General features: G+C 52.6%; 45 protein-coding genes and 1 tRNA gene (1 of these 46 cut by a window edge). 18 read left to right on the top strand and 28 right to left on the bottom strand.

Annotation, left to right across the window (positions count from 1 at the left end):
* The 16 genes from AAAH10_RS12930 to AAAH10_RS13005 all read right to left on the bottom strand — a co-directional run.
* A protein-coding gene (locus AAAH10_RS12930; RefSeq protein WP_343564212.1) for a DegT/DnrJ/EryC1/StrS family aminotransferase crosses the window boundary here: on the bottom strand, positions 1-575 show its 5' end (the start). It extends 703 nt beyond the left edge of the window; only the first 575 of its 1,278 coding nucleotides appear in the window; its start codon is at positions 573-575; its stop codon lies beyond the left edge, outside the window.
* 3 nt (positions 576-578) lie between these two features.
* The gene (locus AAAH10_RS12935; protein WP_343564214.1) at positions 579-1,313 is read right to left on the bottom strand and encodes a cytidylyltransferase domain-containing protein; all 735 of its coding nucleotides are present in this window, start codon (positions 1,311-1,313) and stop codon (positions 579-581) included.
* Entirely contained in the window at positions 1,310-2,248 is a 939-nt protein-coding gene (locus AAAH10_RS12940; protein WP_343564216.1) for a polysaccharide deacetylase family protein, read from the bottom strand. The genes AAAH10_RS12935 and AAAH10_RS12940 overlap by 4 nt, the downstream gene beginning before the upstream one ends.
* Positions 2,245-3,000, bottom strand: a complete 756-nt coding sequence (locus AAAH10_RS12945) for a formyltransferase family protein (RefSeq protein WP_343564219.1) — start codon at positions 2,998-3,000, stop codon at positions 2,245-2,247. Before AAAH10_RS12945 ends, AAAH10_RS12940 begins: the two co-directional genes overlap by 4 nt.
* 4 nt (positions 3,001-3,004) lie before the next feature.
* A complete protein-coding gene (locus AAAH10_RS12950; RefSeq protein ID WP_343564221.1) occupies positions 3,005-4,042 on the bottom strand; it encodes a class I SAM-dependent methyltransferase in 1,038 nt (345 codons plus the stop codon).
* A 24-nt stretch (positions 4,043-4,066) separates the two neighbouring features.
* Positions 4,067-5,068, bottom strand: a complete 1,002-nt coding sequence (locus tag AAAH10_RS12955) for an N-acetylneuraminate synthase family protein (RefSeq protein WP_343564223.1) — start codon at positions 5,066-5,068, stop codon at positions 4,067-4,069.
* Between the two features lies 1 nt (position 5,069).
* Positions 5,070-6,473 carry a glycosyltransferase gene (locus AAAH10_RS12960; RefSeq protein ID WP_343564225.1) on the bottom strand — a complete coding sequence of 468 codons (1,404 nt, stop codon included), beginning with the start codon at positions 6,471-6,473 and terminating at the stop codon, positions 5,070-5,072.
* A gap of 26 nt (positions 6,474-6,499) precedes the next feature.
* Positions 6,500-7,372 carry a class I SAM-dependent methyltransferase gene (locus AAAH10_RS12965; protein WP_343564227.1) on the bottom strand — a complete coding sequence of 291 codons (873 nt, stop codon included), beginning with the start codon at positions 7,370-7,372 and terminating at the stop codon, positions 6,500-6,502.
* Between the two features lie 19 nt (positions 7,373-7,391).
* Positions 7,392-8,501: an N-acetyl sugar amidotransferase gene (locus AAAH10_RS12970; RefSeq protein WP_343564229.1), complete on the bottom strand. Its 1,110-nt coding sequence runs from the start codon at positions 8,499-8,501 to the stop codon at positions 7,392-7,394.
* 17 nt (positions 8,502-8,518) lie between these two features.
* Complete coding sequence (hisF, locus tag AAAH10_RS12975; protein WP_343564231.1) at positions 8,519-9,265, bottom strand: imidazole glycerol phosphate synthase subunit HisF; 747 nt, start codon at positions 9,263-9,265, stop codon at positions 8,519-8,521.
* On the bottom strand, positions 9,255-9,923 hold the full coding sequence (hisH, locus tag AAAH10_RS12980; RefSeq protein WP_343564233.1) for an imidazole glycerol phosphate synthase subunit HisH: 669 nt from the start codon (positions 9,921-9,923) through the stop codon (positions 9,255-9,257). The genes hisF and hisH overlap by 11 nt, the downstream gene beginning before the upstream one ends.
* Positions 9,908-11,773: an asparagine synthase (glutamine-hydrolyzing) gene (asnB, locus tag AAAH10_RS12985; RefSeq protein ID WP_343564236.1), complete on the bottom strand. Its 1,866-nt coding sequence runs from the start codon at positions 11,771-11,773 to the stop codon at positions 9,908-9,910. The genes hisH and asnB overlap by 16 nt, the downstream gene beginning before the upstream one ends.
* The gene (locus tag AAAH10_RS12990; RefSeq protein ID WP_343564239.1) at positions 11,761-12,372 is read right to left on the bottom strand and encodes an N-acetyltransferase; all 612 of its coding nucleotides are present in this window, start codon (positions 12,370-12,372) and stop codon (positions 11,761-11,763) included. Before AAAH10_RS12990 ends, asnB begins: the two co-directional genes overlap by 13 nt.
* A gap of 18 nt (positions 12,373-12,390) precedes the next feature.
* Positions 12,391-13,332, bottom strand: a complete 942-nt coding sequence (locus AAAH10_RS12995) for a Gfo/Idh/MocA family oxidoreductase (RefSeq protein WP_343564241.1) — start codon at positions 13,330-13,332, stop codon at positions 12,391-12,393.
* 105 nt (positions 13,333-13,437) lie between these two features.
* Complete coding sequence (locus tag AAAH10_RS13000) at positions 13,438-13,929, bottom strand: transcriptional activator RfaH (RefSeq protein WP_343564243.1); 492 nt, start codon at positions 13,927-13,929, stop codon at positions 13,438-13,440.
* A gap of 2 nt (positions 13,930-13,931) precedes the next feature.
* Positions 13,932-14,549 carry a hypothetical protein gene (locus AAAH10_RS13005; protein WP_343564245.1) on the bottom strand — a complete coding sequence of 206 codons (618 nt, stop codon included), beginning with the start codon at positions 14,547-14,549 and terminating at the stop codon, positions 13,932-13,934.
* A gap of 275 nt (positions 14,550-14,824) precedes the next feature.
* Between AAAH10_RS13005 and rpmI the strand changes: the two genes are divergently transcribed.
* The gene (rpmI, locus tag AAAH10_RS13010) at positions 14,825-15,025 is read left to right on the top strand and encodes a 50S ribosomal protein L35 (protein WP_343564247.1); all 201 of its coding nucleotides are present in this window, start codon (positions 14,825-14,827) and stop codon (positions 15,023-15,025) included.
* 30 nt (positions 15,026-15,055) lie between these two features.
* Positions 15,056-15,415, top strand: a complete 360-nt coding sequence (gene rplT, locus AAAH10_RS13015; RefSeq protein WP_343564249.1) for a 50S ribosomal protein L20 — start codon at positions 15,056-15,058, stop codon at positions 15,413-15,415.
* A gap of 67 nt (positions 15,416-15,482) precedes the next feature.
* Here the strand turns inward: rplT and AAAH10_RS13020 are convergent, their stop codons facing one another.
* A complete protein-coding gene (locus AAAH10_RS13020; RefSeq protein WP_343564251.1) occupies positions 15,483-16,592 on the bottom strand; it encodes a glycosyltransferase in 1,110 nt (369 codons plus the stop codon).
* A gap of 238 nt (positions 16,593-16,830) precedes the next feature.
* Here AAAH10_RS13020 and AAAH10_RS13025 point away from each other — a divergent pair, with 238 nt between their 5' ends.
* The 4 genes from AAAH10_RS13025 to AAAH10_RS13040 are packed head-to-tail and all read left to right on the top strand — an operon-like array spanning position 16,831 to position 21,450.
* Complete coding sequence (locus AAAH10_RS13025) at positions 16,831-17,172, top strand: DMT family transporter (RefSeq protein WP_343564253.1); 342 nt, start codon at positions 16,831-16,833, stop codon at positions 17,170-17,172.
* Between the two features lie 6 nt (positions 17,173-17,178).
* Positions 17,179-18,174: a glycosyltransferase family 2 protein gene (locus tag AAAH10_RS13030; protein ID WP_343564255.1), complete on the top strand. Its 996-nt coding sequence runs from the start codon at positions 17,179-17,181 to the stop codon at positions 18,172-18,174.
* A 10-nt stretch (positions 18,175-18,184) separates the two neighbouring features.
* A complete protein-coding gene (locus AAAH10_RS13035) occupies positions 18,185-19,561 on the top strand; it encodes a hypothetical protein (RefSeq protein ID WP_343564256.1) in 1,377 nt (458 codons plus the stop codon).
* Positions 19,562-19,596: 35 nt separating this feature from the next.
* On the top strand, positions 19,597-21,450 hold the full coding sequence (locus tag AAAH10_RS13040; protein ID WP_343564257.1) for an acyltransferase family protein: 1,854 nt from the start codon (positions 19,597-19,599) through the stop codon (positions 21,448-21,450).
* Between the two features lie 6 nt (positions 21,451-21,456).
* On the opposite strand, the gene AAAH10_RS13045 is transcribed toward AAAH10_RS13040, so the two are convergent.
* Positions 21,457-22,053, bottom strand: coding sequence for a sugar transferase (locus AAAH10_RS13045; protein ID WP_343564258.1), 597 nt, complete (start codon positions 22,051-22,053; stop codon positions 21,457-21,459).
* A 211-nt stretch (positions 22,054-22,264) separates the two neighbouring features.
* On the opposite strand from AAAH10_RS13045, the gene AAAH10_RS13050 reads away from it, so the two are divergent.
* From AAAH10_RS13050 to pheT, 3 genes are read left to right on the top strand one after another with little or no spacing between them, the layout of a single operon-like run.
* Positions 22,265-22,666 carry a hypothetical protein gene (locus AAAH10_RS13050; protein ID WP_343564260.1) on the top strand — a complete coding sequence of 134 codons (402 nt, stop codon included), beginning with the start codon at positions 22,265-22,267 and terminating at the stop codon, positions 22,664-22,666.
* A 36-nt stretch (positions 22,667-22,702) separates the two neighbouring features.
* Positions 22,703-23,773 carry a phenylalanine--tRNA ligase subunit alpha gene (gene pheS, locus AAAH10_RS13055; RefSeq protein WP_343564262.1) on the top strand — a complete coding sequence of 357 codons (1,071 nt, stop codon included), beginning with the start codon at positions 22,703-22,705 and terminating at the stop codon, positions 23,771-23,773.
* 17 nt (positions 23,774-23,790) lie between these two features.
* On the top strand, positions 23,791-26,205 hold the full coding sequence (gene pheT / locus AAAH10_RS13060) for a phenylalanine--tRNA ligase subunit beta (protein WP_343564263.1): 2,415 nt from the start codon (positions 23,791-23,793) through the stop codon (positions 26,203-26,205).
* A 75-nt stretch (positions 26,206-26,280) separates the two neighbouring features.
* On the opposite strand, the gene AAAH10_RS13065 is transcribed toward pheT, so the two are convergent.
* Positions 26,281-27,576 carry a nucleotide sugar dehydrogenase gene (locus AAAH10_RS13065; RefSeq protein ID WP_343564265.1) on the bottom strand — a complete coding sequence of 432 codons (1,296 nt, stop codon included), beginning with the start codon at positions 27,574-27,576 and terminating at the stop codon, positions 26,281-26,283.
* 99 nt (positions 27,577-27,675) lie between these two features.
* Here AAAH10_RS13065 and AAAH10_RS13070 point away from each other — a divergent pair, with 99 nt between their 5' ends.
* Entirely contained in the window at positions 27,676-28,701 is a 1,026-nt protein-coding gene (locus AAAH10_RS13070) for an NAD-dependent epimerase (protein WP_343564267.1), read from the top strand.
* A gap of 91 nt (positions 28,702-28,792) precedes the next feature.
* On the opposite strand, the gene fbaA is transcribed toward AAAH10_RS13070, so the two are convergent.
* The gene (gene fbaA, locus AAAH10_RS13075) at positions 28,793-29,866 is read right to left on the bottom strand and encodes a class II fructose-bisphosphate aldolase (protein ID WP_343564269.1); all 1,074 of its coding nucleotides are present in this window, start codon (positions 29,864-29,866) and stop codon (positions 28,793-28,795) included.
* A gap of 221 nt (positions 29,867-30,087) precedes the next feature.
* Here fbaA and AAAH10_RS13080 point away from each other — a divergent pair, with 221 nt between their 5' ends.
* Complete coding sequence (locus AAAH10_RS13080; RefSeq protein ID WP_343564271.1) at positions 30,088-30,819, top strand: hypothetical protein; 732 nt, start codon at positions 30,088-30,090, stop codon at positions 30,817-30,819.
* 8 nt (positions 30,820-30,827) lie between these two features.
* On the opposite strand, the gene AAAH10_RS13085 is transcribed toward AAAH10_RS13080, so the two are convergent.
* The 4 genes from AAAH10_RS13085 to AAAH10_RS13100 form a co-directional block, all read right to left on the bottom strand.
* Positions 30,828-31,439: a nucleotidyltransferase family protein gene (locus tag AAAH10_RS13085; RefSeq protein WP_343564273.1), complete on the bottom strand. Its 612-nt coding sequence runs from the start codon at positions 31,437-31,439 to the stop codon at positions 30,828-30,830.
* The gene (locus AAAH10_RS13090) at positions 31,429-32,748 is read right to left on the bottom strand and encodes a methyl-accepting chemotaxis protein (protein WP_343564275.1); all 1,320 of its coding nucleotides are present in this window, start codon (positions 32,746-32,748) and stop codon (positions 31,429-31,431) included. The genes AAAH10_RS13085 and AAAH10_RS13090 overlap by 11 nt, the downstream gene beginning before the upstream one ends.
* A 208-nt stretch (positions 32,749-32,956) precedes the next feature.
* On the bottom strand, positions 32,957-33,874 hold the full coding sequence (locus AAAH10_RS13095) for a DMT family transporter (RefSeq protein WP_343564277.1): 918 nt from the start codon (positions 33,872-33,874) through the stop codon (positions 32,957-32,959).
* Positions 33,875-33,949: 75 nt separating this feature from the next.
* On the bottom strand, positions 33,950-34,429 hold the full coding sequence (locus AAAH10_RS13100) for a PAS domain-containing protein (protein WP_343564279.1): 480 nt from the start codon (positions 34,427-34,429) through the stop codon (positions 33,950-33,952).
* 283 nt (positions 34,430-34,712) lie between these two features.
* Between AAAH10_RS13100 and lepA the strand changes: the two genes are divergently transcribed.
* On the top strand, positions 34,713-36,515 hold the full coding sequence (gene lepA / locus AAAH10_RS13105) for a translation elongation factor 4 (protein ID WP_343564281.1): 1,803 nt from the start codon (positions 34,713-34,715) through the stop codon (positions 36,513-36,515).
* Positions 36,516-36,644: 129 nt separating this feature from the next.
* Here lepA and AAAH10_RS13110 read toward each other — a convergent pair whose 3' ends face one another.
* Positions 36,645-37,553, bottom strand: a complete 909-nt coding sequence (locus AAAH10_RS13110; protein ID WP_343564283.1) for a LysR substrate-binding domain-containing protein — start codon at positions 37,551-37,553, stop codon at positions 36,645-36,647.
* 100 nt (positions 37,554-37,653) lie between these two features.
* On the opposite strand from AAAH10_RS13110, the gene AAAH10_RS13115 reads away from it, so the two are divergent.
* From AAAH10_RS13115 to dgcA, 4 genes are all read left to right on the top strand, one after another.
* Entirely contained in the window at positions 37,654-38,919 is a 1,266-nt protein-coding gene (locus AAAH10_RS13115) for a 2-methylserine hydroxymethyltransferase (protein WP_343564285.1), read from the top strand.
* Between the two features lie 171 nt (positions 38,920-39,090).
* Positions 39,091-39,948 carry a D-amino-acid transaminase gene (locus tag AAAH10_RS13120; protein ID WP_343564287.1) on the top strand — a complete coding sequence of 286 codons (858 nt, stop codon included), beginning with the start codon at positions 39,091-39,093 and terminating at the stop codon, positions 39,946-39,948.
* Between the two features lie 42 nt (positions 39,949-39,990).
* The gene (gene dgcN / locus AAAH10_RS13125; RefSeq protein WP_343564289.1) at positions 39,991-40,998 is read left to right on the top strand and encodes an N-acetyltransferase DgcN; all 1,008 of its coding nucleotides are present in this window, start codon (positions 39,991-39,993) and stop codon (positions 40,996-40,998) included.
* A 3-nt stretch (positions 40,999-41,001) separates the two neighbouring features.
* Positions 41,002-41,988, top strand: a complete 987-nt coding sequence (gene dgcA, locus AAAH10_RS13130; protein ID WP_343564291.1) for an N-acetyl-D-Glu racemase DgcA — start codon at positions 41,002-41,004, stop codon at positions 41,986-41,988.
* A gap of 26 nt (positions 41,989-42,014) precedes the next feature.
* On the opposite strand, the gene AAAH10_RS13135 is transcribed toward dgcA, so the two are convergent.
* The gene (locus AAAH10_RS13135) at positions 42,015-43,019 is read right to left on the bottom strand and encodes a helix-turn-helix domain-containing protein (RefSeq protein WP_343564293.1); all 1,005 of its coding nucleotides are present in this window, start codon (positions 43,017-43,019) and stop codon (positions 42,015-42,017) included.
* A gap of 173 nt (positions 43,020-43,192) precedes the next feature.
* Between AAAH10_RS13135 and AAAH10_RS13140 the strand changes: the two genes are divergently transcribed.
* Entirely contained in the window at positions 43,193-44,263 is a 1,071-nt protein-coding gene (locus AAAH10_RS13140; RefSeq protein ID WP_343564295.1) for an alpha/beta hydrolase family protein, read from the top strand.
* 66 nt (positions 44,264-44,329) lie between these two features.
* Here the strand turns inward: AAAH10_RS13140 and AAAH10_RS13145 are convergent, their stop codons facing one another.
* Positions 44,330-44,623 (bottom strand): hypothetical protein, encoded by a 294-nt coding sequence (locus AAAH10_RS13145; RefSeq protein ID WP_343564297.1) that lies wholly within the window; start codon positions 44,621-44,623, stop codon positions 44,330-44,332.
* A gap of 313 nt (positions 44,624-44,936) precedes the next feature.
* Between AAAH10_RS13145 and AAAH10_RS13150 the strand changes: the two genes are divergently transcribed.
* Positions 44,937-45,026 (top strand) — tRNA-Ser (locus tag AAAH10_RS13150).
* A 249-nt stretch (positions 45,027-45,275) separates the two neighbouring features.
* On the opposite strand, the gene AAAH10_RS13155 is transcribed toward AAAH10_RS13150, so the two are convergent.
* On the bottom strand, positions 45,276-46,334 hold the full coding sequence (locus AAAH10_RS13155) for a hypothetical protein (protein ID WP_343564298.1): 1,059 nt from the start codon (positions 46,332-46,334) through the stop codon (positions 45,276-45,278).
* Positions 46,335-46,538 lie beyond the last annotated feature (204 nt).

Here is a 46,538-nt window from a genome sequence, read left to right on the forward strand (position 1 = left end):
AGGCCACAGTATCTGTCTGCCAGTCGTCCCAGTGGTGCCTGTGCATTGTCCTCAATGAGTTTCAGACCGTGTTCGTCAGCAATCTGGCGCAGCTCTTCAAGGGGGGCAGGATTGCCAAACAGATTGACCACGATTATGGCTCTGGTTTTGGGGGTAATCTGTTCGCGTACCTTTTGGGGATCAAGGCAGAAGGTATCCGGGTCAATATCGGCAAAAACCGGAATTCCTCCGTAGAGGAGTGGTGCAATCACAGTTGCGGACATTGTAACTGGCGGGACGATGACTTCATCACCCGGAGAAATACCGATCGCACCGATTGCGGCATGAAGGCCGGAAGTTGCAGAGTTTACCGAGATAGAACGTTTTGCGCCGTAGAGTGCAGACCATTCTTTCTCGAGGGCCTGAACCTGTTCCCCACCCATGAATTTGGGTCCGGGGCTTCCAAAAAAACCGGAAAGGACGCCGCTTTTCATGACGTCCATAACGGCATTGATTTCCTTGTCCTGAATGGAAGGATAGGCTGTCAATGGCTGGGACAAGGCTGGTTTCCCTCCCAGAAGGGCCAATTCTGTCATCGTTTAATCCTGTTGTTCTTTTGCGTGCTGTTGGTACTTGTGCCAGTCCATGGCAAGGCTGCAAACCTCATCCAGCTTTGCGGTTATGCTCTGTGTGCCCAGTTTGCCGGCAATGTAGCGGATTTTCTCAAGATCTTCCGGAGTGTCAATGACAAGGGAAAGCTTTTTGGGCCACGGGGTCTTGTTCTGGACGGGTTCTATCCTGAAGGCTTCTACGTTGTTGTAAAAGAAGCGAGTCACATGCTCGAGGTCGTCAGTGTCTGTCGTGTCCCGGAGAATTCTCTCAAGGGCAGAAGTTCTTACAACTTCGACTGTCGCGCCGGCAGGCCAGGTTTTGCCGGGCGTGGTGGTTGTCAGATCTGCATGTGTTTCATGATGAAGCTGCAGGGCTCTGTCAGCGACTTCCCAGGGACTGAATGGCCTGTCCCCACAGACGCGCAGCCAGTTTTCAAAACCGTGCTGCCTGGCACAATCCAGTGCGCGCCGGGCGACGTTTTCCAGTGATCCGCGAAAAATCCTGTAACCTTTGCTGGCAACAAAATCTGCCAGCGGGGTGTCACTGCTGTCTGTGCTTGTGGCAAAGACAATTCGTTCCCGTGGAATGGAGAGTTCAATGCGTGCCAGAACGCATTCACTCAGTGTTTGGCCTTCGATGTCCATCAACATCTTTCCAGGCAGCCTGGAAGAGCTCATTCTGCCAAAGACGATGGCGCCTGTTGTTGAGGGTATGGAATTCATCGGGCCGGAATGTGTTCCGCATCGGGAAGGGGAAAGGCGGTTCCCATAAAGCCCACCATGATGCGCTTCAGTCTGAAGGGGTCCGAACCGGCAGAATTCGTTCCGTGCATGGCTGACGGGCAGAGGGTGATTCCGTGCGCTTTCAATCTGTCGATAACGGTCTGGTTAAAGTGTTCACTCTGTCCTTCGGGATAGGAATAGTCGCGAATTTCTGCCCCGAGTTCTGAACGCAGAGTGTCCAGACATGCCGTGATCTCGAACTCCAGTTCGTCCGGGGCCAGATAGGACATGATCTCGTGATTGACCGTATGTCCGCCAATCTCGAGAAGAGGTGAGGCATGAAGCTCCCGCAATTCATCCCAGGACATCATCTGATAGTTTTCAACACCGGACGGCTCGACGGTTGACTGGCATGCCTTTTCCAGCTCGAGAAGGGTTTGATCCCGTTGCTCCGGAGGCATGGTTTTCATGCGTGTCTTGATTGCTACAACAGAAGTAATTTTTCGTTCGTCTGAAGAAAGATCCAGGGTGATTCTGTTTCCTTCAACACTCAGCTCTATGGCTTTCAGGGGGCTGGTGTTAATGGCATGTTCAACGCGATCAACCCAGAAAAGGCGACTGGTGTTGATGAAACCTGTTGATATGTAGAATGTTGCTGGTATCCCGTGCTTCTCAAGGATGGGGCGGGCTACAGAATTGTTGTTTCGGAAGCCGTCATCAAAGGTTACAGCAACGGTGTTTGGTGGAAGTTCAGTCTTCTCCTGAAGAGCCTGGGACATGTCCTGCAGGGACATGACATTGGCATGTTCTTTGAGAAAGGCCATCTGTTTGTCAAAGGCCGCTGCCGAAACATGTTTACCGGAAAAGTTTTCTATTCCCTCAGACGGAGTTGCCGTCACACCGTGATAGAGCAGAATTGTGGCTTCCGAGGTCATGGCTGCCCTTCTGAAGACATGAAGGTTTTCTTTTTGAAAGCCGTGAATTTGTCTGCAGCTTCCATTTTCTGTTCCAGTGTCATGGCGGAAAAATAGGGACCTTTTTTCAACTGTGGCTTTCCGGAGATGATCGCATTGTGTGATGTTGCTTCTTTCAGAACATCCTCGACCATATCTGTTGCCATGACGGATGTTTTATATCGAATATGATATATTTCGTCTTCCGGCGACAGCGGCATGGTGTCCTGCCGGAGGATGTGACCGGTATCGAGTTCGGCATCGACAGAGTGGATTGTGACGCCGATTTGATCAAAAGCATCCTGGTGAATTGCCCAGAGATCTGAGTCCAGTCCCCTGTGATACTGCGTTAAGCCCCTGTGCACGTTAATGGTCCCCAGTCTGGGAACGGAAAAGACATCCGGTTTGATCTTTCCGGTGCCAAAGGAAATGCCAAGATCCGGTTGCAGTGCTTCAATGTAATGCGCCAGTCCCGTTTGGTTTACATCGTGAACAGAAACGATTTTTTCTTCGTCTTCTTTGGCAAGCTCTGATGACACACCGTTATAGTCCGGGTCGAAAAACCTGTCTTCAAACCTGTCTTCCTCTTGCAGGAAAAACGGACCGGTCGCGAAGGGTTTGCTCAGTTTTTTCCGTTCGTACACGATTGCTGAAAAATGGCAGCTTTTGCGCAGACGATTGATAAAATAGGTGTGGTGTTTGGTGGGAGTCGTAAAAAGGACTACGCGAAGCATGTGATCAGTGTGCCCGAACCAGCATGTGAATTTCAGATGGCATTTCTGCTTTGTCCATCACGGCCTGCATATCGTCTATAATCGGTAACATCATCTGTTCCCAGAGAGCTTCGGCTCCCTTGGCACCTTCTGTGTTGGCAATTTTCATCCAGATCATGCGATAAAAATCAATAACATCCGCACCGAACCACCATTCTGCCTGTGGTTTGAGTCCGAATTCTTCCAGCACATGGTAAAGTGATTTTTTTGTGTAGAGATGTGTGTGCCCGTTTGTGAGATGACGGGGCGCAAATTCCTGGAAAGCCAGTTCAATAAAGGACGTCGGGCTGAAAAGGGGAACAGCAATAAAGGCGTACCTGATAGATGGGTTCCGCTGGATTGCAGCCAGTGCTTCTCTGGGGTTCTGGATATGCTCAAGAACAAAGACCAGGGAGAGAACATCGGCTTTTGAGTTCTCGATCATTGGAATGAACTGGTCCAGTTCATGGCTGATCAGCAGCTCTTCCCCCATCAGACTGTTTGCAGCCTCTACCTGCGTTTCTGAAGCTTCAAAACCCTTTACCCTTTTGCAACCCGCTTCTCTCAGAGATGAAACGAAATGGCCTGTTCCTGCTCCAAAGTCTTCAAAGAGCAGTTCTTCCGGGATCTCGCCGGCGTCCCTGAGGGAGTTGAGCAGGAAATCCGCTTTAGGCCTGTAAATGAGATCCCGTCTTTGTTCGTAGGCTTCCTTGTCCTTTGCTGAATACATGGCAGCAAAGATCTGTGTTTGGTCCTCTCCATAAACGGCATCACAAAAGGCATCACTGTCTTCGTGCAGGCCATTGAGATGCGAGCAGGTTTCACAGATAGTGTAATCAATCCCGTGTTTGGTAAAGATTTTGGGACCAAGAGGGGTTTCGCAATTTTTGCAGTGAAGCCGTTTTTCCTGCTGGGTGTAGATGTCAGCGATTTTCAGGCTTTCTTCCAGAAGCATTTTGTCTTCATCAAAAAACCATTTCTTGGCCTTGAGCCATGGTGCTGCAGGTTTGCCGTAAACTTTCATTGTCCGTTCCCTGTTCACGTCTGCTCAGGCCAGATCTTCTTTGCGGATCAGCATGCCCGCTTTCAGATCCTTGTTTAATTTCTGACCTACGACTTCGGAGAGCTCGCCCCGCAGTCCCCAGGCAGGACGAAGCCAGGTCAGGTCTTCAGCTGTGACGGGCTGACCGGCCGGAACATCGCGAAGTAGTCCGATAGAACGGCGCATGTGCTGTTCCATCTGGGCATCATTTTCCTGTCCCCCCACACGCTGGTATTGTCCCAGATAGCTCTCCGCCTGACGGATGTTTTCAACCAGAACCCCGAGATCATCGGGATTTGCTGAGAGCAGGTGGTCGTGGAAGGTCTGATCGGTGTTGCGATAGGTAAAATGCTTCTCCACGGCACAGGCACCGGCGGCGACGGCCAGTTCACAGGCCTTGGTGCCGAGGGTGTGATCCGAATAGCCGATCGGATAGTTAAATTCGTCCTTTAGCCAGAACAGGTTGCGCAGGTTGGCATTGTGCGGTTCTGTCGGATAGTTTGAAACACAGTGCATCAGCATGAGGCCACCGTCTTCCCTGACTGTTGGCCAGACGCTCTCGACAGCTTTTACAGCCTCCCGGATTTCTTCAGGAGAGCCGAGCCCTGTTGAAATGATCATTGGCTTGCGCTTGGAAGCGACGTGTCGAATGAGCGGGAGGAAGGTCAGATCGCCAGAGGAAACCTTGAAAATCGGAGCAATCCGGTCCAGAAAATCAACATTTCCCAGTCCAAACGGGGTGGAAAAGAACATCACCCCTTCTTCTTTGGCAATTTCCGCCAGCCTTGAGAACTGTTCTTCGGAAAGCTGGAAGCCTTTGGTACGCTCGTAGCGTTCGGGCTGTTCCTTTGAAATGTAATGCTCAATTGAAAAGGTCTGGAACTTTACAGCGTCAGCCCCCTTGCTTGCCGCGTTGCGTACAAGCTCGGCAGCGACGTCAAAATCACCTTCGTGATTAACGCCGATTTCAGCAATGATAAAAGTCTGGTCAAGCTTGTTGAAGTTCATTTTAAGCCTCTTTTTCAGGGGTAAAGCCTGTAACATTCTGCTCCGCAAGGAGTTCTGCCGTTGTCCAGTCCCATGCGGTTATGATCGAGTGTGAGAACTGATAGTCCATGACGATGTGGCCAACCGTTCCACTCACGAGGGATCCGTTTTCCTGCAGGAGTGATGTCTTGGTCACTTTCAAATCGCCGACCTCGCGGAAAACGGCCTCGGTTTCCAGACGCAGGCGTGTGCTGTTGCGCAAGGGATGCAATCCGGATCCATCATGCCTGTAGAAGGTGTCAAGCTCGGGGCGAACGGCAATGACGCTGTCTGTTTCGAACAGTGCCATCATGTCTACTGCACTGTCCAGATGTCGGGGCAGACGGAAAGGGGACTCAACAAAGAGAGTCATGACGGCCTCGGGCAGCGGTTGCCCGTTTTGTGTGTAAACCGTATCCAGTGCGGCTTTGACTGCATCGGCAGGGGATGTGTTTAGGCGGGCCATATCAAGATTGCGTTTGACGGTCCTGATTCTGTCACCATAAAGCTCATGCGCCAGATCCAGAACCTCATCATCCGGAGAGGTGATAATAACTTCGGAAATCCGCTCCGCAGCCAGGGCCGGGTCCAGGCTCCACTGAAAAACATAGCGATCTGTCAGTTTGCGCAGTGCGATTGAATGACTGTCAGCTGCGGAACCACGAACAGGGATGACGACGGGCAGGGACTGTATCTGTTCGGTGCTCTGGTTTTTCTTTTCGATAATCCTGGCACGGGTTCCCAGCAGGCGGGGTTCGTTTCTTGTCAGGCTTGATGAGTGCTGGCGATAGAAAAAGAGCGGCAGATTAACATTTTCCACTCTGTAATGATCAATAAAGCGAACCCAAAGATCGTAGCCGTCCTGACATCTGAATTCTTCGTCATAACCACCCAGTTCTTTCAGGGCATCAACGCGGATCATGGTACAGGCACCATGGGCCGGCTGGTCCATCAGGGTGACCTCGTTGAAGTTGTATCGTCTGACGATTTCCAGGATATCGCCTTCTTCACTGATTTCGTAGTAATCAGGGAAAACAAGACCAATGCCGGGCTTCCGGTTGAGAACGCCGGAGAGAATTTGCAGGGCATGGGCTTCCAGAAAATCATCAGCGTCCAGACGCATGATGTATTGTCCGCGTGCCATGGAAAGGGCAACATTGTTGGTGGCATTCAACCCCTTGTTCTGCTGCAGAACAGTCCGGACCTTGGGGTGGTTTTCATATCGTTTGATGATCTCGTGGGATTCATCTGTCGAGCCATCGTCTATGATCAGAAGCTCGAAGTCCTGGAATGTTTGCGTCAGAACGCTGTCTATGGACTGTTCCAGAAAACGTCCATAATTATAGTTTACCAGATAAACAGTTATGCAGGGGGAATGATCAGTCATTAACCAGGTCGTTGTTCTGTTTTGTGTCAGGCATCTTTGTAGAATTGCTGTGTATCCTGATGCCATCTTTCAAAGAAGTTGATGACATCATCGGCATTGTCCCGTTTCAGCGGGATTTCCCGGCCTTCAGGCTCCTTGCGGGCAATGGAACAGAGCGTATCATGATCGATAAAGCGATTTTCAAAGATGGTCTGGAAACCGCATTTGCCCAGAATGGAGTGTTGGGCATTTGCGCTGAAGCGGAAGCAGTGTGTGTCCAGAGCCACACTTGTTCCGAGGTAGTAATGCAGGGGTTTCTTGAAAGGGACCAGAATTCTGCTGCTGGTCGACAGGAGGATGTGTCCTCCCGGTTTGAGAAGGTCATAGGCAGCCTTGAGCATCCGCTTCGGGTCTTCGCAGTTCTCGAGCGTCCACATCACAGTAACGACGTCAAAGCTTTCGTTCTGAAACTGCTCTGAAGCAATATAGTCTTCAATGGTGCCTGCAAAGTTGGGTATCGCGTTCCTTGACATGATCTGGCAGTTTGTCTTGCTGGGCTCAATACCAAAGACATCAGCATTGTATGGAGCGTCCCGGATGATCTCTAGAAACTGACCTTCGCCTGCGCCAATGTCACATACCTTTTTCCCGGCGAGTGGCACCTGTATGTCGAGGTTTTCGGACAGGAAAAAATGACGTGATTTCATGTAGGGAATTCGGGCTGTGTAGTGATCCCCAAACAGATCGTCACTCCAGTCCTTGGCGATGTCTTCAGCTGATCTGCGGCTTTTGACAAAGACAAAACCGCAATTACCGCAGGTGTGGAGAGGAGTGCCGCCAAGATACTGGGCGGTTACGTCTATTGGTCTGGCATCTTCAGAACCACAGATGTCGCAAGGGTAATCTTTGTGCGTCGTCATTTACTTTTTTCCGATGGGGTCAAACCAGGGGATGGATGAGTTGCCATCCCTTGTCTGTTTCAGTGAAAATTTCCGAATTGCGATGCAGGTCGATGATTTTTCTGCACTCTTCATCACTCAGATTCAGATACTCAAGCTGCTCACGATAATAGGTGTGCGGGAACTCGTCGTCATAGAGTTTGGCAAATTCCAGAGCCTTCTCCCGACTCAGATGATTGTTCTGGACCATTCTGGAGCCATCGCGGACAGCACGACCAAAACCGAACTTGATATACTGCATGTAGTAATAAAGCGTATCAATCTTGTCATCCAGGCTGTCAAAATTAGTAAAGGTGCCGTCAGTTCTGCCACCCGGTGCCGTCATGAAGTCAATGTGCTCTTTTACGTATTCGTAGTTTTCATACATGCTCCACTTGAAGAAGTAGGCAAAGTAAAGTGCTTTAATTCCCAGGGCATCAATTTCGTGCTGTTCCGGATAAAGATACGGGGCCAGATCCTTTTCCTCGACGGTTTCGTCCATCCAGTTCCAGGCGTCATCCCCGACAATGTGTTCAATGACCTCTGTGAAGTCCTTGATTTTCATTGCCTCTTCATTGGTAACGCGTCCGCCATACTCGCTTTCACCGTGCTCGGCATAAAAAACGAGGGGGATTTTGTAGCGGACAGCAGCCTGTAGGGGCGCAGCCTCTTTGGTTGCTTCCCAGTGAACCTTCGGGTTGCCGCGCTCGATAAAAAATCTCTTGGCCAGATGGCGGGCCACCTTCTGGTTTGGCCGGACCATGACCTGGTCAAAGCCGAGCTTGAGCAATTCTTCCCTATTGTGTTCTGCAATTTCGTTCGGGATTAGCGGGGAAGCCGTAACCAGAAGCGGATTGAGCCCGAATTCGAATTTGAGTTTCAGGGCAATTGCTGTTGAGTCCTTGCCTCCGCTCCAGGGAACGATGCAATCGTAAGGGCCACTTTCCGGCCGGAAGCGCTCGACATAATCCAGAAACTCTTTTTTGCGCGCATCCCAGTCGATTTCTTTCTTTCTTTCAGCGTTGTGGCACGCATTGCAGATTCCTGCTTCGTCAAAGACAATGCGAGGGCGCGAGCTGGGAGTCAGGCATTTGGAGCAATATTTGATCACGAGTGATTTCCGGTATTTTACATGCGAACAGAAATGCCGCGCTTGTGGAGGAAGCTTTTGGCGCTCTGAATGCTTGTTTCTGTAAAGTGATAGATGTTCTGGGTACAGACCCCTGAAGCGTTTGTCACGTCAAAAGCATCGGCGACGTGTTTCCAGTTGCCTGCTCCGCCCAGAAGCATGACAGGTATGGAAACGGCATCGCAAACCTCTTTGCAAAGCTCCAGGTCAAATCCCTGCAACCAGCCATCCCTGTCGATTGAGGTCAGGAGAATCTCTCCGGCTCCGAGAGCCTCTGCTTCCCTTGCCCATTCAACGGCTGTCTTGCCCGTCGGGACCGAGCCGAAGTCCGAATAGACTTCATAGCGGTTGTCCTCCGTCTTTTTGGCGTCTATTGAGATGACTGCACATTGTGAGCCATAGAGCTTCGAGACTTCGGTGATCAGCTCCGGGTTGCGGACCGCCCCTGTGTTCAGGGCGACCTTGTCAGCGCCGAGGTTCAGGAACTCCCTGACGTCTTCAAGCGTTCGAATGCCGCCACCTGCCGTGATTGGGACAAAGGATTTGTAGGCAACATTCTCAAGTGTTTTGAAGAAGTTTTCCTTTTCACCCTGTCCGGGTCTGGTGACATCCATAACAACAATTTCATCAATGGAGCTCAGGTCCAGAAAGTTCTGGGTGTAGCGATAGTCCGGGGTGAACAGCTTTGTTCTGAAAAGGACACCGTTGTTGAAGGTGAGTGCAGTGATCAGACGTTTACGCAGCATGTGTTTCCTCTGCGTTCAGGAAATTTTTCAGAATTTGCAGTCCTGTCAGCTGGCTCTTTTCAGGATGAAACTGTGTTCCGAAGACATTGCCGTTTTCTACCGCGACAATGAATTCTGCCCCGTAATGACAGGTTCCGGCAATGATCTCGCTCGGCAGGGCGTTTTCCTCCCTGTGCATTGCAAAACTATGAACGTAGTAGACAAGGGGACTGTCGCCGGTGTCCTGAAAGAGAGTGCTGTTTCTGTTCGGAATTGTATCGTTCCAGCCGACATGCGGTACTTTCAGCTGTTCGTCAGTTGGTTGAATGCGGCTGATGGTGGCGTCAATCCAGCCAAGTCCCTGTGTGGCGTCGTGTTCCGTGCTGCTTTTGGCCAGAAGCTGAAAGCCGAGGCAGATGCCCAGAACATGTTTTTTTTCGGTAAGAACCAGATCGTTCAGGATGTCGACAAGTCCGTATTTTTCCAGATTGGCCATGCCATCCGGAAAGGCGCCCACACCCGGCAGGATAAGTTTTCCTGAAGCCCGGAGAACTGCCGGATCCCGGGAAATTACGGGAACATGTCCGCATTTCTCCACAGCTCCTGCGACGGAGCGGAGATTACCCAGACCATAGTCAACAATGCAGATTTGCTGATTTTCCATCAAGCGGCCAGCCATTCACGTGTGTTGATATCCAGAAACAGTTTGGTGGACAGAACCGAAAAAAGGAATTTTGACAGACTGTTGGTGCTCATGTCCTGTTCGAGGAAGGAAGACATCATTGGCCTGTCAACCAGCTCAAAGAGTCTTGAGCTTTCATCACAAAGCCAGTCTTTGTTTTCCTGATTCTTGCTGTCAAAAAGCGTGGTGATTGAGGCATTGAAGCCACGCTTTCTTTTGTCGAGCCTGACGGCATCGGGGAGGAAGCCTGCGGCTGCTTCACGCAGAAGGAACTTTTGCATGCCGTTGCGTATCAGGTGTCTGTTTGGAACCTGGAAGGAAAACTCTGCAAGCTTGCTGTCCAGAAACGGGGATCTGTTCTCGATCGAATGCCGCATGGAGTTTCTGTCATCTTCTTCCAGCAGAACAGGGAGAATTTCATGACGCTGTTCGTTCAGCATCCTGTTGCGCAGTATATTCCGGCAATAGCTGCTTTCCTCAAAGTCCGTTTCGACCCGGGTGAGCATCAGTGAATTGAACAGATCCCGGTTGAGGAAAATATGACTCCTGTTGGCAGGGTCGTTCACAAAGCTCATCGGATCTTTCAAAACCGGATTGCGGACATGGCGACCATAGCCTTCATACCATTCGGAGGCGAGCTGATCAAAAACCGGAGAGTGAACCTGATCTGCCAGCCAGAAATTGTAATGATCGTAATAGCCGGTAAAGAGTTCGTCCGCGCCTGAGCCGGATATGGCAACCCTGAAACCATTCTCGGCCATGGCTTCAGAGAGGAAGTCATGAATATAATAGGATACTGTCGCAACAGGAGCTGCGTTTCCTTGGACCTGTCGGGTTAAGCGCTCAAGGAAACCGTCCCGGCCCAGATAGATATTCCGGTTGTCGCAATCCAGGGCCGCCTGGGTAATGGAGAGAGTATCCCATTCGTTGTAGCGTTCATCCTGATCCAGGATCGAGAAGGTGTGGATGTTCTGGTTAAAATGCTTTGATGCGATTGTTGCAAGAGCGCCGGAATCAACTCCTCCGCTCAGGCAAAAAGCAAGCGGTACATCCGAACGCAGTCTCAGTCGGACAGCCTCGAACAGGCGCTCCCTAGTGCCTTCAATGGCCTCTTCAAGGCTCATGCTTTCATCCGGATTGTAGTCCAGATCCCAATAGGCCCTGGGTGCGATGCTGTCCTTTCCGCTTTTGAGGGTTTGGGCTGCTCCGGCAGGCCAGATGTAAATGCCCTTGTACCAGCTTTCCTCGTGATCGGAGTCCGTCTCCTTGTGAATGGATTTGAAGCCGTTCACAAGAAAGCGTCCGGCCTTTTCAAAATCGGGTTCGAAGAGCCGGTCGGCGAGGGTAAAAAGGACGCGGATGTCGGAAGAGAAATAAAAGTTTTCTGCATCTCTGGTAAAATAGAGAGGCTTTTCTCCAAAGCGATCCCTGCTGACATGAAGCGTTCCGCTTTCATGGTCGAGAATGACAAGGGCCCACATGCCTTCAAGTCTTTGATAGCAGGAATTGCCCCAGTGGCGGAAGGCTTCGAGTAAAACTTCTGTATCCGTGTCCGTCTGAAAGGAAGCGCCTTCGCGCTTCAGGCTCTCGCGCACTTCCCTGTAGTTATAGAGTTCACCATTAAAGCAGAGCGTAAGGTTGCCCTTTGTGAAGGGTTGTCTGCCATTCGGGGAAAGATCGATAATTGACAGGCGTGTGTGAGCCAGAAAGACACTTTCATCCCCTGATGTGTTTTCGTGCAGGACACCATTGCAGTCAGGACCTCTGCTGTACAGAAGATCCAGAACCTTCTTTTCCTGAGCGTCCGAGGTCGAGCCTGCGCCAAATCGGCCAGCTATTCCGCACATGCCTGTTCGTCTTCCTTGTTCTTACGGATTTTTTCGCGGAGCTGCTGGGTTGCATCCAGCATGTATTCGGTACCTTCTTCCGGGCAAACCAGATCCGGACCAAGCTTTCTGCCAGCCCTGCTCATCCAGCCAATCTGTTTCGCGGGCACTCCGGCCATCAGGGCATGCGCCTTGACATCGCTTGTGACGACGGCCCCGGCTGCAATGAAACAAAATTCCCCCAATTCGTGACCACACACAATCGTGGCGTTTGCTCCGATTGTAGCGCCTTTTCTGACGGTTGTTTCAAGGAACTCGTCCTTGCGTTCGATGGCGGCCCGCGGATTGTTCACGTTTGTAAAGACACAGGAAGGACCGCAAAAGACGTCATCTTCAAGATGAATGCCTTTGTAAAGGCTGACATTGTTCTGGATTTTGCAGTTGTTGCCGACTGTTACAGATGGGCCGACCATTACATTCTGGCCCAGGACGCAGTTTCTGCCAATCTGAACATCCCCGAGAATGTGGCAGAAATGCCAGATCCTGGTGCCTTCACCTATGAATACACCGTCGTCGATATAGGAGCTTTCGTGAACGAAGTAAGGTGTGTTTCGTTTCATGGGGCTGACGTTTTTTGTTTACAGGTGTCGGGCACAGTAGGGGTGCTGTTCCCCCTGATTCGGGGTCAGTTGGCGATGACGAATATCTGCAACCAGTTCAATCGAGTGTCTGGTTTCTTCAAGCCCGAAACCTTCGCCACTCAGGATGTGTTTGTAGCTTTCTGTGTGCAGATCTGTAAAGCCGCCCGAGAACTCGATTTCCTCGTTGTCGACTGTTATTGAGCGATAGGTCGGTTGCTTGCCAGCGACCTGTTCCGGCAGGTCCTTGCTGTCCACTGACAGGAACCATCTGACACGCGCCTGGGCGTATTCCAGATAACCGGCTGCCCTGTTGTTTTCACGAATGTGGACCTTGTTGCTTTTGAGGTCCCCGAAGATGTAGCCGAGCATGTCATAAAAATGGACACCGATGTTGGTTGCAATGCCACCGGATTTGTCTTCGTTCCCTTTCCAGGAAGTGTGATACCAGCGCCCCCGCGACGTGATGTAGGTCAGGTCGACATCAAAGATTTTGTCGGGATTGGCACGGATTTTTTCTCGAAGCGAGATGATTGCAGGATGAAGGCGCAATTGCAGAATGGAGTAGATGCGTTTGTCGCACTGCTCTTCAATTTCCATCAGGGCATCAACATTCCAGGGGTTCAGAACAAGCGGTTTTTCACAGATCGCATGGGCACCAGAGCGCAGAGCAAAGCGGGAATGGGCATCGTGCAGATAGTTCGGGGAGCAGATGCTGATATAGTCAATGGCTTCGTTCCGCCTTCTGAGCTTGTCTATATGGCGATCAAAGCGTTCGAATTCAGTGAAAAAACGGGCTTCTGGAAAGTAACTGTCAATAATGCCGACGCTGTCGCTCGGATCCAGTGCTGCAAGCAGCCGGTTGTCTGTTTCCTTGATGGCTTTCATGTGTCGGGGCGCGATGTAGCCGGCAGCACCGATAAGAGCGAAGGTTTTTGTCATGAGTGTTTTCTTGTCTGTCCGTTCAGGAAAAGCCCGTCAAGGCATAGCTACCGCACTTCGGGTGAACTGATGTTCTTCCCAAATCTTTGCTTTTGTTTGTTTTTCTCAGCCCGCGGGCGTGAGTTCCAGGCTGGACGCCTGGATTTTTACCTGCTTGCCCAGCAAGTCAAATAAAACTGATACTCTGTCCTTGTCAATCATCTGGCAGAGTGTTCCGATTTGCTCTGAAAAAGGTCCTCGCAGGAACTTCACGGCTGTTCCCGGTTTGAGTTCCGGATTCAGGAGAGCTCCTTCCTGTTCCTCTTCCTGGAGCGAAGTGATGAATTCCTTAGGGACTGTCGGCAGGAAGTTCCCCTGGGTGATGAGATGTTTAACGCCAAAGGTGTTGTTGATCTTGCTCCAGCCCTGTTGCTTCCTGTCGAAGGAAACGAAAAGATAACCCGGAAAAAGAGCCTTTCTCTTTACCGTTGTTTTCCTGGCGTGACGGCATTTTTTCATGAAGCAGGGCAGGTAAACGCTGTAACCCTGTTTGGTCAGGTTTTCCTCGGCCCGTGCTTCCTGTTGCGGGTGTGTGCTGACGACGTACCATTTCTTCATTTTCATGACTCCACTGTGTTGTGGTGGATTTTCAGAAATGGCGGCGTTGCAATCATTTCGGGAGATGCAACTTTCGAAATGGTTTCGTCAAAGGTACCCTGTGGGTTCCGGGAATCGCTCAGAAGGAGCAGATCATAATCGTGAAGATCGGAAAGCTCCCGGTGAACCGGAATGTTGTTGATTGATTTCTTTTCCGTCAGGGGGCAGACAATTGCCGAAATGGTCACTTCTGCATCCCAGCTGGCCATGATGGCGATTTCGGCAAGTTCGCCACTGCCGAGCAAGACAATGGATTCCTTGTTCTGGCTTTTGGCCCTTAGTAGAAGAGAAGCGTATTCCTGCTTCGCCTTTCGGAAAAAATTCAGGGAGGTCTCAAGGTATTCTATGATGAGGCGGCTTTTTTCTGAAAACCCTTTGGGAGTCAGATAGTAGCTGTACCGTTTGTATGGGGCTGATTTGGCCTTGATATACCCTTTGTGTATGGCTCTTTTGAGCAGGGTATTTGTAAAACCGATAGAGATGCCGATCCTTTTTGCAAGTGACATCTGGGATATGATCTGAGCTTCTTCAAGTGAATGAAGAAGCTCAATGTCCGCCTTGAGATCGGTTTTGGGTGGCATTGATTCCACTTCCCCCTTGAGCCTTTATCAAGAGCATTTAGAGGGTAAAAAACTTGAAAGTCAAGTATCATTCACATAGTGAATTTCAGAGTTTGAATGATTGGGTTTTCCGGGGACCCTAATTGAATCAGGCAAAAGGTTTGTCTGCTGTTCAAGAAGGCTTGCAATCCCGGTAAAGCGAGTCTATAAGCCCACTCTGTATATAGAGGTGGCTTGGGCCAAAGGGTATGCCCCGTCGCCGCAACAGCAACCTGCGTTGATGAAAAGGAAAGAAAATGCCCAAATTGAAAACCAAATCCGGTGCTAAAAAACGTTTTAGCCTGACGGGTTCCGGGAAAGTAAAGTGCGGCCAGGCGGGTAAGCGCCACGGCATGCGCAAGCGTCCACAAGACATGATTCGTTCTGCACGCGGCACCACAACTCTGTGTGAAGCTGATGCTCGTATCGTGAAACGCAACTTCCTGGTTAACGGCTAAGCCCTCAGGTTATTAGGAAAGCACTGAACAATGGCTCGTGTAAAACGTGGTGTGACAGCACATGCTCGTCACAAGAAAGTAATCAAACTGGCTCGCGGTTATCGCAGCCGTGGCAAGAACGTCTTCCGCGTTGCGGTACAGCGCCTTGAAAAAGGCTGGCAGTATGCATACCGTGATCGTCGTGTGAAGAAACGTACATTCCGTGGTCTGTGGATCCAGCGTATCAACGCTGGTGCGCGCCTGCACGGTTTGACTTACTCCCAATTCATGAACGGCGTGAAAAAAGCTGAAATCGGTCTGGATCGTAAAATCCTGGCGGATCTCGCTGCACGTGAACCTGCTGCATTTGCGGCGGTGATCGATCAGGCGAAAGCTGCGCTGGCGAAGTAATGTATCGCTGAAAAAGTGAGTGGAAAGCGGGTTTCCTGATGGAAGCCCGCTTTTTTTTGCTGTGGGATCAGGAAAGCATCAGCTCTGAATAGCGGCCGCAGATTTTCCTGATATCAAAGTTTTCGACAATATACTGGCGGCGTTCCGGAGATTTGAGCTTTTGTGCCTGTAGCTCTTCGAGCAATCCAAGAATGTTCGAGGAGAGAGTTTCAGCGTCCTGCTTTGGAATAACAGTACCGTGCCCGGCCAGAAGATCCCGTGCATCTCCGACATCTGTCGAGATACAGGGAAGCCCAACCGCAAGGGCTTCACCCAGAACATTCGGGAAGCCTTCGCCATAGGCGGAGGTCAGGATAAAGGTGTCCATCGCATTGAGCAGGGCATTGATGTCCTTGCGCCGTCCTGTGCAGATGATCTTCGTGCGTTCTGCTTCTGTGAGGTCGAGTTTGTCGGTGTCCGCGCCAATCAGTAAAAAGCGAGCTGCCGGATTTTGTGCCAGTACAGTGCGGGCTGCTTTTAGCAGGGTCGGGTAATCTTTCTGAGGATCGTTTCGGGCGACTGTTCCAATGATGGGTGCATCCTCGGGGATGGAGAATTCGTCTCTGACCTTCTGTCCCAGTGCCTTGTCAGGGTAAAAGCTTTCAAGATCAAATCCATTGGGCATGTACGTCCATCTGGGTGGAGTATAGCCAAGTTTTTTGTGGGCTTCTATCCCGGCCCGGTTGTTGCTCAGGATTTCACGGGGGAACCGTGAAAGCAGGGCCAGGGTCCTGACCACCAGATGGGTGCTCGGAGAGTATTTTGAAAAGTCGATATCCGAGCAGCGGAGGTTCCAGGCAAAGTCCTTATGTCCGGTCATCAGGCAGGCCAGAGTGCCCATCAGATCTGCGTGATAGAGCCAGGACATGACAAAAGCCGGTTTGCGTGTCCTGATCAGGGAACGAATTTCAAGGAGTGCCCTGAAAAAGGATTTGTTCGGCATTTCGAGGCAGTGAAGTTCCACACCTGCGGCAGTGATTGCCTCGCCAAAGTGGCCCCTGTTTTTCAGGCAAACGACAATCACGTCCTGCCCGGTGCAGGCCTGATGTGAGGCGATCTGGGACAACATTCTCTCGGCACCGCCAGCATCAAGGCTGTTGATGATATGAACAAGGGGGGCGGAAGAGTGTGAAATCATGAAGTGCGGTGTGGTTTGCAATGAGGCCGTTTAATGGTGTGAAGGTAATTTTTTTTCCACGGAAGGGCAAAGAAAATGTTGTTGAAAAACGACTGTATGGAGGGATTTTCAGTGTCTGATTAATATTGCTTATGATTTTTATATGACATATTAGTTGTGATCGTTTTTGCTTTTGGGTGCATGGTTTGCCTTTGTCGCAAACGCGTTCTTGGATCTGTTTTTCTGCTGGGAAAGTACCGTGAAGATTTTATCCTTGCTTGCCTTCGCATTGCTCCTGTCCGGCGGTCAAATTCTCTTCAAGAAAGCAGCAGAGTCCATTGACTGGGCCGCGGGACTTCTGGGGTTTCTGAACCTGTGGTTTGTGTCGGCTGTCATGCTCTATGCGTTCTCTACCCTGCTTTGGGTCTGGATATTGAGAACTGTTCCCCTGAATTATGCATATCCTTTTACGGCGCTGGCCTTTCTGGTTGTTCCTGTTCTGTCTGTGTTTCTCTTGCGGGAAGAATGGAGCTGGCACAATACGGTGTCAGCTTTTCTGATCTTGCTTGGCATCGTGGTCCTCTCTTTGAAAAAGATCTGATTTCAAATGACGCAATTAAAAGAAAAAAAGCTGGTTGCTTCTCCGGATGACAGAAAAATTGCCGTTGTGGTTCCCTGCTACAAAGTGCGCAATCACATTTTGGGTGTTTTGCAGAGCATTCCTGCCGAAGTTGATCTTGTTGTGTGTGTTGATGACGCATGCCCCGATGGAAGTGGCGATTTTATTGAACAGAATTGTCAGGACAAACGTGTTCTGGTTGTGCGTCATGACGTCAACCAGGGGGTCGGAGGAGCTGTTTTAACAGGATTTGAAGTGGCTCTGGAAAAGGCTATGGATGTTGCTGTCAAAATTGATGGCGATGGGCAGATGGATCCGGCTCTGTTGCCTCTTTTTGTGAAGCCGATTCTGGAGGGGCGTGCAGATTACACAAAGGGGAATCGTTTTTGGGACGTCAAATACCTTCGGAAAATGCCTGTGGTGCGTCTCTTTGGTAATGCCGTTTTGGGATTTATGAGTAAATTTTCCACCGGCTACTGGCAAAGCATGGATCCGACCAACGGTTACATTGCGCTTCATCTCAAGGCGTTCAGGTTGCTGCAAAGAGAGAAAATTGCGAAACGCTTTTTCTTTGAAAGTGACCTGTTGTTCAATCTTTGTCTGATTCGTGCTGTTGTTCAGGACATTCCGATGAAGGCTGTGTATGCAGACGAAGTCTCAAATCTGAGAGTTTCCAGAATTGTAGGGCCTTTTTTAAAGGGGCATCTCAAGAACTTCAGCAAGAGAATTTTCTACAATTACATATTGCGTGATTTCAATGTGGCTTCCTTTGAAATCATTCTGGGATTGCTGCTTTTGTGTTTCGGGATCGTTGAGGGAAGCGCCTTTTGGTACCGTTCCGTTGCAGAAGGAATTGTGACCACGTCCGGGCAGGTGATGCTGGCTGCCTTGCCTATTCTTGTTGGAATACAGCTGCTTGTTTCGGCCATCAATTATGATGTTTCAAATACGCCGAAAGAGCCTGTGCATCGTTATATTGAGTAGGTATTTTTTTATGATATTTCAAAAGATTGTGTCCGTTCTGGAAAATTTGAAGGGCTTGAGGCTTTTTGCTTTTGTTGCTTTGGTCTCCTTTGGTGTCATCGCTGTCGGGGCGATGAAAACCGGCTACAAGGAGCCTGTGGCAGATGCGCTGGGCTATGCTGATCGTGCCATTGCCTTTTCTGTCATCCCCGAGCAGAAGGAAACCGAACAGCACAATGTCATTGTCTTTGCGCCGCTTTACCCTGCTGTTCTGAGTTCTCTGGCAATGCTGGACACCCGGCTGGATGAGACCCTGGAATGTTATCACAACAGGGTTGGTGGCTGTGATGTGAATGGTCTGGCTCTGGTTTACTGGTTTCAGATTCTGTTGGGTGCCCTTTCTGCAGTTGTGCTGTTTTACACTGCGGAGAATATAACCGGGAACAGGCTGGTTTCCCTGACGACATTCGTGTTTGTTCTGATTTTCGGGAAGTTCCATGACTATGCTGTCTGGCTGATTACCGAAAGCTTTTATTATTTTCTGTTTTTCTGCTTTGCCTATTTTTCGAGTTGCTTCCTGTTTAGTGAAAACAGGAAAAGATTTGTGTTTTTTGCAGCTTTCTTTTTGTCGCTGGCAGCACTTGCAAGGCCACCATACCTCTATCTTTACTATGCGCTGGTGCTTGCCCTTCCTGTCTATTTGCTTCTGGCCCGCAAGCTTCCTCTTCAAAAAATCCTTGCCGTCTCGCTGACTTTTCTTGTCCCGTTTTGCGTGCTGGTCCTGCCCTGGATGCTGCGTAATCTTGAGTATTACGGGGTTTTTGGCGTGAGTGCCGGCTATGCTTCCTTCATTCTGTCCGAACGTGTGACGTATAATCTGATGACCTGGCAGGAATTCCTTGTCAGTTGGATATACTGGTTGCCGGATTTCGGTGACAGTCTTGCGGCCTCCCTTTTTGCGCCGGAATATTGGCAACGCCTCGATTTCGGGTATCCGGAGGGGTTCTATCTGATCGGGAATACAGAAACCAGGAGCACGATTTATTCACTGGCATCAACGGATCCCGAACGGGTTCGAATTCTTGTCAGCCAGTATATCCTGGCCGAGCCCTTCAAGCATGTCATGGTGACTTTGGCTTTGGCCTGGCGTGGAATGCTTGTTGTGAAATATTTCAGCCTGTTTGGTGTTGTGGCTCTTTTCCCGGCCCTGAAACGTCTCGGGAAAAGGCAGGAGGGAGACAAGCTTCTTGCTTTCGCCTTCTCTTTCTTCTTTATGCTGGGTTTCAATGCATTCGTTTCTGTAAATGTTGCGCGATACAATGTTCCGCTGATCTTTATTTACAGCCTGGCCGTGGCCGTGGTTTTGGCAGCCCTCGTGTCTTTCTTCCAGCAGAAACTTCGCCGCTAACATGAACACAAGGCTTGTTTTGACAGGAATTGGGTATGATTTACAGGCCAGAGATTGATGGTTTAAGGGCAGTTGCCGTTTTGCCTGTGATCTTTTTCCATGCGGGTGTTCCGCTGGTGACGGGCGGGTTTGTTGGAGTTGACATCTTTTTTGTGATCAGTGGTTTCCTGATTACAGGGCTAATTTCCAAAGATCTTCGCGGGGGAGCTTTTTCGTTCGGCAAGTTCTATGAACGGAGAATTCGGCGAATTTTTCCTGCGCTTTTTCTGACGTTATTGCTTTCTGCGTTTCTGGCAATCCTGTTGTTGCCACCAGTCGAGCTGGTGGATTTCGGGGAAAGCATGATTGCTGTTGTGCTGTTCCTTTCAAATTTTCTGTTCTGGCAGGAGATAGGCTATTTCAATTCCCAGTCCGAATTGATGCCTCTGCTCCACACCTGGAGCCTTTCTGTCGAAGAACAGTTCTATATTTTTTACCCGCTGTTTTTTGTGCTGTTTTTCCGCTTCACAAAAATGCTGCTTCTGCTTCTGGCAGGCCTGTTCTGTGTTTCTCTTTTGTCGTCATGGTATGTGACCCCGATACATTTCGAAGGGGCCTATTACTTGCCCTTTGCAAGGGTTTGGGAGCTCTTGCTCGGAGCCGCAGCAGCCTTGTGGCTGTGTGCGGGTGAAAGGGATGGGCAGGGGCGATTGCATCCTCTCTTTTCCTATTTGGGTCTGGGGTTGATTGGCTATGCGGTTTTCTCCTTTGATGAGACAACTCTCTTCCCGGGGCTGTCGGCTCTGGTGCCTACAGCAGGGGCCTTGCTGATCATACTTTCCCGCTCGGAAGAAAATGTTCTGCACAGGGTTCTGTCTTGCAGGGCCCCTGTGTACATCGGTTTGTTAAGTTACTCCCTGTATCTTTTTCATCAGCCGGTTTTTGCCTTTCTCAGAGTTCACGGAGCAGACCAGGTTGCTCTTTTTCTGAGCATCGGTTTTGTGTGTGTCCTGTCTGTGATGTCGTATCATTTTTACGAGAAGCCGTTGCGCTATTGCTCGGCTGTTTCGCGGGGCCGGGTGTTCCTGATTGCTGCGAGTGTCTCTGTTGTTCTCATTCTTGTCGGTGCTGCCTTTGTTTTCACGGAGGGAATGCCACAGCGCTATTCCAGGGATGACCAGAAGATCTTTGCGCAGTTCAGGGAGATTGACGAGAAGTATGTTCCTGCAAGATTCGCAGGTCTGCAGGGGGCAGCATTCGGAGAAGATCGAAAAAATGTCCTGATCGTGGGGGACAGCTTTGCCCAGGATCTTCTGAATGTTGCCTATGCGGCTGACCTTCAGAAAAGCTACAGCTTTTCGACAAAGAAGATCATTTCTGAATGCGGGGCTTTGTACAGGCCGGAGAATGTGGAAGCCTTTATTCCGGACAAGCTGAAACACACATGCGCGAAAGCAGGTCGTTTTGATGACCGGATTGTCCGGGACAGGCTTCTGGAGGCTGACGAGATTTGGTTGATCGGAGCCTGGAAGGACTGGGTGGCAGACAGGTTGCCGCGAACTGTCAGGCTACTGGAAGAGGATTATCAGCTTCGGGTGCGGGTCTTCAGCCGTAAAACCTTTGGCGATATTGATCTGGACAAAATGATCGGGATACCTCCGGCAGCGCGAAGCGGGTTCAGACAGGTTGCAACCGGAACTGTGACCGTCAATCAAAGGCTTGAGAGTGCCTTGCCACAGGGACGTTTCGTGAATGTGCAGGACATCTTCTGTGGTGGTTCGGCAGAAAGCTGCGAGGTCTTTACCCGCGATGGATATCTTGTTTCGCTGGATGGCGGACACATGACGCGTGCCGGGGTGCAGAAGGTTGCGCCTGATTTTCGCAGGCTCGTGGAAAGCTGGACGGACTGATTCCTGTTATAGGACCTTGTCGCCCTGTCCGCCACCTGTTGCCGTTCTCAGGATCAGTTTCAGATCCAGGCAGAGGGAACGGTTTTCGACATATTTCGCATCTTCGATTGCCAGCCTTTGGGGGTCGCTCATGTCGATCCCCTGAACCTGCGCAAGACCGGTAATGCCTGCCGGTACATTGTAGACGCCTCTTTGATCCCTTTCGGCGATAAGCTCTTCCTGCACGGGAAGGCAGGGGCGCGGGCCAACCAGGGACATTTCTCCACGGAGAATGTTCAGAGCCTGGGGAAGTTCATCCAGTTTTGTCTTGCGCAAAAAGGCGCCGATCCCCGTAATGGAGGCGCGTGAGGCCTCGTGGGTTGCAACGTTGGCTGTGCCGGTTTCCATGGTGCGAAACTTGAAGCAGGTAAAGACCCTGCGATGTTGTCCGATGCGCTTTTGTGCAAAGATCGCAGGCCCCTTTGATGTCAGCTTGATGGCCAGGGCCACAAGGATGAAGAGCCACCAGAGGAAAATGACAATGGCAAGGGCTGCACCCAGATCGAGGAGCCGTTTGCCCGGACGGTAGAACAGAGAGGGAGTGGTGCTTTGTGTCGTTGTCATTTTGCTGAATCAAATCCGGAAAACCTGTTTCCATGCTTATGGCTTTTTTAACGGGAAAAAGCCAGCGCCTCTTTTCAGGTCTCCCCTTCAAAAGTCGCGTGACAAGATCGGGAAAGCCTAGTAGTAAAAAAGCGACAGTTTCTCTAACCTTTTTGCTGTTTGCTTTGTGGTATGCCAAGACCTGCGGAGCAAAGACCTCGAGCCGGTTTCCATGACGACAATCCAGAGAAAATTTTCCCGTTTTGCTTTCCTTCTTGCTGCCGTGTTGCTGGCGGCCTGTGAGGGTGAGGTGAACAGGGGCTCTCTGGACCGGGTTCTGGAAAGTCAGGCTGTCAATGGTCAGACGGCAGAAATTATGGTGCAGCAGCTTGCCGGGCGAAACGGGCGCATCGAGTGGTCACTCGAACCTCTGAACGGCGAGCAGCAACGTGTTGTTGCAACAGTCCTGTCCCGCCAGACGGGGCATGAGCTTGAGCTGCACTTTGAACACAATCTGAGCGATGATTCAGTCACCCTGACTGAAGTTCATCGTGACGGAGAGGCCTTGTCTGTTGTGGATGGTGCGCTGGCCATGCTGGCTATGCGCCTTGCCGCAGCAGAGATTGATGAATAGGACGTCAGGCAACTGGCGACAAGGATCGGAAGACAGATGGAAAATCTTGATCAACTGCGCAGTGACGTACTGCAACGCGTGAGCGAGAGTGAAACGCTTGAAGCCCTGGATGGAGTGCGCGTCCAGGCTCTGGGAAAAAAGGGTGAAATCACCGGCCTGATGAAAACGCTGGGTGGCCTTGATCCTGAAGCACGCAAGGCCGCAGGCCAGGCCCTGAACGTTGTGAAGCAGGAAGTGGCCGATGCCATCGAGCAGCGCAAGGCTGTTCTGGAAGAAGCCGCGCTGGAAGCGAAACTGGCTGAAGAGCGGATCGATGTTTCCCTACCGGCCCGTCCGGCCCATGTTGGCCGCATGCATCCGATCAGCCAGACCATGGAAGAGCTGGTGGCGATCTTTGGCGAGATGGGTTTCTCTGTCGCGCAGGGGCCACACATCGAGGACGATTTCCATAACTTTACCGCGCTGAACATCCCGCCGGAGCATCCGGCGCGTCAGGAGTTTGACACCTTCTACATGAATGAAAAGGAAGATGGTTCCCGCCCCGTTCTGCGGACGCATACCTCTCCTGTTCAGATCCGCACCATGCAGAATGCCGAACCTCCTATCCGTATCATCGCGCCGGGGCGTACTTTCCGTGCGGACCACGATGCGACACACTCCCCGATGTTCCACCAGATCGAAGGTCTGGTGATCGACACCGAAACAAATATGGGCCATCTGAAAGGCACCCTGATCGAGTTCTGCCGGTCCTATTTCGGCGTGGATGATCTGCCGGTTCGTTTCCGTCCGAGCTTCTTCCCGTTCACGGAGCCGTCTGCCGAGGTTGACATCGGCTGTACCCGTGAAGGCGGGCAACTCAAGATCGGAGCCGGGGATGACTGGCTCGAGATTCTGGGGAGTGGGATGGTTCATCCGAAGGTTCTGGAAGCCTGCGGAATTGATTCAACAAAGTATCAGGGCTTTGCCTTCGGGATGGGGGTCGAGCGGATTGCCATGCTGAAATACGGTATTCCTGATCTGCGCACCTTCTACGAGAGTGACCTGCGCTGGATGAAGCATTACGGCTTTGTGCCGCTGGAAATGCCATCCATGGTTCGCGGTCTCTAAGGGAAGGAGTTAGAAAGATGAAATTCACATTCAATTGGCTCAAAGAGCATCTGGATACCACGGCTTCCCTGGACGAAATCGTCGAAAAACTCTCCCTGATCGGGCTTGAGGTCGAAGGTGTCGAGGACAAGGGGCGCGAGCTTTCCGTTTTCAAAACCTGCCGGGTCAGGGAAGCGGTCCAGCACCCGAACGCAGACCGTTTGCGGGTTTGTCAGGTCGAAAGTGCAGAGGGCGAATTCCAGGTGGTCTGTGGGGCGCCGAACGCACGGACAGGCATGGTTGGTGTCTTCGCACCTGTCGGGTCCTATGTTCCGGGTATCGATCTGACTTTGAAAGCCGGTGAGCTGCGCGGCGAGGCCTCGAACGGTATGCTGGTGTCCGAGCGTGAAATGGGTCTGTCCGACGAGCATGACGGGATTATTGATCTGCCGGCTGACACACCGGTCGGTGTTCCAATTGCTGAAGCACTTGGATTTGATGATCCGGTTATCGAGATTGCAATCACGCCGAACCGGGGTGATTGTCTGGGCGTGCGCGGTGTCGCCCGTGATCTGGCCGCTGCCGGTCTGGGAACTCTGAAACCTCTGAAGGCCGAGCGTGCGGCGGGGGCAGGAGCCTCTGCTGTAAAGTGGGCAATCGGCGACAATGCTGCTGAAGATGTCCATTATGTCGCTGGACGTACCTTCCGCGGTGTGAAGAACGGCCCGAGCCCGAAATGGCTTCAGAACCGCCTGCTTGCGATCGGATTGCGCCCGATCTCTGCGCTGGTTGATATCACAAACTATATCTCCTTTGATCTGGGACGTCCGCTGCATGTGTTTGATGCTGATCGTCTGCGCTCCGACACTCTGACCTGGCGCAAGGCCCGGAATGACGAAGCGTTTCTGGCGCTGGATGACAACAGCTACAAACTGAGCGACACCATGGCAGTGGCCTGTGACGGTCAGGGGGCAGTTGGTATCGGTGGCATCATGGGCGGAGCAGAAAGCGGCTGTCAGGACGACACGACCAATGTCTTCCTGGAGGTTGCCCTGTTTGATCATATCTCTGTTGCCATGACAGGACGCAAGACGGGCATTCACTCTGATGCGCGTTATCGTTTCGAGCGTATTGTCGATCCGGAATCCGCGCGCTGGGGACTGGATGTCGCCACGCAGATGATCCTTGATCTTTGTGGTGGAGAGGCTTCGGAGGTCGTTGAGGCAGGAGCCGTTCCTGACAGCAGCCGTTCCATTGAACTGCGCCCGTCCCGTATCGCGGATCTTTGCGGTGTTGAACTGAGCCGGGAGCGTCAGGCGGACATTCTTCGCACACTGGAGTTCACGGTCGAGGACAAGGCTGATCTGCTGGTTGCCGGGGTTCCGAGCTGGCGTTCGGATGTTGAGCTGGAAGCCTGTCTGGTTGAAGAGATTCTTCGTATCCATGGTTTCGAAAACATTCCCGAGCTGCCGCTGCCGCGTCCATCATACCTGCCTCACGGTGTGCTGACCCTGGCACAGCGCCGGGCCTCCAATGTCCGGACAGCCCTGTGCTGGCAGGGACTGGATGAGGCTGTGACGTTCTCCTTCATCTCTGCAGCCCAGGCGTCTCTTTTTGGCGATGTGCCGGAGACACTGAAAGTCGCGAACCCGATTTCTGCTGATCTGGACACCATGCGTCCGTCCGTGTTGCCGACATTGCTGGCAGCGGCTGCACGCAACACGGATCGCGGTTATCCAGACAATGCAATCTTTGAGGTCGGTCCCCAGTACAAGGGGGATACGCCGAAGGATCAGTCGGAAGTTGCAGCAGGTCTGCGTTCAGGGCATCTGGCGGCTGCGCACTGGGATCAGAAGGCGCGTGCCGTTGATGTTTTTGATGCCAAGGGGGATGCTCTGGCAGCTTTGACGGCTGTCGGTGCTCCGGTGGAAAACCTGCAGGTCTTTGCCTCTGCTCCGAACTATTACCATCCTGGACGATCCGGTGTGCTGGGGCTGGGACCAAAGAATGCGCTGGCCTGTTTTGGCGAGCTGCATCCGAAGGTCCTCAAGGGCATGGGGATCAAGGGGCCTGTCGTGGCCTTCGAGGTTTTTCTGGACAACATTCCGGCACCCAAGGTGAAAAAGGGTGAGGCCTCTTCAAGCAAGATCAGGCCTGCTCTTGAGCTGGCGGCCTTCCAGCCCCTCAAGCGTGACTTCGCCTTTGTGGTGGATGCAGATGCGCCTGCCGAAAAACTGTTGCGTGCCGTAAGGGGAGCAGACAAGGCTCTGATCACCGATGTCGCGCTCTTTGATGTCTATCAGGGCAAAGGGGTTGAAGAAGGCAAGAAATCCCTCGCCCTGACTGTTACACTGCAACCGCGAGACCACACCCTGACGGATGAAGAGATTGAGGCTGTGTCCCAGCGTATCATCCAGCAGGCTATGAAATCCGGTGCTGTTTTGCGCGGGTAGGCCTTTGACTGAAAAAGAAGAGCCCGGCTTCTCGGATGAGAGCCGGGCTTTTTTGTCAGGTTCTGTGAGCGATTTTTACAGACACCAGTAACCGTATTCCGGGTCAAAGTCGCGGTCTCTCCAGATGCCCTTCAAATCACAGAAAAGGGCCGCGGGCTGAGCCAGTTGCTGGAGGGATTGTGCTGACATGTTCCGGTAGCCCTCGTGAGGAACGGCAGCGATGATACAGTTGTAGCCACCTTCTGTCCGGGTTTCCGGATCAAGTGACGTCAGAATATCAATTCCGTAAAACTCTTTTGATTCAGCAGGGTCTGCCATGGGATCATGAACATCAACGGCATGTCCAAGTTCCTGCAGGTTCGCGATCAGGTCAGGGATCTTGCTGTTGCGCAGGTCCGGCACATTTTCCTTGAAGGTCAGGCCCAGGATCAGGGTGCGTGGAGTGTTACTGCCCTGTCTGAGAGCTCTTGCACCTTCAATGGCTTCTGCGGTTTTTCGGGCCATGCTCTCGTTGGTGTCTCGACCTGAGAGAATGACTTGCGGGTTGAGTCCCAGTTTTTCTGCGCAGTGCGACAGGTAGTAGGGGTCAACACCGATACAATGGCCACCGACCAGACCGGGTGTGAAATTCAGGAAGTTCCACTTGGTGCCGGCAGCTTCCAGAACGTCATGGGTTGAAAGTCCCATTTTGTTGAAGATCATCGCAATTTCATTGACGAAGGCAATGTTGATGTCACGCTGGGCGTTCTCGATCACCTTGGCCGCTTCTGCGGTCTTGATATTCGCGGCGACAAAGATGTTGTCGTTGTTCATGGTGCCGTAAACAGTGCGGAGCGTTTCTGCAACCTCGGGGGTCTGTCCCGCGACGATCTTGGTGATCTTGTCTACGGTATGAACCTTGTCACCGGGGTTGATGCGTTCCGGAGAATAGCCCAGGAAGAAATCCTTTCCGCAGACAAGACCTGATTTTTCCTGAAGGATCGGGCCGCAAATATCCTCTGTGACGCCGGGATAAACGGTGCTCTCGTAAACAATGATATCACCCTTTTTGACAAAGGGGGCAACAGTGTTGGTTGCTGCTATGACCGGTTTGAGATCCGGCTGGTTGTGTGCGTCAACAGGGGTTGGAACCGTGATGATATGAATAGTGCAATCAGCAATGCTTTTTGCTGCATCCGTGATGTGGAGTGTCGAGCTTCGAAGTGTCGAACTGTCAATCTCCTCGGTTCTGTCGTGACCGTTGAGAAGTTCTTCGACGCGTGGTTTGGAAATATCAAACCCGATAACCTGAAAATGTTTTGCGAGATGAATGGCAAGAGGCAGGCCGACATAACCGAGACCCACAACCGATATGGATGAATTTAAAGGCATTTTGATCCTCTGTTTTCTTTTATAAAACTTCTATCTTATTCACCCTGGATGTGCTACCTGAAAACGCAATAAAATTGACCTCCCTGGATCTTTGGAAGAATGTCTTCAAAAACAATTCTGATCACTGGAACAGCCGGATTTATTGGCTTTCATCTCGCAAAACTTTGCCTGTCCCGGGGCATGAGAGTTATCGGCATTGACGCTGTGACGGATTACTATGATGTCACGCTGAAAGAGGCACGTCTTGCCCAGTTGAAAGAGTTCGAAAGCTTTACAGAAGTGCGTGCAGACATTGCGGACTGGCAGGCTGTTGAAAGCACTTTCCAGACACATCGCCCACAGGTTGTTGTCAATCTGGCAGCACAGGCCGGTGTGCGGTACAGTCTGGAAAACCCCCGGGCCTATCTGCATGCGAATGTCGATGGCTTCCTGAATATTCTGGAAGGTTGTCGCCATTACCCTGTCGAGCACCTGATCTATGCCTCTACCAGTTCTGCCTATGGGGCCAACACGGGAATGCCTTTCCAGGTTTCCGAGTCTGCGGAACATCCGCTGACGCTCTATGCGGCCACCAAGAAATCCAACGAGATGATGGCGCACAGCTATTCGCATCTTTTTGGAATTCCCAGCACGGGGCTGCGTTTCTTTACGGTCTATGGACCATGGGGTCGTCCGGACATGGCGCTGTTCCTCTTTACCAAGGATATTCTGGCGGGACGTCCGATCAATGTCTTCAACAGGGGAGAGATGCAGCGCGACTTTACCTATGTCGGGGATATTGTCGAGGGGATTTCGCGTCTGGTTGATCTGCCACCATCCTGTGACGAGAACTGGGACAGTGCCAATCCGAAGCCCAACACAAGCGGCGTGGCACCCTATCGTATTCTCAACATCGGGAATGCCAGATGCGAGAAGCTGATGCGCTATATCGAGGTGCTTGAGGAGAAGCTGGGTATCAAGGCTGAATACAACATGCTGCCCATGCAGGATGGTGATGTGCCTGCAACCTGGGCTGATGTGCAGGAGCTTTCAGATCTGACCGGCTACTCACCGGCGACGCCCATTGAAGTCGGGGTCGGATGGTTTGTGGAATGGTACAAGGAATTCTATCGCATCAATTCCTGAGGGAATCTGCTGACAGAGAAACCAATACAGGCAAAAGCCCGGATCATCTGATCCGGGCTTTTCTGTTCTGATGTTGTTGCCTGTCTGCTGTTCAGCGGGCAACAGACCTGCCTTTGGAACCCAGGTCTTCGAAAGCCTGAACCACGCGATCGGCCATGCCTTTCTCGCCCGCGCGCAGGAACTTGCGGGGATCGTAGAATTTCTTCTGTGGTGCACCGCTTTCCGGATCAATCTGGTGTTTGAAGGCAACAGGATTGGCATCAACAAAGTCACCCACAGGCTTCGCGTAGGCAAACTGCGTGTCGGTGTCGACGTTCATTTTGAAAACACCGTACTCAATGGCAGCCTTGATGTCCGAAAGATCGGAACCGGAGCCGCCATGGAAAACCAGATCCAGAGGATTTTTGCCAAGACCATGGGTCCGGGACACCAGAGCCTGTGAGTCCTTCAGGATTTCCGGGCGCAGCTTGACGTTGCCCGGCTTGTAGACACCGTGAACATTGCCGAAAGAGGCCGCAACCGAGAAATGCCCCAGAGACTTGAGGAGGTCATAGGCCTGCAGGACGTCCGATGGCTGGGTGTAGAGCAGCGGATTGTCGGCAGTGTCTTCCATATCGTGGCCGACGCCGTCTTCCTCGCCACCTGTCACGCCCAGCTCGATTTCGATGCTCATGTCGATTTTGGCCATGCGCTCCAGCACGCGTGCACATTCTGCAAGGTTGTCAGCGACAGGTTCTTCGGACAGGTCAATCATGTGGGACGAGTAGAGAGGTGCACCTGTTGCCTTGAAGTGTTCTTCGCTGTGGTCGATCAGGCTGTCGATCCAGGGAAGAAGCTTGCGGTTGGCGTGATCTGTGTGAAGCACCACGCAGACCCCGTAACCCTCGGCAAGCTGATGGACGTGACGTGCAGCGGAGACTGCACCCAGAACCTTGCCTTCGTCTGCATTCGGATAGCCCTGACCTGCAAAGAAGCTCGCACCACCATTGGAGAGCTGAATGATGACATCGGATCCGGTTGTTGCAGCTGCTTCGAGGACTGCATTGACGGAGTTGGTTCCAACGACATTGACTGCGGGAAGGGCAAAGCCTTCTTCCTTACAGTTGGCAACCAGATCGCGATAGGCTGACCCGGTAACGACGCCCGGCTTCATTTTCAAGGCCATGGAACTCTCCTGTCCTGAGGGTAAAAAGAAAGAAAGTCTGCAAGGCGCAGAGACGCCTTTTGATTGTTGAATAGAGGTGTAAATCAAAGCCCATTTCTGTGCAAGGGATCACAGCTTTTGAGAGGATGAAAAATCGGGACCTTTCAGGAGGGTTTTTCAGCAGTGATGCTTTGGCCTGATCCTTGCTTGTCATTGTGTGATCAAGGACTTGGGAATTCACCGTGGCAATTGACAGTGTTCAGCTTTCTTCGCTTTATGATTCAGGCTACAGCAGACCGCAAAGCCTGACGGAGATTGCGTCAGAAAAGGAAGCGCAGGCAAAGGCCCCGCCCAGCAAGGAGGCGGAAACAGGCTTCGGCAAGGCTGCAGTCATTGAACTGTCTGGTCATGCAGAGGAGTTTCTTGCCCGGTTGAACGGACAGGTTCGACGTGTCGAGGATGTTTCCCTGGAAAAACTTGCCCCGCAGGAGCGTCAAAGAGCTGAAAAGCTCTATGACGAACTTGACGGGATCTTCGGAGGGAGACATCGCAAGGAACTGAGCATCGAGGAACGTATCCGGGTCAACGAGCTTGCTTCTTCCATCAATCAGATCCGCGGGTTCGCGTTCGGGGCTGTATCGGGAGACCGCGCCTTTCAGCTTCAGTTGCTGGAACAGGAAGTGGATCAGCTGCTTGCAAATCCGGACCGGATCCTGACCATCACGGAAGAGGGACGGCTTGCCCAGCTGTTCGGACAGATCGAGGAACTTCATGGTACCCGGGATATTCCTTTCATTGTTGAAGAGGAAAACCGGGAGCAGGTTGCGGCCATTGAAAAGGAACTGGATACCATTCATGAACTTTCACCGGAACGCCAGCCGACAGTTGAGCAGCTCCAGCGTGCCGATGATATCTTCGGTGAACTGACGGCCATTTTTGATGCCGCATTCAGGCGTCTCTCAAAAGCGGCCTGAACCTGATTTCAGAGATCCGTGATTTTGAGCAGAGGCCAACGTTTTTGCCACTGTTTGCGGTCCTGTCTGATCCGGTATTCAAACAGCTTGTGCTCCCTGAAATGCGGCGTGGGGCGCACTGTTGCTGAAAAGACATCGTCCAGTCCAAAGGGAGCGAGAATTTCAGGCTCCTGTGTTTCGGGATTCAGCCTTGCTGCAAGAGCCGTGCAGACTTCGGGCCAGTGCTTCATGGCATCGGCAATGGAACGATAGGGCATGTCCCGGTTGGGCTGATGCATGCGGGCCTGATTGCGGACGGACCAGTTCAGACCGGAGCCTTTGCCGGTGTGCAGCTTTCTCTCAAGCTCCTGTTCAAGGCTTTGACGGGTGTCCCGGGGCTCAAAGAAGAGGACATCAATGTCGTCGTAGGCCGTTGTTGCTTCTGCGGCCCTGCTGTCTGCCGCAAGATGATCCCAGATCAGCGAGCGGACAAAGCCTGCGCCAATCCAGAACCCCTCAGGTGACTTTTCCGCTTCCGGGACGCCAAGTGTTCCGGCCAGATGGGAGAGAATTCCCATCCGGGCCTCATCCTGTTTCAGAAGCGAGATCAGTCTGCGCTCAGGGTTTTCTTCAGTCCGCATGAATCTGGTTCAGGAAGCTGGACACAGACTGCTTCAGGCTTGTCGATTTGTTGAGCAGGTCACCGGCAGCAGAGACAATGCGCTCTGATTCAGCGCCCGTGTCACTGGCACCTTTGTTGACGGAGGCAATATTGGTTGAAACCTGCGACGTGCCTGCTGCAGCCTGTTCAACATTGTGCGCAATCTCTCGGGTTGCCTTGGATTGCTCCTCGACAGAGTAGCTGATGGTGTTGGAAATTTCGCTGATTTCCTCAATCGTTTTGGCAATGGCTTCGAGAGCACTGGCTGAATCCTGGGTTGCTCCCTGGATTTCCTCGATGTGATTGCGAATATCGTCGGTGGCTTTCGAGGTCTGGTTTGCAAGTGACTTGACCTCGCTGGCGACGACAGCAAAGCCCTTGCCTGCTTCACCGGCTCTTGCTGCCTCGATTGTCGCGTTCAGGGCAAGGAGGTTGGTCTGCTCGGCGATGTCGGTGATCAGCCCGACCACTTCACCGATTTTTTCAACAGCCTCTGTCAGGTTGTTGACGGTTTGCTGGGTGCCTGCTGCCTGCTGGACGGCACCGGAGGCGACTGAAGAGGCTCGCTCGACCTGACGTGTGATTTCGCGCTCTGTTGCCGCAAGCTCTTCTGCCGCCGCTGCAACGGTTTGAACATTCGCTGCGGCGTCTTCGGCAGCGCGGGCAACAGCGTCAGCCTGATTTGCGCTGCTGCTGGCGGTCGAGGAGAGGCTTTCTGCCGAGCTGTTCAGCTGGGTTGCTGCTGTGGAGACACTGTCCACAATGGTGCCGACCGATCCTTCGAATTCGGTTGTGAGGCTCTGCATCAGTGCGCGGCGCTCGTCCTGGGCCTTGCGTTCGCTTTCTTCCTGGGCGGCCTGGAGATCACGGGCCTTGATTGCGTTTTCCCGGAAAACAACAACGGCGCGGGCCATGTCACCGACCTCGTTTTTGAAATCCTGACAGGGAACTTCCGTGTCAAGCTGGTCGTCTGCCAGCCTGCTCATGCAGCTGGTCATCGCATTGAGAGGCTTTACAAGATGCAGCCGGGTCCACCAGATGTTCATGCAGGCCATGCCGATGAGCAGGAGAACGACAGCGCCCAGGGCATAGTTTGAAAAGGCAACAAGTGTGTCGATGTCATTGCGGAGGCGATCCAGATCGACATCCTGATTGGTCACCATGGACTTGATGTCGCTGGTGCTGCTGATCACCTCATAGGAGACGCCGCCAACAAGAGCGACTGTGCAGACCAGCACGATTGAGAAAAGAACGCCCAACAGACTGATTCGGAAATCCGAAATTTTCATCTTTGCTTCCTTGGGAACCTTTTGCCCCGCATCCTTAAAACCCCAGAGATGCCTGACGTGTCGTCACAGGACAGGTTCTGCCTGATTTGTTTGTTTGTGACCCTGTTGAGAGGTCATTTGATTGACTGTTTATAGAACAAAGATATGAGGAGAAAATTGATAATTTTTCCTTAAGACTGTTTCAAATTGTTGCAGGTCAGACCTGCTGTCAGGAAGGGTGAGCCGAAAAGAGGTTTCTGGCTTTCCTGATGATCCTGCCATCAAGGACGACAAGCCCGAAAAGGATGATCCCCATACCGGCAAGTGCCTGTGATGTGATGGTTTCGTTCAGCAGGACCACTCCGACCAGAACGGCAACAACCGGAACAAGGAGCGTTACGAGCAGGAGGTTGGTTGCCCCTGAGGATTTCAGAATGATGAAGTACAGGGGGTAAGCGAGGGCTGTGCAGGGAATGGCAATGCCGAGAACTGCTATCGTCATCAGCCAGACATTGCCTTCGCCCGGAAGAACCTCCGGAACATAAAAACCGGAATAGAGTGTTGCGGGAATTGAGAAGAGGGTCGCGCCTGTCAGGCTCCCACAGGCGGCCTGCAAAGGGGTAACAGACAGCAGCTTGCGCCCGAACTGTCCCGCAATTGCGTAGCTCAGGGTTGCGCCAAACATCATGAGGGTTGCGCCAAGAGGCAGTGACACTGCGGTGTCATCCGGGGCAACAAGAACGGCAACGCCGGCAATTCCGGTCATCAGACCTGCTAGGCGGTTGAATGTGACGGGTTCGTCCCTGTGAACAATCCTTGCAATGAGCAGGGCCCAGAAGGGAGTGGTTGCGTTCAGGATCGAGGCCATCCCGCTGCTGATTTCTTCCTGTGCAAGAGAGATCAGGTTGAAGGGAATGGCATTGTTGATCAGGCCGACCAGCAAAAACCAGCCCCAAAGAGACCAGGAGTGGGGGAAGGGGTTCTCCCCGGGTGCCAGAACAAGCCAGAGAAACAGCGCTCCAATACCCACGCGCAGTGTCACAAGGGCCTGAGGGGTGAACATTTGCAGGCCAAGCTCGACAAAAAGGAAGGAAAAACCCCACAGGCAGGCCAGTATGGACAAGAAGAGCCAGTCGCGTGTTTGCATGATAGTCTCCTGCTGTATGCAATCAGCTGAAGAATATGGTGTCCGGGGGGAATAACCTATCCGAATCTTGCCAGCTTAAACCAGAGTGTCTGTTTCAGCAGCAACCAGAACGATATGCGAGACTTCCGGATGTGATCCGTCCGCAGCTCCCAGAAAGGGGAAAAAGCCGCGATAGGCCAGAACATGTTCCCGTCCAGCATAGGGAGGACTGGTTTTCGAATAGATCGGGGTGTGGTCCTTGATCGCTGTTGAGATGGCCTTTATTGTTTGCTCTAGGGCTTCCGGAGCAAAGGCTTCGGAGAGTTTCAGGCCTGTCTTGTTCCCTCCGCACAGGAGCTTGATCATTTCGCCCATCAGAATTTGACGATAATCCCTGACAGAAGAACCCGCACATTCTATCACGGAAATATAGGGGAGAACTCTGGGAACCATCAGGGGATCGAACTCTGACCAGCCTGTCCCGTTTTTACAGAGCAGGTTGCTGTAGCTGTCCTGAAACAGGTGAACCGGGTGGTCAGCCGGTATTCCTGTGACATCGATATATTCCAAATGCATGGGAAAACTCACTGATTATATCGATAGATATATTCTGCTATAGGAATACAATGCTATGCATTTGGGCGAAGGTCAAACTGATTTGTCTGTCCTCTTTTCCTCTGTGGAGCCCGGATTGACACGAAACTTGCGCCTGAAGAGTTGCCAAAGCCTTCTTTCCGTCATACATTCCGCGCCAGGAACGGCTCGGTTTGCAAACCGGTGACCAGAAGAGCGGCCAGGGTGTCGGGTCTTCGGCCTTCGGGCACAGAGATTTATCCTTTTTCAGGTGATACAGACTGCAATGAGCAAGCAAGAAAACATCCGCAACTTTTCCATTGTTGCCCATATTGACCACGGAAAATCCACTCTGGCTGACCGGTTGATTCAGCATTGTGAGGCTGTTTCCGAGCGCGAGATGCAGGATCAGCTGCTTGATTCCATGGATATCGAGCGTGAGCGCGGTATTACGGTCAAGGCACAAACCGTCTGTTTGAACTACCAGGCCCGCAATGGACAGGAATACAAGCTGAACCTGATTGACACGCCCGGACACGTGGATTTCACCTATGAGGTCAGCCGGTCACTTGCCGCCTGTGAGGGGTCATTGCTGCTGGTTGACTCGTCTCAGGGCGTTGAAGCGCAAACACTGGCGAACGTTTATCTGGCGCTGGAAAACGATCACGAGATCGTCCCTGTTCTCAACAAGATTGACCTGCCTGCATCCGATCCGGAGCGCGTGAAGGAACAGATCGAGGATGTCATCGGCATTGATGCGTCCGAGGCTCTGCCTGTTTCCGGTAAGACCGGTGAGGGTGTGGAAGAGGTTCTGGAAGCCATTGTTGCAAAGCTCCCTGCGCCCGAGGGCGATCCCGACGGAGGGTTGCAGGTTCTGCTCGTTGACAGCTGGTATGACAGCTATCTCGGTGTCATTACGCTGGTGCGCGTTGTGAACGGAACGCTCAAGGCCGGGATGAAGATCCGCATGCTGGGCACCGGTGCCAGTTATCTGGTTGATTCTGTCGGCGTTTTCTCTCCGAAGATGACCAAGACAAAACAGCTCAGTGCCGGCGAAATCGGCTTTATCAATGCGGGCATCAAAACAGTCTCCGACACCAAGGTTGGTGACACAATCACGGATGACCGCAAGCCGGTTGAAGAACCGCTGCCGGGCTTCAAGCCTTCTGTTCCTGTGGTGTTCTGTGGTCTGTTCCCGATTGATGCCAACGACTATGAAATGCTGCGTGATGCGCTGGCCAAGCTGGAGCTGAATGATTCCTCCTTCCACTACGAGGCAGAAAGCTCGGCAGCCCTCGGCTTTGGCTATCGCTGTGGCTTCCTGGGCCTGTTGCACCTCGAGATCGTTCAGGAGCGTCTGGAGCGTGAATTCAATCTGGATCTGATTACGACGGCGCCGTCTGTTGTCTACAAGATCCACATGAACGATGGTTCCCTGCTGGAACTGCACAATCCTGCGGACTTCCCTGATGTGACCAAGATTGATCACATTGAAGAGCCCTGGATCCTTGCGAACATTCTTGTGCCGGACGAATACCTGGGTGCGGTTCTCAAACTCTGTGAGGAGCGCCGGGGCATCCAGAAGGAGCTGACCTATGTCGGCAGCCGCGCCATGCTGGTCTACAAACTGCCGCTCAACGAGGTCGTCTTTGATTTCTATGATCGCCTGAAATCCGTTACACGGGGTTACGCATCCTTTGATTACTCTCTGGATGGTTATGAGCAGAGCGAACTGGTGAAGGTTGCGATCCTGGTGAATGCTGAGCCTGTCGACTCTCTGGCCATTATCGTGCACCGCTCTCAGGCCGAGCCACGGGGCCGGATGCTTTGCGAGCGCCTGAAGCAGTTGATCCCGCGTCAGCTTTTCAAGATTGCCATTCAGGCTGCGATCGGCGGCAAGATCATTGCGCGCGAAACCATCTCTGCCCTGCGCAAGGACGTCACGGCGAAATGTTACGGTGGTGACGTTTCCCGGAAGCGCAAACTGCTTGAGAAGCAGAAGGCCGGCAAGAAGAAGATGCGCAATATCGGCAATGTCGAAATCCCGCAGTCGGCTTTCCTTGCAGCGCTCAAGATGGGTGATGATTAAGCGCACGCTGCCGATTTTCTTCCCCTTGCTTGCGGGCTATCGGAAAGGCTCCGTGTGAAGACTTCGGAGCGAATTTCCGGTGCAGGTAAAGTAAGCGGGCAGGTTTTCAAAGCCCGAAACAGGAACAGGCTAGTGGCCTTCTTCCCTGTTTCGGGCTTTTTCGTCTTCGAAGAGAACCGGTTTGATGTCCGCGAAGAGTGGTGATCCTGCAAAGGAAGCTGTGAAGCGGGCCACCAGCTTTGTCTGAAGATCAATGTGTCCCGGGAAGGGGCGGACCAGCTCTCCATTTTCCAGAAAGCGGGTGACCAGTGCCTCGTGCGCCATCAGCACGCCATAGCCGTGACGGGCCTCATCCAGTGCGATGGAAAAGAGTGAATGGGATGTGCTGGAAAAGCCCTGCCTGTTGATGGATTGCCCGGACAGCCACAAATCCCAGTCATTGTGCCACACGCTGTCGCAAAGCAGAACTTCCCCGGAGAGATCCGCAACTGTTTCAAGTCTGGAGGCCACGCTTGGTGCGCAGACCGGGAAAATTCTGTCCTCTGCGATCAGGATGTCACGGGGTTTCAAAGGCTCTGATGAGTAGAACAGGGTGATGTCATAAGGTTCCCGTGACAGATTGGGTGGTGTTTCCATTGCGGAAACGGAAATGGAAACCTCCGGGTGGGACTGACGGAGCTGCGCCAGCCTGGGAGTAAGCCAGAGCTGTGCAATTGCAGGCAAGGCTGCAATTCTAACCCGGTTAGGCATGGCCTTGTTACGCAGGGCCTGGGTGGCCAGCCCCAGCTGGTCAAAGGCCAGGGTGAACTTCGGCAAAAGCTCTTCTGCCAGGGCGGACAGGGTTATCCCCCTTATATTACGGATGAAGAGAGGGGCTCCTGCCCAGGCTTCCAGCGATTTGATATGCTGGGCAATGGCGCCCGGGGTGACGCCCAGTTCCTCGGCTGCAGCGGTGAAACTGCCCAGGCGTGCGGCGGCTTCAAAGGCCCGCAATGCATTCAGATGTGGCCCCCTGGAGCGAGGAGGTGTGATTGCCATCTTTCAAGACTCAGTTTTTCTAGGCCAAAAAAATAGAAATACTCGTTTGTCGAGAGCCTGTCGAATCCTCAATATTTTTTTCAGGAAATGGAGAGGTACAATGACAAAACACTTCACTCAAACGCTTCTGGGCACGGACCCGGTTATTGCTGAAGCCCTCGAAAATGAAAGAAATCGCCAGCAGGAACAGATTGAGCTGATTGCATCAGAGAACATTGTGAGCCGATCTGTGCTGGATGCCCTCGGGCATGAAGTCGTTAACAAGACTCTGGAAGGTTATCCCGGCAATCGCTTCCATGGTGGAGGCTGTTTTGTTGACGTGATGGAACAGATGGCCATCGACAGGGCAAGGAAGCTGTTCGGCTGCACCTACGTCAATGTCCAGCCTCACTCGGGGAGCCAGGCCAATCTGGCTGTTTTTTATCTGCTGCTGCAACCGGGTGACAAAGTACTGTCCCTTGATCTTGCTGCCGGCGGGCACTTGAGCCACGGCTTGAAAGCCAATCTGTCCGGGCGCTGGTTTGATGCGCATCATTACGGTGTTGATCCTCTTTCCGAGCAAATTGACTATGACAAGCTGGAACAGCAGGCTCTGGAGCTTCGCCCAAAGCTGATTATTGCTGGCGGTTCGGCCTACCCGCGGGAGATTGATTTCAAGCGGATGCGGCAAATTGCAGACAGGGTTGAGGCCTGGTTTCATGTGGATATGGCGCACATTGCAGGGCTGGTTGCAGGCGGCGTGCATCCGTCACCCTTCCCTCACGCGGATATCGTCACCTGCACCACGACCAAGACTTTGAGAGGACCAAGAGGCGGATTGATCCTGACCAACCGGGAGGAATGGTTCAAAAAACTGGACTCGGCTGTCTTTCCCGGTGTGCAGGGCTCCATTCACACGCAGGTTATTGCAGCCAAGGCCGTGTGTCTCGGGGAGGCCCTGAGCGAGGATTTCAGGCGTTATGCTGTGCAGGTCAGGAGCAATGCCTCCAGACTTGCAGCTGTTCTGGGAGAACGGGGGTTGCGGATCGTCTCCGGCGGAACGGACACGCATCTTGTTCTGGTTGATCTCAGTCCCAAGGGCATTACCGGCAAACAGGCCGAGACTGTTCTGGAAAAGGCCGGTATCACAGCGAACAAGAACGCCATTCCGAATGACAGTCCCCGTCCGCCGGAGTGGGTTGGTCTGCGGCTGGGGGCAGGCGCTGCGACGACCAGGGGAATGAAGGAAAGGGAATTCGGGTTGCTCGGCGAGATGATTGCTGATCTTGTTGAAGCCGAGGCCGGTGGAAAATCAGGTGCGGTTGTCGAGAGGTGCAAAACGCTGGTTTCGAAGCTTTGTGCGGAATTCCCGGTCTACAGACCCTGAATGTGATATGTCTTCCGGTTTTCTGGAGTGGCAGAAATATCCTGAGACTTGGAAAGACATTCCTGATAAGAAGGCTGACAGGAGTTTCGGGCTTTCTTTTGACGTTAAAAGAACTAACCCTCGGGCGAAGAAAAATTGCCCTGTGTGTGATCCCGGTACAGGGGAGGAATTATGGAAAAGATTGCGTATGTGAATGACCGGTTTGTTCCTGAAAGTGAAGCCAGTGTATCGGTTTTTGATCGCGGGTTTCTCTTTGCGGATGGCATTTATGAAGTCACATCGGTTCTGAAAGGGCAGTTGATTGACTTTGAGGGGCATGTCGCGCGTTTGCGACGTTCCCTGAGCGAACTGGACATGGCTTTTCCGCTCGCGGATGAGGAGCTGGAGGCGCTTCATCACGAGCTGATCCGTAAAAACGATCTGGTGGAAGGCGGGGTCTACATTCAGATCACGCGTGGTGCGGCTGTTCGTGATTTCGCCTATCCGGCCGATACCCGACCAACGCTGGTGATGTTCGTTGTGCGCAAAAACCTGCTGGACAATCCTGCTGCCGAGAGTGGAATCTCGGTGATCACTCTTGAGGATATTCGCTGGAAACGCCGCGATATCAAGACTGTTGGTCTTTTGGGATCTGCCATGGCGAAGGAAGCGGCTGTGCGTGCCGGTGCAGATGATGCCTGGATGTACGAAGACGGTTTTGTCACGGAAGGCAGTTCCAACAACGCTTATATCGTCAATGCCGAAGGCGCAATCGTGACCCGTCCTGCCAGCAACGAGATCCTCAATGGTATTACCCGCCGGGCCGTCTTGCGGCTCGCCGAAGAAACCGGGATGAAACTGGAAGAGCGGCCCTTTACCGTGCAGGAAGCTTGTGAAGCCCGGGAAGCCTTTGTAACCTCGGCAACAACGATTGTGATGCCTGTTGTCAAGATCGATGACAGCGTCATTGGCACTGGAAAGCCCGGACCGGTGGCCCGTCATCTGCGAGCACTTTATATCGAGGAAGCCCTGGCTTCCATAAAGGACTGAATACGGAAATTTGTGCGGTTTTCTATACTGGAGACAACAGACATGGAACTGAAAACACCTTATCTGCTTTTTCTGGGCGATGTCCCGGATGCTCTGGCCGCCAAGACGGCAATTGGAATTGTTGAATGGCGCCCCGAGTGGTGTGTGGGTCAGTTCCGCATGGAGGGCTGCGGGGCCGATTGCGGCATTGATGACCTGTCGATTGAAGAGGCCGTGACCAGGGGATGCAAAACCATGGTAATCGGCGTGGTGAATGCCGGCGGTGTTCTGCCGGATCACTGGATCGACAACATCGTCAGGGCGCTGGATGCAGGGCTGGATGTTGCATCGGGTCTCCACATGCGTCTGGAAGACAATGCACGCATTCGCGAGGCTGCAGAGCGCAGTGGTGCACAGCTGCACAATGTGCGTCATTCAAACAGGAAGTGGGCAACGGGCAAGGGCACAAAACGACGGGGCAAGCGTGTCCTGGCCGTGGGGACAGACTGTTCTGTTGGCAAGAAATATACGGCGTTGGCGCTGGAGCGGGAAATGCGCGGGCTTGGCATGGATGCAGACTTCCGCGCGACCGGTCAGACCGGGGTTTTCATTTCGGGCCGTGGTGCGGCCATTGATGCTGTCGTTGCGGACTTCATTGCCGGGGCTGCAGAGTGGATCAGTCCGGCAGCCGAGAGTGATGATCACTGGGATGTTATTGAGGGGCAGGGGTCACTCTTCCATCCGAGCTTTGCCGGCGTTTCTCTGGGGCTGCTGCATGGCTCCCAGCCGGATGCTCTTGTGATCTGTCACGAGCCGACACGCAAAACGATGAGGGGTGTGGAAACGCTGCTGCCATCCATTCAGGAGGTTATTGACCTGAATCTGGCGTGTGGTCGTCTGAACAATCCGGATATCAGGTGCGTCGGTCTGGCTGTGAACACCCAGGCGCTTGAAGAGAATGAAGCGAAAGGCTATCTGGCCAAGCTGACTGCGGAGTACGGCTTGCCTGCAACCGATCCTGTCCGTTTTGGAATGCGCGAAATTGCACAACGCCTGAAAGACGGGTTCTGAGCCATGACGAAACGCAAGCTTGAGACGGCTGTTGACCATTTTCCCATTGCTGGAAGCTTCACGATTTCACGGGGGAGCAGAACAGAGATCGTTGTGGTTTCGGTTCGTTTGTCCGACGGGAACACGGATGCGCAGAGCGAGTGCGTCCCCTATGCCCGTTACGGGGAAACTGTTGAGAGTGTGCTGGCGCAGATCGAAGAGCTTCGCCCGGAGATGGAAGCTGGTCTGGACAGAAGCAGGTTGCAGGAGATTATGCCGGCAGGCGCTGCGCGCAATGCGCTCGATTGTGTGCTGTGGGATTTTGAAGCCAAGCAGTCCGGGAAAAGAGCCCAACAGCTTGCGGGCCTGCCTGATCTTGAACCCCGTGTCACGGCCTACACCTTGAGTCTGGGGACTGCTGAATCGATGCTGGAAGCGGCAAAGGCAGCAGCCCATCGTCCCCTCCTGAAGGTCAAGCTTGGTGGCGAAGGTGATGTGGAGCGTATCCGTGCTGTGCGTCAGGGGGCGCCTGAGAGCAGGTTGATTGTTGATGCCAATGAAGCCTGGCGCCCTGAAATCTACGAGGCCAATATGGCCGCCTGTGCCGAAGCGGGTGTATTGCTTGTTGAGCAGCCTTTGCCTTCCGATGAAGATCATCACCTTGCAAGTTTGCCGCGACCGGTGACAGTCTGTGCGGATGAAAGCCTGCACACACGAAAGGATCTGGAGCGTCTGCGTCCTCTCTATGACGCCATCAACATCAAGCTGGACAAGGCTGGAGGTTTGACAGAATCCCTGCTCCTTCAGCAGGAGGCCCGCAAAATGGGCTTTGAGATCATGATGGGATGTATGCTCGGGACATCTCTGGCCATGGCTCCGGCAATGCTGGTGGCGCAGGATGCTGACTATGTTGATCTGGATGGCCCCCTGCTCTTGAAAGAGGACCGTGACAATGCCCTGCAGTTTGATGACGGACTGATCTTTCCGCCTGAACCAAAGCTGTGGGGGTAGACAGAGGGAGCCATTGGCTCCCTTTTTTAATGGTCGAGTTTGATGTCCCGCCATTGGGTCGGAGAGCAGCCCTGTATCCTCTGGAACTCCCTGTTGAAGTTTGACTTGCTGTGAAAACCGCTGTCGATGCTGGCGTTGAGAACGGATTGCCCTTCCAGCAACAGTTTGCAGGCGTGACGGATACGGTAGCTGTTGATCAGACGAGATGTGTTCTGCCCGTATTGCCTGTTAATTGCCGAGGACAGAGCCTTGACGGGAACACCCATTCTCCGGGCCAGTCGCTTGAGTGTCAGATCGGGGTCCAGATAGAGAGGCTCCTGATCCAGCAGGCTTTCCAGTCTTGCGATCAGTTCCCTTTCCTCTTCGTTGCTCGCAGGACTGTTTTCCTCTTCTGTATCCGGTTCCTTTCTCTGCTCCTCGTTCTGGGCCTGAGACAGGGACAGGAAGCCGATGGTCAGCAGGGTCAGGCCGGAAGACAGGGTGATGATCCAGAGGCTCCATTCCCCGTTTCTGATCATGTGATCATAGGCAATAAGGGCATCGCTGGCAGCAGAAACGATCAGGGCAATGGCAATTGCGCGCCAGGTCACCAGAGGAAGGTTTCCCTTGTCGAGACTGGCCAGTGGCATCTGATCACTCCCGCCGGCGAGTTGAATCAGAATGGCAAGGCCATATCCCAGAAAGAGTGCGGGAATGACGGTATCCAGAAAGGCCGGAGCCAGCAGGATGGTTGCAACTGTCAGCAGAGGCGGGAGGATGTGCCAGAGATCACGGGACATCCGGAGCGGGCGAACGGATGCGGACTGAAAGGCAATATAGGCCAGGGGAGGCAGAATGGTTGCCGTAACCGGTTGAACAAGCTGCAGGGCATGAAAACCGTAGTGAAGATTCAGGCTCAGGATCAGATTCTGAAGCGCGCAGACAAGCAGGAGAAAGCGCAGGGACAGGGGCCGGATGCCCTGAAGCTGTGCTTTCAGGGTCAGATAGAAGAGCAGCAGGGCAATGAAAAGGGGAATGGGCAGGCTGGGCATCTGAACGGAAACTCTGTGCTTTGGTGGGATGTAACCAGAATACAGAACTCCCGGTGTCCGTGAAGTCTTTTGAGGTCCTTTAACCGGTTTGAGGACGTCCCAAAAGGCGTTATGGGGCGAAAGAAGCGACTTTTGCTTCCAGTGTCAGGGCATCACCGCAAAGGAGAAATGTGATGTTCACTGTACAATACAAACGCTTTTTGAAACCGCTGGGCAAGGTTGTTCTCGCTCTTTCTGTCATCTTTCCTGTCGCAGGAGCGCAGGGCGGAGAGGAACAGTCTGATGCAGTCGGATTTGAGGATGTTCGTCTCGAAGTCCCCCATCAGGCCCGACCGCTGGAAGTTGCGCTCTGGTATCCGGTAAGGGAGAAGGGCTATCCCATGGTCATCGGGGACAATCCGGTTTTCAGGGGGACGAAAGTCTGGAAAGGCAGCCTGATCGAGGAGGGGAGCTTTCCTCTGGTGTTGCTTTCACCGGGGTCGGGTGGAAGCCCGGTTACGCTGGGCTGGATTGCTTCAAGGCTGGTCAGGCAGGGGTATGTGGTCGCAGGTTTTCGTCATCCGGGCACAACGACCGGGGATTCCTATCCGCAGCGGGCTGCGGAACACTGGACACGGGCAGAGGATATCTCGGCCGTTCTGGACTTTCTTCTGGGGAAAAGCGGCTTTGCCGGATCCATTGAGGCTCAGGACATCTCTGTTCTGGGGTTTTCTCTGGGAGGATTGACGGCTCTGCAGGTTGGTGGGGCGCGTCCGAGCCTGTCGCTGTTCCGGGAACAGTGCGAGGGCTCTGCCCGGAAACGTGAGGACTGTCAGTATCTGGCGTCCGGAGGTGTTGATTTGTCTTTGCTGGATGGAGAAGCTTTCGGGCAGGATCTCAGAGATAGCCGGATCAAAAGGATCGTTGCTGTTGATCCGGCTCTGACTCCGGCAATGCCTGTCAAAAACCGGGAAAGTATTGCTGTGCCAACATTGCTGATTAATCTGGGCTTTGAGGGCGAGCGGATGTGGGCCACGGACCTGTCGGATCAGGGCAGCGGCTTTGCCGGGGATTTGCCCAACAGCGAATACTGGACCCTGGGCGGCGCCAATCACTTTGCCTTTCTGGGGGAGTGCAAGGACGGTGCGGGGATTATCCTTCAGGAAGAAGGCGAAGAGGCCATTTGTGAAGATCCTGCGGGAAGTCTGCGCAGTGTGCTTCACGAAAAAATAGGAGCCAGAATTCTTGGCTTTCTCAAAAAATGACAAGTAGGAATGCAGGGGAGTTCAAAAACTCCCCTCCGTTCACGTTGCTGTCCTGCAGGCTGCGCGTCAGACGCGTTTCAGTCGGCCCAGCATATAAAGGATGCTGCCGAAAATCCCGAAAACGGCAACAAAGGGAAAGAGCAGGACAGGTGTGATGATCCCATCCCACAGGCTCGGAGTGATGTAACGCTCGACGACAGCCTGTGAGAGATTCAGTGAAAAGGGATGGATCCTGAACCAGAGCTCCCCGAAAAGGGAAAGGTGAAATGGCTGTCCCTGCAAAAAGCTGATGCCGTCAAAGGCAAGGCTGGCAGCAGCCAGCAGGAGGAACAGCAATCCCGTGTATCGCAATATCATCATTTAACCAGTTACTCCGGATCAGGCGGCGTCGCTCATAACTTGTTACTGACTATACTATTACAGTCATGTGCTGTTCTTTTGAAAGGGAAAAGGGATCAGGAGAACAAACCCTTACGTGATTGTGAAGAGCTGTGGTGGTTCTTTCGGGCTTCTGTATCAGGGGGAAGCAGGGTGCTGGTTCGCCTGAAAACAAAAAAAGAAGAATCGCTGTGAAAAGGGCTTGCACCACCCTTACAGAATGAGTAAGTTCCGCCTCGCACCCGGTTGAGCTTTTTGCTCCATATTGGCCGGAACAAGTGCTTTATACGAGTGCGGAGAGGTGGCCGAGTGGCTGAAGGCGCACGCCTGGAACGCGTGTATACGGTAACCCGTATCGAGGGTTCGAATCCCTCTCTCTCCGCCATTAACCTAAAACGAACTTTCATATGCCCGAGATAGCATAACCTCAAAAGCCCAGCATTTGCGGGCTTTTTCGCTATTTGCAATTAACTTCCTCTCTATAAAAACGCCCCGTTTTTCTCTAATTTTCCTCCTATATATGCCCCTTTCCTGAAAAACACCGTACTTGGAAAAGTGAAGTACGGAGCTTTTAGTCATGGGAAATCAAGGGTTTGGCAATTGACCAGTTCGCACCAGTCTATGCCTATCATTGTCAACCAGTGAGCTGGCGCAGCACGTTATCAGCAGCTTTGATAACAAACTTTGCTTTGTATGCTTTCTCGCTCTCTTTCCAAGGCACCGGGTCCTCCGAAAGGCCAAAGGTTTGTTTGAGCTTGTTCGCCAGTTCCTGCTTTTGTTTTTTGACGCGATCAGTGGCGTCCTGATTTTGCCATGAGATGCTGCCGCCTGTTGTGGCGAGAGAACGTAACAACGTCCACTGCAGCGTTGGCTTGCCGGAATTCTGGTTCTTCATCTTCAGGTGTTCAGGTTCCAGCCGTTCTTGAATCTGTCCGCACGAAACCAACAACATCTCTGTTGCAGTAAATTCGAACACAAACTGCTCCCACGTTGCGCCTGCTGGTGTTGGGAATTGATACTCCGATCCCGGCTTCGCTGATTTTGGCAACACCGTTTCCAACCAATTGGAGACGATGGTTTGAGCGCTCTCTTTCCCCATGGCTTTGCCTACGCCATCAACGGCAAGCACATCATCTATACCGATGAGTTTGGATTTATGCCTGCTGCTCTCATCAGAGCTGGCAGTGCTGATGAGGCTGCTGGTGGCGGCGATCAACAGAAACGTCTGCTCGCCCATGCAAAGCTGATTGACGATTTTATCCAGCTGCGATGATGTCTGGCCCAAAAAGCAATAGACAGGAAAGCTGTACTCGGCTTGAGGATTCAGTACGCCAAATTTCCAAAGGGCTATATGGCCTGTGACCTTTTCATGTTGCTCGATAAAACCAATGGCGGCGGCAACTTTGGTCGCCAGTTTTTTGTGATCGATGCGATACAGCGCAAGTTCTGATTTTTCAATTGTGCGGCAGTCGCACTGTTTGGTATCAGATGTACAAATGCCAACAATATCGCTCGGCCCATGCTGGACGACATTCATGTAGCATCCGGCTCGACCATTACAGGGAATGGCGGATGCTTGCTCATTGGTGATGGCAAGCAGCTCTTCCGGAAAATTTTGCCATTCAGCTTTTACACCCTTGCCACCTGAAAGCTCTGTGAGTTTACGCCATAGCGGCGATTGATACTGCGTCATGGCTCTCCTGATGCGTTACGGGTTGTGTGCTGTCTTCTTCCTCTTTCTGCTCATTTACAAAGCCACGTTTCCGCAGCTGACCTGCCCCCATTGAAGTGTTCCATTGTTTGAGTTCGGATTTTGACTTATTCCACCCGCGAATAAGGAGAAATCAAATGGGAAAGCAACGTCGTTACACACCAGAGCAGATCATCAACAAATTGC

The organism is Carbonatibacter coralli (genome assembly GCF_039592655.1).
GTDB lineage: Bacteria > Pseudomonadota > Alphaproteobacteria > Kiloniellales > Kiloniellaceae > Carbonatibacter > Carbonatibacter coralli.

Excerpts from the sequence above, each read along its gene's own strand:
- AAAH10_RS13140 (WP_343564295.1), top strand. The coding sequence starts at position 43,193 with ATGTTCACTGTACAATACAAACGCTTTTTGAAACCGCTGGGCAAGGTT.
- pheS (WP_343564262.1), top strand. The coding sequence starts at position 22,703 with ATGGAAAATCTTGATCAACTGCGCAGTGACGTACTGCAACGCGTGAGC.
- AAAH10_RS13095 (WP_343564277.1), bottom strand. The coding sequence starts at position 33,874 with ATGCAAACACGCGACTGGCTCTTCTTGTCCATACTGGCCTGCCTGTGG.
- AAAH10_RS12950 (WP_343564221.1), bottom strand. The coding sequence starts at position 4,042 with ATGAAAGTTTACGGCAAACCTGCAGCACCATGGCTCAAGGCCAAGAAA.
- AAAH10_RS13110 (WP_343564283.1), bottom strand. The coding sequence starts at position 37,553 with ATGGCAATCACACCTCCTCGCTCCAGGGGGCCACATCTGAATGCATTG.
- AAAH10_RS13100 (WP_343564279.1), bottom strand. The coding sequence starts at position 34,429 with ATGCATTTGGAATATATCGATGTCACAGGAATACCGGCTGACCACCCG.
- AAAH10_RS13000 (WP_343564243.1), bottom strand. The coding sequence starts at position 13,929 with ATGAAGAAATGGTACGTCGTCAGCACACACCCGCAACAGGAAGCACGG.
- pheT (WP_343564263.1), top strand. The coding sequence starts at position 23,791 with ATGAAATTCACATTCAATTGGCTCAAAGAGCATCTGGATACCACGGCT.
- AAAH10_RS13120 (WP_343564287.1), top strand. The coding sequence starts at position 39,091 with ATGGAAAAGATTGCGTATGTGAATGACCGGTTTGTTCCTGAAAGTGAA.
- rplT (WP_343564249.1), top strand. The coding sequence starts at position 15,056 with ATGGCTCGTGTAAAACGTGGTGTGACAGCACATGCTCGTCACAAGAAA.
- AAAH10_RS13070 (WP_343564267.1), top strand. The coding sequence starts at position 27,676 with ATGTCTTCAAAAACAATTCTGATCACTGGAACAGCCGGATTTATTGGC.
- AAAH10_RS13155 (WP_343564298.1), bottom strand. The coding sequence starts at position 46,334 with ATGACGCAGTATCAATCGCCGCTATGGCGTAAACTCACAGAGCTTTCA.
- AAAH10_RS13040 (WP_343564257.1), top strand. The coding sequence starts at position 19,597 with ATGATTTACAGGCCAGAGATTGATGGTTTAAGGGCAGTTGCCGTTTTG.
- rpmI (WP_343564247.1), top strand. The coding sequence starts at position 14,825 with ATGCCCAAATTGAAAACCAAATCCGGTGCTAAAAAACGTTTTAGCCTG.
- AAAH10_RS13005 (WP_343564245.1), bottom strand. The coding sequence starts at position 14,549 with ATGCCACCCAAAACCGATCTCAAGGCGGACATTGAGCTTCTTCATTCA.
- AAAH10_RS13085 (WP_343564273.1), bottom strand. The coding sequence starts at position 31,439 with ATGCGGACTGAAGAAAACCCTGAGCGCAGACTGATCTCGCTTCTGAAA.
- AAAH10_RS13035 (WP_343564256.1), top strand. The coding sequence starts at position 18,185 with ATGATATTTCAAAAGATTGTGTCCGTTCTGGAAAATTTGAAGGGCTTG.
- AAAH10_RS12995 (WP_343564241.1), bottom strand. The coding sequence starts at position 13,332 with ATGACAAAAACCTTCGCTCTTATCGGTGCTGCCGGCTACATCGCGCCC.
- AAAH10_RS13135 (WP_343564293.1), bottom strand. The coding sequence starts at position 43,019 with ATGCCCAGCCTGCCCATTCCCCTTTTCATTGCCCTGCTGCTCTTCTAT.
- AAAH10_RS12965 (WP_343564227.1), bottom strand. The coding sequence starts at position 7,372 with ATGACGACGCACAAAGATTACCCTTGCGACATCTGTGGTTCTGAAGAT.
- AAAH10_RS13030 (WP_343564255.1), top strand. The coding sequence starts at position 17,179 with ATGACGCAATTAAAAGAAAAAAAGCTGGTTGCTTCTCCGGATGACAGA.
- AAAH10_RS12990 (WP_343564239.1), bottom strand. The coding sequence starts at position 12,372 with ATGAAACGAAACACACCTTACTTCGTTCACGAAAGCTCCTATATCGAC.
- AAAH10_RS12955 (WP_343564223.1), bottom strand. The coding sequence starts at position 5,068 with ATGAACTTCAACAAGCTTGACCAGACTTTTATCATTGCTGAAATCGGC.
- dgcN (WP_343564289.1), top strand. The coding sequence starts at position 39,991 with ATGGAACTGAAAACACCTTATCTGCTTTTTCTGGGCGATGTCCCGGAT.
- fbaA (WP_343564269.1), bottom strand. The coding sequence starts at position 29,866 with ATGGCCTTGAAAATGAAGCCGGGCGTCGTTACCGGGTCAGCCTATCGC.
- asnB (WP_343564236.1), bottom strand. The coding sequence starts at position 11,773 with ATGTGCGGAATAGCTGGCCGATTTGGCGCAGGCTCGACCTCGGACGCT.
- AAAH10_RS12935 (WP_343564214.1), bottom strand. The coding sequence starts at position 1,313 with ATGAATTCCATACCCTCAACAACAGGCGCCATCGTCTTTGGCAGAATG.
- hisH (WP_343564233.1), bottom strand. The coding sequence starts at position 9,923 with ATGGCTGGCCGCTTGATGGAAAATCAGCAAATCTGCATTGTTGACTAT.
- lepA (WP_343564281.1), top strand. The coding sequence starts at position 34,713 with ATGAGCAAGCAAGAAAACATCCGCAACTTTTCCATTGTTGCCCATATT.
- hisF (WP_343564231.1), bottom strand. The coding sequence starts at position 9,265 with ATGCTGCGTAAACGTCTGATCACTGCACTCACCTTCAACAACGGTGTC.
- AAAH10_RS13145 (WP_343564297.1), bottom strand. The coding sequence starts at position 44,623 with ATGATGATATTGCGATACACGGGATTGCTGTTCCTCCTGCTGGCTGCT.
- dgcA (WP_343564291.1), top strand. The coding sequence starts at position 41,002 with ATGACGAAACGCAAGCTTGAGACGGCTGTTGACCATTTTCCCATTGCT.
- AAAH10_RS12940 (WP_343564216.1), bottom strand. The coding sequence starts at position 2,248 with ATGACCTCGGAAGCCACAATTCTGCTCTATCACGGTGTGACGGCAACT.
- AAAH10_RS13090 (WP_343564275.1), bottom strand. The coding sequence starts at position 32,748 with ATGAAAATTTCGGATTTCCGAATCAGTCTGTTGGGCGTTCTTTTCTCA.
- AAAH10_RS13050 (WP_343564260.1), top strand. The coding sequence starts at position 22,265 with ATGACGACAATCCAGAGAAAATTTTCCCGTTTTGCTTTCCTTCTTGCT.
- AAAH10_RS12960 (WP_343564225.1), bottom strand. The coding sequence starts at position 6,473 with ATGACTGATCATTCCCCCTGCATAACTGTTTATCTGGTAAACTATAAT.
- AAAH10_RS12945 (WP_343564219.1), bottom strand. The coding sequence starts at position 3,000 with ATGCTTCGCGTAGTCCTTTTTACGACTCCCACCAAACACCACACCTAT.
- AAAH10_RS13045 (WP_343564258.1), bottom strand. The coding sequence starts at position 22,053 with ATGACAACGACACAAAGCACCACTCCCTCTCTGTTCTACCGTCCGGGC.
- AAAH10_RS13115 (WP_343564285.1), top strand. The coding sequence starts at position 37,654 with ATGACAAAACACTTCACTCAAACGCTTCTGGGCACGGACCCGGTTATT.
- AAAH10_RS13065 (WP_343564265.1), bottom strand. The coding sequence starts at position 27,576 with ATGCCTTTAAATTCATCCATATCGGTTGTGGGTCTCGGTTATGTCGGC.
- AAAH10_RS13020 (WP_343564251.1), bottom strand. The coding sequence starts at position 16,592 with ATGATTTCACACTCTTCCGCCCCCCTTGTTCATATCATCAACAGCCTT.